The following is a 48,595-nucleotide window of genomic DNA, read 5'->3' on the forward strand; positions in this document are numbered from 1 at the left end:
TCGATCAATGCCCAGCGGTACCATTCAAGCGTAAAGTTGCCGGCGACCGGGCCCATGCCCCAAGCCTTTGACAGCGAAACAAGAAGGAGCACCGCATAAGGCAGGATAACCGCCGTAACCGGCACGATCATGGCAAAGAGGAAGCCAATCCAGCGGGCACCACGGCCAAGCTCGACCAGACGCGTGCGGCGGCTCTTCCCACCAATGGTGGTGAACTGCTTCCGGCCCAGAATGCGCTTTCGGACATAGAAAAGAACGGCGGTGACAAGCACCAGCGGCATGCAGTAGGCTGCCGAGAGATAGATCTCCGGCGGAAACATCTGGTAAAATTCGGCCAGCTGCGTGGTGACGACCGGAATGCGCGCAGGCGTGAGCAGGAAGGCTGGCACACCAAACAGTGTCATACCCTGGATGAAGGAGAGGATGAAGCCGACGAGGAAGGCGGGGCTTGCCAGAGGTATGGTGATCGACATCATGGTACGCCATTTACCGGCACCAAGCGTCTGGGCGGCATCCTCCAGTTCGACAGCCATTTCATCAAAAGCGCTTGAAACCAGCGCGAATGTATAGGGCACTGTATAAATCGTGCAGACGAAGATCGTGCCGATGAGTGTATAGATATTGAAGAGTGGTTCGGCTGAGCCGGTCAGATACATGAAGCCAGTATTGAGCCAGCCAGAACGCGGAGCGGCAAGCAGGATCCAGCCAAGCGCACCAACAAAGGACGGCGTAACAAAGGCTGCCATGGTCAGCGCACGAACCAGACCCCGAAAGGGCATGTTGGACCGCGAGACCAGCCAGGCCAAAGGCACACCGATAAGAGTGGAGAACAGCGCGACCAAGGAGGCCAGCAGCAGCGAATTCAGCATGGGCTGAATGAGCGACATGCTTGAGAAAATGCGCTGGTAATTGGCAAGCGTCAGTGCCTGCGTCTTGTCATCGTGGAGAGAGTTCCAGACAATCCATCCCAGCGGATGAGCAATCAGAAGCAGCAATGCTGCTACAACAATTGCAATCACGATGTAACGGGGGAAGCGCTCGAAAAAAGCGCGGCGACTGGTTGCAGCCGCTTCTTGCAGGGTTCCGGATGAAACAGTCATTCACGGCTCAATTTCTGTTTGTCGGTTGCGGTCTCTTCCCTCCCGCAACCGCCATTGGATCAGGATCGTAGAAAAACGCTGCCGTTAAACGACAAGTTCTTTCCATTTAGCGATAGCTTCTTCCATCGCCTGCGGCAGATTTTCAGTCGGGTTGCGATACCAGTTGATGGAATTAAGCGTCAGGCCACCATTCCACGGCACACTGGTATTGAGCGTCGGCCAGTAATTGGCAGCCAGTACCTGCGAAACCTCAGGCGAATAGAGAAATTCGTTAAAGAGCTGGCCTGCATTCGGATGCGGCGCCTTGGCAGGGATGCCGGTGATGCCGAGATTGAGAATGGTGCCATCTTCCGGTAGGGTGACATCAATCGGGTTACCTGCAGCTTTCTGGCCAAGCGTGTAGCTGTATGGTGCGGCCGCACCAATCTTGCGCTCACCAGAGAGAATATCGGTGACGGTATCAACACTCGACTGGCCGATCTTCGGCTTCTGCTTGGCGAATTCACGCAGGAAATCATCGCCGTACTTGGCCAGCATCGCGACAACCCAGTGGGCAACGTCGCCGGAATGGGCCGGGCTGCCCGAGCAGATTTCGCCCTCGAATTTGCCGCTGACCATATCCTGCCACGACTTCGGACCTTCAATGGCCGATGAACGGTTGATGCAGATGATGCTGATTGCGCCCAGATGGAACATGTTGTCCGGATCGAGGTGGCGGAAAGCTTCCGGGATCACATCGGCATTCGGAACCGTATAGGGACGCAGTGCGCCAACAGCCTTCAGCTCAGCGAAATGCAGCGCATTGGTGGTGCCAAGCGAGTCACATTGGACGGCGTCATTCTGCATTTCAAGGCGCAGACGGGTATAGACCGTCTGTGAAGCCTGACGCAGGAGATTGACATTGATACCCGGATACTTTGCCTTGAAGGCGGCAACGATGTCATCCATCGTCTTCTGCTCATAGGAACCCCAGTAGAGGTTTAACTCACCTTCAGCCTTAGCCGCTTCATAGAGCGCATTCTCCTGTGCTTTCGAGATGCGCATTCCGCCAAACGCAGCCATGCCTGCTGCGGCAGAAACTGTCAGAAAACCTCTGCGGGTTAATCCCTGCATTACCCTCACTCCTTTGGTGCATGTTTCACGCTTATATCTGCAAAGGTTAAATTTGCTGCCGTACGAAACAAGCAGTTTGCTGGCGGCCAATTGGTGCAGTAAAGGTACATATGCACAAAGAAAGGCCGCTCCAGTCCAGACTGGAGCGACTGTTATAGCATCATCTAATAAGCTGGATCTCAACCCGCAATGCACGAATTATTGCACGGGTGAGAGACAATCCTTCAGCGATTTTGCCAGATTGCGGATGAGCTGCGGATAAAGCTCTGGCCCCGGTTCCAGATCTGCCCCAAGCGGGTCGAGCACACCGGTTTTGGCATTGGTGCCTTCAATGATCGTATTGACCAGACGAGACTCGAATTGCGGCTCGGAGAAGACACAAACCGCGCCTGATTGTACAATCTTTTCATTAATTTGGCGGAGTCTTGCTGCGCCTGGCGCCTTTTCGGGGCTCACCGTGATAGAGCCAACCGCATTCAGCCCGAAACGATTTTCGAAATACTGATAGGCATCATGGAAAACGATAAAGGGCTGGCCCCTGACCGGCTCCAGCTCGGCTGCCACCTGTTTTCCCAATGCGGCAAGCCCTGCACGATAGGCCTTGGCATTGTCCTGATAAAGCCGCGCATGTTCCGGATCTATTTCGCTGAGCCTTGCGGCAATATCTGTCACAAGCGCTTCAGCATTGTCGGGATCAAGCCAGAAATGCAAGTCATGATCTGCATGTACATGGTCATGCCCAGCATGCTCGGCATGGCTTTTATGACTGTCAGGGTGTTCATGGTCATGATCATGGCCACCCTCATGATGCTGATCATGCCCCCCCTCCTCGCCATGATCATGCGCTTCAAACGGTCCACCCTCACGAAATGGCAGTTTTTTCAATCCTTTAGCAGTTCCAAGTTCCACGATTTCAGAGCCCTGCCCCAAGGTCTCGATGGGTTTGGCCAGAAATGTCTCAAGCCCCGGCCCTGCCCAGAAAATGACCCTTGCCTTCTGCATGGCATCGGCATCAGACGGTTTCATCGAATAGCTGTGAGCCGAGCCTGCGCCCTGAACAATGAGCTTTGGTTCATCAACACCCTTCATGACTGCGGCAACGAGCGAATGCAACGGCTTGATCGACACCACCACACCTTCGAACCCGGCCGCCTTAGAGGAAGAGGAAAGGGCAAAACCAAATGCCATCGCAAGCAGGAACGCACTGATGCTTCCATGCCAGCTTGAACCCGTTCTTGTGCCCCAGTCAGTGGTTTTCTTGGTCAGACAGAGAGACTTCATTGCCTTGCTTTCTGGAAAAATCGATGAAGAATGATATGTTATTTTATTACAGTTGCGTTACTCTATAACGTATGGCATAAGTCATATCAAGCCTGTTTCTCACGCACCCGAATTCGCAATATTTCGGACATTGCCTGATAAGTGACATTGCGTAATTCCATCGGGATGACACTGCCTGTCCTATTGTCAGGGCAGACTGCCATCTGGAATGGTGACCACGTGGCCGTGAAAACAGGATCCTGACAATAAATACTCATGAAAATGGCTGATAATGTGCGCCAAGCCCAGTTTACATAATAAAGAGCCACTGATTGCACTCAACAATGCCGGTGTGTGTCGCGATGGCCGCTGGCTGGTGCGCAATGTCGACCTGACGATCAGCTCGGGCGAAATCGTGACCCTGATAGGTCCCAATGGTGCGGGCAAAAGCACCACCGCCAAGCTGGCTTTGCACATCATTCGGCCGGATGAGGGTGAGGTCATTCATGCGCGGGATTTGCGCATCGGTTATGTGCCACAGAAGATCCATATCGACCGCACCATGCCCTTGACGGTCGAGCGGCTGATGACGCTGACAGGGCCCCTCAAACGGGATGAGCTCATGGCCGCCCTTGAACTTGTCGGCATCAGCCACCTTATCCATGCCGAGATTGCACATCTGTCTGGCGGTGAGATGCAACGCACGCTGATGGCGCGCGCCATTGCCCGCAAACCTAATGTGATGGTACTGGATGAGCCTATGCAAGGTATTGATTTTTCAGGTGAGTCTGATCTCTATGGGCTGATTGCAAGGCTGCGCGATGAAACCGGTTGCGGCATTCTGCTGATCTCCCACGACCTGCACATGGTCATGGCCGCGACCGACCGTGTGCTTTGCCTCAATGGCCATGTCTGCTGTTCGGGCAGCCCCGGCGTCGTTTCTGCAAGTCCGGAATATATGGCGCTGTTTGGCAGCCGTGCCGCATCGCCGCTTGCGCTCTACCAGCATAATCACGACCATACCCATCTGCCCGACGGACGCGTGCTGCACGCCGATGGCACAGTGACTGACCATTGCCACAAGCATGATGGTCATCACCATGAGCACGAGCATGGGACCGGCCTCAGACACCACGGGGACCTGAACCGTGCTTGATGATTTCCTCACCCGAGCCCTCATTGCCGGCATTGGCCTTGCCATCACCACCGGGCCGCTTGGCTGTTTCATTGTCTGGCGCCGCATGGCCTATTTTGGTGATACGATGGCGCATTCGGCCCTGCTTGGCGTTGCGCTTGCGTTGATCCTTGATCTCAATCTGATGCTGGGTGTCTTTGTCGTTACGCTTGCCATTTCCGGCGTTCTGCTTTTGCTGCAACGGCGCAATTCGCTGTCAGCGGACTCACTGCTTGGCATTCTCTCACATGCCACCCTGTCACTTGGCCTAGTGATCGTGGCTTTCATGACCTGGATCCGCTTTGATCTCTTGTCCTTGCTGTTTGGCGACATTCTGGCCGTATCACGCAGCGACATTGCAATCATTTATGCCGGTGGCGCGCTGGTTCTGGCTGTCCTTGCCGCAATCTGGCGCCCGCTTCTCGCCTCGACGGTGAGCGAGGACATTGCCCATGCCGAAGGCTTGAACCCTGCCCTTTCGCGCATCATTTTCATGCTGTTGCTGGCAATTGTTATTGCCATTGCAATGAAGATTGTTGGTATATTGCTGATTACAGCCTTGCTGATCATTCCTGCTGCAACAGCACGTCGTTTCGCAACAACGCCCGAACAAATGGCGTTCCTTGCGGCACTGATTGGTGTGGCAGGTGTTGTCGGCGGACTTTACGGGTCGGTTCAGTTCGACACCCCATCAGGCCCATCGATTGTTGTTGCGGCACTGATTGTTTTCATTCTGGGATTGCTGCCAGCAAACAGACGCAAGACTTCATCGGAGCAGATTGCCAAATGAGCCATCATCACCATCACATACCGTATGAACTGACCCGCAATCAGTCACTCGTCTATGAGGTGTTGTCCAAGGCGGAAGGCCCATTAAGCGCCTATACAATTCTTGACCAGCTACGTGATGAAGGCTTTCGCGCGCCCTTGCAGGTTTATCGCGCGCTGGAAAAGCTGCTCGATTACGGCCTGATCCACCGGCTGGAAAGCCTCAACTCCTTTGTCGCCTGCTCACAATCGCAATGTCATCGGCATGGGCTGACAGCCTTTGCGATTTGCGAACAATGTGGACAGGTCACCGAATTTTCAGACGCTGCGATTGAAAATCTTGTTGAGGCCTGGGGGCTGCAAAATGGCTTCAAGGCCAGCAAAACCACGCTTGAGCTGCGCGGCGTCTGTGAAAAATGCGGCTCACATTAGGGCAATCCAGGTTTTCACAGAAATGCTATTGCGCCAGCATATTGGTTTTCCGCGGTTTCAGGCGGAAAACCGGTTCCCACCTTTCCTGAAGCGGCTATAGGCGCGTGATCGCTTGATTTGATAAAATGGCACCGAAATGGCAGGCAAATTGCTGTGTCGGGCCGCCCAAACGGAATGTAGAGCATTCCATATGCTCTGATATGCTCAGAATCAATGGAATGCTCTATGCTCCCCTCATACAGACTCATCCCAAACCAGCGCGCCGTTTGGGAAAGAAAAGCAGATGACCTTGAGCAAAAGTATCCGAAGCAAGCGCGCTGACTCTTCACCAGTTCGACCATACCAGTTCCAGCCATGGCTTCGAATTAGGACTGTACGGCCAGCTCACAACGCAGATATCATGCTGCGCCATCCAGCCAGCCGTCAGAGAAGATGGCGAACCTCCGGCATTTCGATGATGCCAAGAGACAGGGCCGTTGCGACTGCCGACGTTCTGTTGGAACAGTTGAGCTTGATCTTGGCATTCTGAAGATAGGTCACCACCGTCCAGCGGGCAATGTTCAGAATTTCCGCAATCTCGGCATCCGTCTTGCCATTGGCTGCCCAGCTCAGGCAATCGATCTCGCGCGGCGTAAGCAGGCTTACGATAGACCGCACATCATGCGCACCGCAAATGGCATTCTGGATCGTTCCAGAATAGCTCAGCAGGCGTGGACGCATCTTGGCAATAAATTCTTTGCGATCCTGGTCGCCAATATCGAAAGTGAAAACCGTATGGCCGATAACCCCCTTGGAATTGCAGGCCGAAGCACCCACGAACAGATTGCCAAGACCATGTTTTTCAGCATCACTGTAAAGTTCAGCGGCTGCTGAATCCGGCCCATGGCCCTCCATGATGTCGCATACGACAGAAGTGCCATCCGAACAGTTCAAAGGCGAATTCTCCTGGAATACAGGATCAATGCTGAAATAGTTTTTTGCCGAGTAACGCGCTATCCAGGCAGATGGCACCGTCAGAATTACCGTCAGATCCGATGAATTCGGCTTCGGCGTTTCATTGATACGTCCATGATACGTATGAATGATGTGACGACAATTTATTTCGTCACGAATGTGCGTTAACAGCGCCAGGGTATCGTTTTGAAACGCTGATCCGAAAAAAGTCTTCTTAAAGTTTGGGAAGTGTATCAGATCAAGACTCATTTATATTATCCTTACAAATATATTCATGGGCAACGTAAGTATTAGAGACCCTCCCGCTGAATTGCTCTCAATGAATTTGACAACTAAAAAATAATGGCAAACCGTATTTTTTTTGCAACTCGCAAACAATTTAGTGCAATTTTCTGGTGGCTATAACTCAAAAGAATGTGGCAGATATTGGTCAAAATCGCCGGATTCTGCGATTGACAGCCAGATAGACTGATTCGATAATAAGATATTATAATTTCTATGTTTTTTGATATGCCCTGAAGAAGAAGTCGATGGCGGATTCGACGTTTTCGCGTATGGCCTCATCACTGGGCGGCTCACTCATGGCACCAAACAGGCGGGGCCTGTAAAAGCCTGTCAGAAAAAGATCCGATAATTGTGCGGCTGCTTTCATTGGATCCAGTTTTACTAGTTCACCGGCAGTAATCATGCGTTCTATATAGTCCGCCATGATGGTCAGACTGCGTTTTGGCCCGCGTTCATAGAATTTTGCCGCCAGTTCCGGCTTGCGTTCACTGACACCTATGACAATCCGTTGCGCGCGAATCGCAGTCGGCGACGTAATCAGCTTCACCATGGCGACGCCGAATTCGATCAGCTCCTGGCGATTCGAAAAGCCCTTCTCAATGGTCGCCAACAATTCGCCGAAGGTAGTTTGGCGGTAATGGTCGCACAAGGCAACGAACAGATCTTCCTTGCTGTTGAAATAAACGTAGATCGTCCCCTTGGACACGCCAGCCTCACGCGTAATATCGTTCATGCTGGCCGCATCAAAGCCCATACGCAGGAAGACTTTCTTTGCTCCTTCAAGGATTTGCTGGCGTTTGACCGGATCCTGACCAGCCGCAGGACGCGTACGGGCACAGTCTGGCGACAGGCAATCATCCGCCGCCATGGCATGTTCCTGTTCCATTCTTTCGGACTGGCATATACCATCAGGCTGACGTTCGGATATCGAACCAGCTGATTTACCACAGTCGTCCAGATCCATTGCAGCACCGTTCACTAAACCGATCAGTTCGATTATCTCTTGATATGAGGGCTGGAGTGGACTAAGTCAACATCGAACCAATTGGTTCAATCCCGTTCAATTTGAGAGATTGACTGATGCCCGCCTCCAAGTCTCTAGAACAGGCAGATATACGCGCGTTCCCTGCAGACAAGCATTCTGGAACCATGCCTCCCTCTCCTGACCCTGAAGCCTATGCAAAGAGTGGCACGTCCGGTGAGATACAGCCTGCAGCGAAAAAGAGCATCAGCAAACGCTTCATATTGTCAGGGCTGCTCACCGTCGCAGTCGCTGCCGGCCTCTGGTACGGATATGACTGGTGGACAGTCGGCCGTTTCATGGTTTCGACGGACGACGCCTATGTACAGGGTGACATCGCCTCGATCTCGCCCAAGGTGACGGGTTATATTGATCGCATCGATATTGTCGCCAATCAGGAGGTCAAGGCAGGCGATATCCTGTTCCAGCTTGATGACGGCGACTACAAGATTGCCCTTGATGAAGCCGAAGCAAGGCTTGCAACCCAGAAGCAGACGCTAGCACGCATTCAGGCGCAGAAGCTTGCAGCCGAAGCCACATTGCAACAGGCAGAAGCCGAACAAAAGGCTGCCAAGGCCGTCCTGACCAATGCGCAAGCCACGATCGACCGCGTACAGAAACTGCATGCAACGCGCTTTGTCTCAAAGGCAGAACTGGACAATGCCCAGTCCGCCCTGGATCAGGCGCAGGCCAAGTTTGACAGCGCAGAGGCACTGGTCGCCTCGGCCAAGGCCAATGTTGCCGTCCTGCAGGCGCAATATGATGAAACCGCAAGCGTGACGCGCTCGCTGGAACTTGCACGCGACAAGGCCGCACGAGATCTGTCATTCACGACCTTGCGTGCGCCATTTGACGGCGTGATCGGCAATCTTTCCGCCAAGAAGGGCGACCTTGTTTCCGCCGGCCAGAAGATTGCGGCACTGGTGCCTATTCACGAACTCTATGTCGACGCCAATTACAAGGAAACGCAACTGGCCCACATCAAGCCTGGCGCAACCGCCCATATCAGGGTGGATGCCATTGAAGGCGACCGTTTTGAAGGCAAGGTCGTTTCCATTTCACCGGCTTCGGGCGCGGTTTTCTCATTGCTGCCGCCAGAAAATGCCACCGGCAATTTCACCAAGGTCGTGCAACGTGTGCCCGTGCGCATCGAAGTGCCACAGGAAGCCCTCAAGACCGGCAAGATCCGGGCTGGCCTGAGCGTGATCGTCGATATTGATACGCGCACCTCACCAGAGACAGACAGCCATTAACGAAATGCCGCGGCAGCCCTTGCCGCGCATTGTTGATCAAACGCATGTCTCCCGCAGCCGGATTGCGCTTTTGGAAGACGTGCCTGCTCATTTTCTTTCGGAGCGCCAGAATGTCCGCTGACACACCAATCGGCAATGCTGCACCAGCCCTGCCGGGAAAAGAAGAAAGCGTCGACATCAAAAAGGCCATCGGCTTCATGGCCATGGTCTTTGGCATGTTCATGGCCATTCTGGACATTCAGATCGTCTCGGCCTCGCTTGCTGAAATTCAGGCCGGTCTTGGCGCCAGTTCCGACGAAATTTCCTGGGTGCAGACATCCTATCTGATCGCCGAAGTGATCATGATCCCGCTGTCGGGTTTTCTGGGACGCCTGCTTTCAACGCGCGTTCTGTTTTCATTATCAGCGGCCGGTTTCACCATCGCCAGCATATTGTGCGCGACGGCAAGCAGCATCAATGAAATGATCGTCTATCGCGCCATCCAGGGCTTTATTGGCGGCGGCATGATCCCAAGCGTGTTTGCCGCAGCCTTTACCATTTTTCCGCCGTCAAAACGCTCCGTCGTGTCCCCCATGATCGGCCTGGTTGCCACCATGGCCCCAACGGTCGGCCCGACGATAGGCGGTTATCTCAGCCATACATTCTCGTGGCACTGGCTGTTTCTGGTCAATGTTGGCCCTGGCATCATCGTTACCATCGCCTGCTGGAACCTGATCGATTTCGACAAGGGCGACAAATCCCTGCTCGACAAATTCGATTGGTGGGGGCTGCTTGGTATGGCTGCCTTTCTCGGCTCGCTGGAATTTGTACTGGAAGAAGGCCCCCAGAATGACTGGTTTGAGGATGAATATATCCTGATCATGTCGATCGTTCTTCTCATTGGCGCCCTCGTCTTCTTCTATCGTGTCTTTACCGCTGAACAGCCCATTGTCGAATTTCAGGCTTTCCGAAACATCAATTTCTCCTTTGGCTCACTGTTTTCCTTCGTCATGGGTGTCGGACTTTATGGCCTCACCTATCTCTACCCACTCTATCTCGGCAGTGTGCGCGGATATGATTCATTGATGATCGGTGAGGCGCTGTTTGTCAGTGGCCTTGCCATGTTCTTCACTGCCCCCGTTGCAGGCTTTCTATCTGCTCGCATGGATCCGCGTCTCATGATGATGATCGGCTTCATCGGCTTTGCTGCCGGCACATGGATGGTGACGGGCCTTACCAAGGACTGGGATTTTGACGAGCTGCTTGTGCCGCAGATACTGCGCGGCTGCTCGCTGATGATCTGCATGGTGCCGATCAACAATATCGCGCTTGGCACGCTGCCACCGCAGATGATGAAAGGGGCGTCCGGTCTCTTCAACCTGATGCGCAATCTGGGGGGAGCTGTTGGTCTTGCCGTCATCAATACGCTTCTGACGGAACGACGCGACTTGCACTATGCCCGTCTTGCCGAACATGTGCGCTGGGGTAATCCGGAAGCGGAATCGCTTCTGGCCAAGCTGACGGCGAAATACAATTCCGCGGGTCTGGATGGTGCCACCATTGCCCTCAAGAAGCTTTCCGGCATGGTGCTGCAGCAGGCAACCCTGCTTTCATTCATCGATGTGTTCCACATATTGACGCTGATGTTTGTAAGCCTTGCTGTGCTTGCCATGCTGGTGAAGAAGCCACCTGACAATTCAGCAGGTGCCGGCAGTCATTAGGATTGTTTCCAAAATCAGGAACAAAATCTGATCTGCCTATGGACGATCGTTTACTTTCCTGTAGAAATAAATCTCAGTAATCGAAAAGCGGAGACAGAAATGAAGCTGGGACTCTTGATGAAAAAATTCACCGCTGCAGCAGCAGGTCTTGCAATTGCTGCAAGTACGGTTTCTGTTGCAGATGCTTGCACACGTCTGGTCTATCTTGGCGCTAATAACCATGTCATTACCGGCCGCTCGATGGACTGGCGCACCGATGTGGGAACCAATCTGTGGGTTTTCCCACGCGGTATGGAGCGTTCCGGCGAAGCTGGTCCGAATTCCATCAAGTGGACATCCAAGTACGGCAGCGTGATTGCCACCGGCTATGATGTTTCCACCACAGATGGTATGAATGAAAAAGGGCTTGTCGCCAATCTTCTGTGGCTGGCAGAATCCAAATATCCGGAATTCGATGACAGCAAGGGCCCGGGCCTGACCATTGCTGCCTGGGCGCAATATGTGCTCGATAATTTCGCGACAGTTGCCGAAGCCGTCGATGCACTGGAAAAAGAACCTTTTGTCATTGTCACCGACAAGGTTCCAGGCATGGACCGTCTGGCAACGCTGCATCTGTCGATTTCGGATGCAAGCGGTGACAGCGCCATCATCGAATATATCGATGGCAAGCAGGTCATCCACCACAGCCGTGACTATCAGGTCATGACCAATTCACCAATCTTCGAGAAACAGCTTGCGCTCAATTCCTACTGGAAGGAAATTGGCGGCACGGTATTCCTGCCTGGCACCAACCGCGCCTCTGACCGTTTTGCCCGCGCCTCCTTCTATGTCAACGCCATTCCAAAAACCGAAAATGTCAAGGAAGCCATTGCCAGCGTCTTTGGCGTGACCCGCAATGTCTCGGTGCCTTACGGCATTACCACACCAGACCAGCCAAACATTTCGTCCACGCGCTGGCGCACAGTCTCCGACCAGAAACACCTCATCTATTTCTTTGAATCGGCACTGACGCCAAATGTGTTCTGGGTTGACCTCAACACGCTTGACTTTTCCGAAAAGGGAAAAGTGCTCAAGCTCGACCTTGGACCGGAACAGACCAATGTCTTTTCCGGTGTCGTCAATGACAAGTTCAAGGAATCTGAACCGTTCAAGTTCCTCGGCCTGTAACTGGCCCAAAACAAAAGCCCGGCTTTTCCGCCGGGCTTTTCTGTCTCATCGCGTCACACTCACATGGTGCGGATCTTACGCGCTGTTGTCTGCAACAGCTTGAAGGCCTCATAGCGACTTTCATGCCAGGCAAGCACAGCGTCATTTGGCCGGTTGATCGCTCCCAGTTCCGACATTGCACTCATCGCCGTTCCAAGGTCCGGATAGGCCTTTGCTGCAACTGCACCCAGCATGGCGGAGCCAAGCAGAACAGGTTCCGGTGAGGTTGAAGCGGCAATGGCAAGCCCTGTCGTATCGGCCAGAATCTGACGCACGAGATTCGAGCGCGCCGCACCGCCACTGACCACAATCGTATCGGTATGAATGCCCTTGGCTTTTTGCGCTTCGACAATCTGGCGGGCACCATAGCCAAGGCCGCAAAGGCCTGCAAGATAAAGTGCGGTCAGGCTGGCCAGATCGGCATCAAGTGTCAGACCGGCAATGATGGCGCGAGCATCCGGATCGGCAAAAGGCGCACGATTGCCCAGAAATTCCGGCACGACATGAATGTCCGCGACAATCTGAGCCACATTGGCAGCGCCACCCAGCCTTTCAACCTCTGCCGCCAAACTGTCGGCCAGTCCCATACCTTTTTCCGCCGCCAGCCTTTCCGCTTCCGGCGCAAATGGATGCATGTGAATCAGATGATCGATCGCAGCGCCAGCCGCTGATTGCCCGCCTTCATTGAGCCATGTACCCGGCACCATGGCCGAGTAATACGGGCCCCAGACGCCATCGACAAAAACCGGCTCTGTCGTCGGCGTCATGGTGCAGGCGGATGTACCGAACACATAGGCCATGCGCGAAAGAAGCGTGCCCGCATCACCGCGCGCACCAATCGTCCCCACGCCACCGGCATGGGCATCGATCAGACCGGATGCAACGGCAATGCCAGGCTTCAAGCCAAGATCATGGGCCGCAGCCTCGCTCAACTGACCAAGATAATCACCGCCGGGGCGAACTTCCGTGCCGATGCGCTTGAAACCTTCATCGGCCAGTTCATTGAGCCCGATCTGGCGGAAATAGCCCTCATCCCAGCGGTTTTCATGCGCAAGATAGGTCCATTTGCAGGTGACCGTGCAGGCCGAGCGTGCAAGGCTGCCACATGATTTCCAGGTCAGAAAATCAGCCAGATCAAAGAACTGCCATGCCGCCTGATAGGTCTCCGGCTTGTTTTCCTTCAGCCACAGGATCTTTGGCGTTTCCATTTCCGGCGAAATGGTGCCACCGACATAATCCAGAACCTTCGCCCTGGTTGCATTGATGCGTTCTGCCTGACCGACGGCGCGATGATCCATCCAGACGATGATATTGCGTTCGGGATCATTGGAAGGGCTCACCGAGATCGGCTTGCCTCCCTCACCCAGCACGACCAGCGAGCAGGTAGCATCATAGCCGATGCCGGCAATGGCAGCAGCATCCACGCCGGATTTTTCCACCGCCTCGCGCACGCTTGCGCAGACTGCCTGCCATATATCATTGCTGGACTGTTCAACGACGCTCCCAGCCTCGCGCCACATCTTGATGTCACGCTTGGCGGAGCCAAGCATTTCACCCTTGGCGTCGAAAAGGCCGGCACGCGCACTGCCCGTGCCGACATCAACGCCGAGAAAATACTGTGCCATGTCTTTTCCCGTCCTTGCGTTTCCGTCAGAGATCAAGGCTCTGTGGCAGGATGACAAGATCACGAATGGTGATATTGCGCGGACGGCTCAGCATGAACATCACGCATTCGGCGACTTCCTTGGCTTCCATCAGGCTACCTGCAGCCAGCGCTTCTTCAAGCTTGGCCTTTGGCCAATCGCTTATGAGCGCGGTAACGACCGGGCCCGGCAGCACACCGCCAACGCGGATGCCATGTGGTGCGACCTGACGGCGAACCGTATGGATGAAAGCCTGAACGGCATGTTTGGAAGCAGTATAGATCGGCTCCCAGATGACAGGAACAACGCCTGCGACCGAGCTTGTCATCAGGATATCGCCGGACTTGCGTTCCATCATGTGCGGCAGAACCTCACGCACCGAGCGGAAAGCGGCATTGATGTTGAGGTTCAGCATGCGATCCCACTGATCCGGATTGCCTTCCCACAGCGGGCCGCCAATATAGGAACCGGCATTTGCGTAGAAAATGTCGAGATGATCTGCCTGAGCCAAAATCTGCGGCATCATGGTCGAGACAGATTCCGGATTGAGCAGGTCGATCACGATCGGCCTGGCATTGGCACCAAGCTCGGCGCATTTTTCAGTCAGAGCCTTTTCATCACGGTCAATAAGGAAAACCGTCATGCCGGCTTCCACCATATGCTTTGCGCACTCAAAGCCGATGCCCGATGCCGCACCCGTGATTGCTGCAATTTTGCCGCTGAGATCCTGAGCCATTTCAATTGTCCTTCCAAGAAGCATGTCGGCAAGGATGCGCCAGAACATGCGTGAAACCTAAGGTCAGGGCATTTCCAGAAAAAAGGCATAAGCGAAATGCCCACATGCAGTCAGGCCGGTCAGCCGAAATCGAGACTGCTTGAAACTGCAACGGGGCGGCTGATCGGCCGCCCCGGAAATTGTCATCAGGCGCGGCCGTGCGACTGGCGTGAGCGCCGGGCAAGCGAGTCAACAATGACTGCGATTGCAAGAACTGCACCGGTGATCATGTAGCGAAGCGCAGACGACAGGTCGAGCAGCGTCAGACCACTGGCGATCGACTGGATCACGATGATACCGAGAAGTGCCGACCATGCACTGCCACGACCACCGAACAGGCTGGTGCCTCCGATGACGGCTGCGGCAATGGCATTGAGGTTGACGTCCCCCGTACCGGCCTGCTGGCTGGACGAGGCAAGACGCGCAGCAGCCAGAACGCCACCGGTTGCGGCAAGCGTCGAGCAGGCCATGAAAGCCGAAATATAGATGAAACTGACATTGATACCGGCACGGCGTGCGGCTTCCTTGTTGCCACCAACCGCATGCATGGCGCGGCCCCAGCTGGTACGGGTCAGGGCATAATTCATCGCAACGACCAGCGCGACAAAGAAGCCGAACATCCACGGCACGCCACGCGACGTATTGAGATACCAGACAACGCCAACAAGCAGCAGCGTGACGACAATCGCCTTCAGGGCGATACCGGCGGTGGAGGCAGCTGACAAGCCTGCCGCCTTGCGGCGCTGCGCCGAACGGAAGCCGCTCAGGAACATTGCCAGACCGGCCAGAATGACAAGGCCATAGGAAATGAAGGCCGGCATGACGAGAAGCTGGCCGAAAGTGACAAGCCACGAGCCATAAGGCAGGTTGATCGAGCCGGTATTGCCAAGCAGATAAAGCTGCATGCCGAGGGCGGCAAGCAGGCCGGACAGCGTTGAGACAAAGCTCGGCATGCTGAAGCGGTTATAGAGCGTGGCATAGACAAGGCCGATCACGGAACCGGTGCAGATGGCGGCAATGATGGCGGCTGCGACATTCCAGCCATGATTGACCCAGAGCACGCCAACGATTGCCGAGGCAAGACCGCTGACCGAGCCGACCGACAGATCGATTTCACCCAGCATCAAGACGCAGACAATGCCAAGCGAGATGACACCGATGGTCGAGCAGTCAAACAGCAGATTGACGAGGTTGTTGCTCGAAAGGAAAACCGGGTTCAGCGACTGGAACACCGTCCAGATGATGGCAAGACCAACGATGACGGGAAGCGATCCCAGATCACCCGTACGTACACGGTCAATGAAGCCACGGATTGCACCGGCTACGCCTTCGTCATTGCGAACGCGAACATCCTGCCGATCGAGCGGCGTGTTGCTAGCTGTGTTGCTCATGCGGCATCTCCCCGACCCTTGTCGGCATTTTGTGCGCGCCGTTCGGCACGGCGCGAAACGGAATTGCTGGTTGCACCCGTAATGGCGGCAACAAGTTCCTCATTGGATGAATCCGGATAGAAGACGCCATTGTTGCGGCCAAGGCGCAAGACCACGATGCGGTCTGCAACGGCGCGTACGTCTTCCATATTGTGGCTGATCATGATGACGCCGAGACCACGGTCACGCACGCGCTCGATCAGGTCAAGCACTTCCGCCGTCTGGGCCACGCCAAGAGCGGCCGTCGGCTCGTCCAGCATGATGAGCTTAGGATCAAGCAGGAGCGAGCGCGCAATGGCGACCGTCTGGCGCTGACCACCGGACAGGGAAGCTACCGGCTCGCGCACACTCGGGATACGCGCGGAAAGTTCATTCAAAAGCTTCCACGCCTTGATTTCCATCGAAACTTCATCAAGACGCCATGGGCTCAGTTCACGGCCAAGGAAGATATTGGAGACAACGTCGAGATTCTCGCACAAGGCGAGATCCTGGAACACGGTGGCAATGCCAAGGTCAAGCGCGACACCTGGCGAGGACAATACGACCTGTTCACCATTGAACTCGATCGTTCCGGAAGTTGGCTGATGCACGCCTGCCAGCGTCTTGATCAGCGTCGACTTACCCGCACCATTGTCGCCAACGAGAGCAACAACTTCGCCCGGATAAACTTCCAGATCGATATCGGTCAGCGCCGATACAGCGCCAAAATTCTTTGAGATCTTGCTGAGCCGCAAAACAGGCTTTTTGTCTGTTGAGGCTGCACTTTTCATGTCGGACATGGTCTGTCTTCCCGAGGGGCCCGCGTGCAGTACGCGCACCTGCTGAATAGCAATGCCTGGCTGACAAAAGGCCAGCCAGGCATTGAGTCTGAATTAGTTCGTGATGCCGAGCTTCTTGCAGGCTTCCGCGTAAGAATCAACGCAAACCGTTTCAGCCTTGGCGATACCCTTGTCGAAGATTTCTTCCTTGATGTTTTCAGCCGTGATCAGGGCTGGAACAAAGAGCTTCGAAGGAGTGTTGTACAGGGTCGTTTCAGCCTTTGGCGTTTCACCATTGAGCAGCTGAACGGCAACACGTGCAGCTTCGCTGGCAACGATTTCCGAAGGCTTGCTGATGGTATTGTACTGGTCACCAGCAATGATAAGCTGGAGAGCAGCAGTGGTTGCGTCATTGCCGGTGACCGGCGGAAGCGGGTTGACACCACCTGCCTTCATGGCAGCAATCGCGCCACCAGCCGTGCCGTCATTGGCGGCAACGACACCAACGATCTCGCCCGGGAAACGGGTGATCTGGCCGCTGACCCACTGCTGAGCCTTGGCCGGAACCCAGTCCGGCGTATCGAATTCAGCCAGGGTCTTGTAGCCGCTGTCCTTGAGACCGGCATGGATGCCATCTCGAATGAGGCCGGCAGCCGCGTCGGTTGGGGAACCGTTGACCTGAAGCACGCCACCCTTGTCGGTCGGAACATTGTTGTCCTTCAGATGCTTGACCAGCGATTCAGCAATCGTCTTGCCAATTGCGACATTGTCGAAGGAAATGTAGAAGTCCGAAACTGCATCCGGGATCGGACGATCGTAAGCGATAACCTTTACACCCTGCGACTGAGCGAGCTTGACGAGCGAAGCTGCGGCTGCAGTATCAACTGCATCGAGAACGATGACCTTGGCGCCCTGAGCGAGAACCGAGTTGAACTGCTGCTGCTGCTTGGTGGCGTCGCCATCACCATTGAGATAGATGACCTTGCAGCTTTCGCACAGTTTCTTCATTTCTGCGGCAAAGCCTGGATAGTCGCGTTCCTCATAACGCGTGGAGGCCTGATCAGGCATCAGGAATGCAACAGTTGCATCCTTGACTTCAGCCTGAGCCATGCCGCCTGAAAAGATCGACATCGCAATGGCAGCAAAGCTTGCAACGCCAAATTTCTGGCTAAACTTACCGACCGTCATAACTCACTCCCTGAGTAAACTGTTTGTCTTTTGTTTCTTGAACCGCAGAAGACCGTCTTGTCGCAAAGACGCCCCTCCCTATCGACGGTGCAGACCGTCTTCCCCGAAATGACCATGAAGGCACATATCCTCACGTCAGAATTTCAACGGAAAACGATCAGTTCTAATTTCAATCCTGACTGGAACTTCCCTCCGCCGGCGATATGGCCCTACAGATGCGCAAAAATTGGCACTGTCTTTCAAGCACCATCGATTGCGCTGTCATATTGACAAGAATCCAAATCGTGTCAATACGGATTCACGAGCAAGATTTTGCCCTCCACATCACACATGCCTGACCACATGCCTTGATACGAGGAATGCAGATACGCGCCAAAATGCAGCCAGAACGCATGAAATTGTACGCATAACTCTCATTTCCAGCGTGCAATTATATGCAGCAATAGCCTTTGCCTGCCTGACACAGCAGAAAACACATATTTTAGCTCTAATTACACAAGGCATTTGCAATATTTGTTGGCATCGTCTGATTTTTGCACAATCGATGGTGTTCCTTTTGTGCAATGATCAAACTATGCTAAGCAAGTACGGGCAAAAAGGAGGAGAAGGCAATATAGAGGCGCATGGACATATTTCGCCCAACTGATTGCTATTCCAGAATTCCGGCATAAAGCTTCCCCTATTTGCGGGGAAGTCATCAATTTCGGGCACTATCGGGACAGGATTGGTATCTGACCTTTGGCTGATCCAGACCTGATTGTGCCGTCTAGAGCAGTTTCGGAAAAAATGGGAACGGGTTTTCCGTTCGGGACTGCGCAACCAACATGTGAAAGCAATTCAGCATTGATAATCTGAATTGCTCTGGGCTGACTGGGCATCGAATTACTATGAGTACGCCACGCAAAACCACGATCTATGACATATCAACCAAAGCTGGTGTTTCTGCATCGACGGTGGCGTCTGTCATGAATGGCTCGTGGAAGGCCAGGCGCATTACCGAGGCAACCGCAAACAGGGTGCGCAAGATTGCGGATGAGCTGGGCTATACCATCAATCTGCAGGCGCGGGGCTTGCGCATATCCAATTCGGGCATGGTTGGCATGATCCTGCCCATGCTGGATAACCGTTATTTCAGCTCGCTGGCTGCCGCATTTGAAACCATTGCCCGCGCGCGCAATCTCGTTCCGGCCGTTGTGAGCACCTATCGCGACCCGAAAGAGGAGCGCAACACCGTGGAGGCGTTGATTGCACATAATGTCGATGCACTATTTATCGCTGGCGCGACCGATCCTGACAGCGTGGCCCGGCTTTGTGATGCAGCAAAGCTCAAGCACATCAACCTTGACCTGCCGGGCCATCAGGGCGTTTCGGTTATCAGTGACAATTATCGGGGCGCCCGCGCGCTGACGCGTGAAATTCTGGCGCGGCGCACAAAGGCAAGCCAGAACAGCTTCCATTTCATCGGCGGCATTGCCACCGACTATAATACGATGGAGCGTATTCGCGGCTTTTCGACCGAATTGACTCAGGCCGGCATCCAGATCAAGCCGGACACGATCTCTGCCGAAGGCTATGATGCCCGTGTGGCGGAAGACACGATCCGCTCCGTTTACAACAGGCTGGGCAGCCTGCCGGAAATATTGTTCGTCAACTCAAGTATTGCCTTCGAAGGCATTGTCCGTTTTCTTAAAAACCTGCCTATTGAAGAAATACATCAATGCTCCATCGGCTGCTTTGACTATGACCCCTTCATTGAGTTGCTGCATTTTCCAGTGGTCATGGTGCGCCAGAATGTACAAGCAATGGTTGAGCGTTGCTATAAACTGCTTGATCAGGATGATTTCAACGGCAACCGGCTAGAACTCATACCGACAGAACTTGTTTTACCACACAGGGGTTAAAACAAAAGACGGATTTTTAGGATAGAAGCTCAGATAGTCTCTATTATTTTATTCAAATTCATGCATAACACTCCGGAAAAAATCGGCGGAGATTACATGCTGACAAAAAAGGGGAAATATGGACTGAAAGCATTGGCCTATCTGGCCATGCTTGAACCGGGAGAAACTGCCTTCGTTGCGGATATTGCCAGCAAGAACAATATTCCGAAGAAGTTTCTGGATGCCATCCTGCTTGAACTTCGCAATGACGGCATCTTGCGCTCCAAGAAAGGACCAAGCGGGGGGTACAGCCTGTCCAAGGAAGCGACAGAAATCACCATCGGGCAGATCATCCGCATTCTGGATGGCCCATTGGCCCCCATTCGCTGTGCCAGCCGGACGGCTTATGAACCATGCGAGGATTGCGAAAATCTGGACACCTGTCAGGTACGCCGCTCCATGTTGCAGGTGCGTGAAGCCGTAGCCAATGTGCTTGATACCATGACGCTGCAGCAATTCACCTATATTGCTGATGCGGAAATAAAGGCTCTGACGGCCTGATACGGGCGCGCATCGTGCGCCTTTCGCATCGGGCACAGCAGTCACCCTTGTCATACGGGCAGGCGCATTAAAATTAAAGAAGTGCCGGCATGACCGGCACTTCCGGAACTGTTTGAAACAATCAATCCTTTAGGCGGCAAGCGCCTTGAACTTGGCGAGGATTGCGTCGCCCATTTCAGAGGTTCCAACCTTCTTCGTGCCTTCAGACCAGATGTCGGCCGTGCGCAGGCCATCATCCAGAACACCGGCAATTGCAGCTTCCAGACGGTTGGCTTCCTCAATCAGATTGAAGGAATAGCGCAGGCACATGGCAAGCGAAGCAATCATTGCGATCGGATTGGCGACGCCCTTGCCGGCAATATCCGGTGCCGAGCCATGAACCGGCTCATAAAGTGCCTTGCGCTTGCCGGTAACCGGATCGGTTGCGCCAAGCGAGGCTGAAGGCAGCATGCCGAGCGAGCCGGTGAGCATTGCGGCAACGTCAGACAGAAGATCGCCGAACAGATTGTCGGTCAGGATGACGTCGAACTGCTTTGGCCAGCGCACAAGCTGCATGCCGCCAGCATCAGCCAGCATGTGTTCAAGTTCGACATCGGCATATTTTTCCTTGTGACGGGCTGTGACAACCTGGTTCCACAGTACACCGGACTTCATCACATTGCGCTTTTCCATCGACGTGACCTTGCCGCGGCGGGTACGGGCCAGTTCAAAGGCGATGTCGGCAATACGTTCGATTTCATAAGTATCATAGACCTGCGTGTCGATCGCACGCTTCTGGCCATTGCCAAGGTCAATGATTTCCTTCGGCTCGCCAAAATAAACGCCGCCGGTCAGTTCACGCATGATCAGAATGTCGAGGCCTTCGACCACTTCCGGCTTAAGAGAAGAAGAACCGGCCAGCGCCGGATAACAGATTGCCGGACGCAAGTTTGCATAAAGACCCATATCCTTGCGCAGGCGCAAAAGTCCTGCTTCCGGGCGAACTTCATAAGGAACATTGTCCCACTTCGGGCCACCAACCGCGCCAAACAGAACGGCATCAGCATTCAGCGCCTTCTGCATGTCTTCTTCGGAAATGGCCTGGCCATGGGCGTCATAGGCAGAACCGCCGACGAGGCCTTCTTCCGTTTCGAAACCAAGGTGGAGATCCGAATTCAGGTAAGCGATGATCTTGCGTACCTCTGCCATGGCTTCGGGGCCAATGCCATCACCGGGCAGGAGAAGAAGTTTTCTGGTTGCCATAATACCAAGCCTTTGTTTTTCCAAACATATGAGACGGCAATTGCCCTTGCCGCCTCTATTTGTCAGAACATTGCGTTTGGGCATGAAGCCATACTCAATGTCTGAGCTTCCGTGTTGATGCGTGCCGTTCTTCCGAACCCGTTTTCCGTTTTCGGAAGCCCTTTTTCAATTTCGCAAGGGTTATAGAATGCTGCAGCTTCAGGTGCAACACGAAGTCGCCCTGAAACTTCTGAAAAAAAATATCGTGAACTGCCGTAATTTTATGACACAAGCTTCATTGGAAATGGAACAAAGCGTTTATCCGGCCAATCTCCCTGATCTTCAGTCAATTGGCCGCGCTTCGGATGGCAGCATGATCGGAATATTGCCGCGCACGGGATAGGCAAGCTTTGCCTTGCGCGATATCAGCTCATGACGCTCACGATCATATTCGAGCGGCCCTTTCGTCAGCGGGCATACCAGCAATTCCAGCAATTTGACGTCCAGTTCGCCAGTTTCGGTTTTCTCGATCATGGTTATTCCTGCTTTTCGTCGCTGATCATTGCAGCCGCGAGCCAAAATCCGTGTCGTTCTTGCGTGCCAGAACCATTTCGGTGATCGCAATCAGGGTTGCCGCTCGTGTTTTCAGATCCGGCGCTTCAAGCAGAGCCTGTTTTTCCGCCGGCCCGAAAGGCGACATCATGGACAAGGCATTCACCAGCGTTTCATTGCCGGCGCGTGCAATACTGTCCCAATCGGCTTCCAGCTTGTTGGCCTCAAGATAATCGCGGAAAGTGCGCAACAGCGCCTCACGATCGACTTCATCCGCTTCATGCCTTTGCTCAAGATCGCCAAGAAAAGGCGTAATCCGGCATTGTCGGAACGGATGACGGCAATTGACTTCTTCAATCACCCGGAAACGGCAGATACCCTGCAGCGAGATCAGCAGCCGTCCATCGCCCGTTTCGGCAAAGGAAACAATCCGACCAAGACAACCAACCGTACACAATTCTGGCCGATATGCTTCATCAAGCATGGCGTCTGTGTCCAGTTTCTGGCCTTCGAGCTTTGGCTGGATCATGCCGATAACGCGCTTGCCAGCCAATGCATGATCGACCATCGCCAGATAGCGCGGTTCGAAAATATTGAGCGGCAATTGACTGCCAGGCAGAAGCAAGGCGCCTTTCAGCGGAAAAACCGGCACGGTCTCAGGAATGTCGGCTTCTGATCTGTAACGTGCATTACCTACCTGCATAGCAGTCTCCTTAAGCGAGAAGACAAGCCCTCTGCCCGACAGGACAATCAGGAAAACAGCAAGGATGACAGTTTCCGGCGCGCAACAAGCGTTGCCTTGTCCGTATTCCCCCATGCTTCGAAAAATTTGAGCAGCTGCTTGCGTGCAGCATCATCATTCCAACTGCGATCAGCCTTCATGATGGCCAGAAGCTCATTGGCGGCATCTTCACGCCGGCCTTGCGCATTGCGGACCTGTGCCAGATCAAAACGTGCCTGATGATCATTGGGATCAGCCTGCAGACGGGCTTCCAGAGCCACCGGATCGCCAATCTTCCTGACCTCTTCGGCAAGCGCAATGCGGGTTTCAACCGCGCTGATCTGGGCTGCCTTTTTCTTGTCATCCGGTAGGCTTGCCAGGACTTCACGCGCCTTTTCAAGTTCATCTGCTTCAATAAGGCAGGAAGCAAGGCCCGCAACAGCATCCACATTGTCAGGCTGGGCGGCAAGGATAGATGAGTAGATCTGTGCAGCTTCTGCAAAATTGCCTTCATCCAGCATTTGCCTGGCAGCCGCCATGGCATCGACCAGCGCGCTTTCCTCACGCGATGGGCCACCAACCCGGGCGATGAATTCCTTCACCTTGGATTCAGGCAAGGCCCCCATGAAGCCATCAACCGGCTGGCCGTTGACGAAAGCAATCACTGCCGGAATGGACTGAATACCCAACTGGCCAGCTACGGCTGGATGTGCATCAATATTCATCTTCACCAGCTTGACGGCGCCACGCGCTTCCATGACAGCCTTTTCAAGAATGGGCGTTAGCTGCTTGCATGGGCCGCACCATGGCGCCCAGAAATCCACCAGAACCGGCTGTTTACGCGATTCAACCAGGACATCCGCCTGAAAAGTCGCAGTGGTCGTTTCCTTGATCAGATCGCCACCTGGCTTTGCAGTGCTTTCCCCGAATGACATATTGGCGGACAGCTGACCGCTCGTGCCACCAAAAGAACCAGCATAGGGGTTGTCCTGATTGGTCATCTGAAAATCCTTATATCCTACAGATCGCAGCAGAGATTGTTTCCTGTTTCAGGTGATGATGGAATGGCTATTTTTCAAGGTTTTCATCATCATCCGTCATTTTAGCCAGACGCGCCGACATGACCCATCTGATATGTCTGCAGTCTATACTGCCATGCTGGCTTTCGCACTTTCGGAAACTGCCAGAATTTGTGGTTCGTGTCCTGTCGATCGCAAAAACTGAATGAGATCATCACGCCTGATCGATGTCGTGGCTTCATTGGTCAGCGGATGACAGTTGATGATGTCGTTCTGCATCAGTTCAGAATCGATGATCACACGTACATTATGGCCCGTATCGTTGATAACACCAAACAGTGTCACCGATCCTGGCAGAACGCCCAGATATTCCAGCAATTTCTCCGGCTTGCCAAAGGAAACGCGGCTTGCCGCCCCAATGATGTGATGGATCGTCTTGAGGTCAACGACAGCCTCTTCATCAACCGTAACCAGAAAGAACTGATCCTTCTTGTCTTTCAGGAACAGGTTTTTGGTGTGTCCGCCTGGGATTTCACCGCGCAGCTTCTGCGAATCCTCAACCGTGAACAACGGGGGATGCGTGTGGGTCTTGACCTCAATTCCAAGCTCTTTCAGATAATCGTGCAGGGCAGACGGTGTTACTGGCATGTTTCAACTCATTTATCTCATCCTGATGGTTCATATTATCTGTTTGAGATCATGACAAATTGTTTTGCTCAATCGGGATGCGCTTTTCGACTCGATGGCGTCTGTTCCGACGACTGCCTTTTTTGTCTGATCGATATCGCACTCTGCAGCAGGGCTTGAACGGGATCCTGTCCTTTCAGGGACTTGTCGATGAGAATACGCAAATATCCTCCGGCAGAACGGATCGTATCGCTCCGTTGAAGCAGACAAGCTATTGCAATCGCTGCCATTTCCTTGCCTAATTGCTGTGTGGCGTGAAGGAACAGTCTTCTGTCGATACCAAGAAAGGTATGAATCTGTGATGCTGTTGCATAAAGCTCAGACCAGTGTCGGATGGGCTGAATCGAATAGTTGCTAATTTCAGGACATGAACGCAGGACAATATCCAGTGTGACCGATGGCATCTGGTTTATTGGCGTGCGAATTTCTGACTTGCCTTGCGCCTGTTCAGAATGGGAATCTGACTCTGAATTATTTAAATGCCGCTCATTTTGGGATTCATTGCCGCTCGAAAATGATGTTTTTTCATTTAAAGCCAATAGCTTATCAATTTGCGCACGAATTTCGGCCAATTGACTGACAAATATCTTCAGTTCATCAAGTTCTGCCCGGCGTGGAATGGAGGCAACGACATGCCGAAATTGGGCAAGAAGCTGCGACCAGCGCGTCAGATATTCGTCAGCAACAGGCAGCTCCAGCATTTTGGCAATGTCGCGTCTGAGAAGGCTCAATTGCTCGCGCGTTTCGGTGAGGGCAATTTTTGCCGCTTTTACCTGTTCTGCTGCCTTTTCAATTTCGTGGGCACGCACCAGCAATGGCTGCAGCGAAAAGCCAAAAGCGACTTTCAGTTCGCCGCCCTTGGCGCGTCTGGCATAGCGCTTGCCATTCGGACTGTCATGCCTGGCAATGAGATTGGCTTCCACCAGTGCTGCGAGATGGCGACGCAATGTTGCATCGGCCATGCCATGGGCGCGCAGGGAAAGCTGCCTGTTGGATGGGAAAACGATCAGGTTCGATTCTGCGGTCAGTTCTGTTTCCGGATAAAAGGACAACAAAGCTGAAAGTACCGCAAGCGAACGGTCGCTTACGCCAAAAACCGTCTTTGCTTCGCACAGCAAGCGATGCAGTCGCCATTTGTCAATGCGCGCCTGTCGATCTGTATCACGTGTCAGCGCCTGCCTTTTTAACAAGGCATAGGTCACCGATCGAGCGCCGAAAGGCGTCGATGCTATAAAACCATCCATTTTCTTTCACCTTCGATAAGGCAAAAGATATCCAGCCGCCAAAATTGACGTTGTTTACGCTTGACACTGATTCGTGGATTTGCGATTCTCTAGCTGCTAAACTGATGAGAAGGGCTTCCACGACGGCAACGTTTGGGGGCCTTTTTCTTTTGCTATCAACCTCTTTCTTGACTTCTTTGGTTAGTCTCTCCAAAGCCTGTTAATGTACTACTGCACTCCAGACGAGGAATCCCTCGCCTGCCCTTGTAGATTCACTGGCCTTCATTCAGGAATGAAGTGTAGAGTGAATCCAGATTCCTGGAAATCCAGTCTGCAAAGCGAACCCCATTGGTGGAGCTCAAAGCCAGCGTTGCTGTTTTTCCATTCTGTTTCAAAGTTGCTTTCACCGACTTGTCGGCTGCAGCCCAATTGACGCCCTGCTTGACGGCGGCCTTGGTTACCGGTCTTGACTTCCGTTTTCCTTTGAGAAAGCCGTAAAGCAGTTCAAATCGCTCAGCCGATTGAGCTGCACTGAATTCCTCACTGGCGATGCATTCATGAGCCGCATCCAGCTTGCCAGGCTGTTGAATCAGCTTGCGTAGTTCCAGCCAGCGATCACGCCCAATGCCTCGTGCTGCACCAATGGCCGTCAGAATGTTTTCCGGAATGGTCTTTGGAATGGTCAACATCTTGGACAAGGTCTGATAATCAATGGTGAGTGCAGCCTGAATGGTTTCGCGGGCAAAGCCCAGAGATTCCAATCGTGCTGCAAACAGGGTGCGTTCAATGAAGCTCAGATTGGCGCGGGCCGAGTTTTCCTGACCCTGGCTGATAATATGCTCAATATCGGCAAGGGGCTTGATGACCGCCTTGACCTTGCGGCCAAGCTCCCGCGCAACACGTACACGGCGATGACCAAAGACGATCTGATACCGGCCATTTGCCTGCGGATGCGGACGCACCAGAATCGGGCTGTCCTGCCCCCTCTCCCGGATTGCCTCCAGAAGCTCGGCATATTCAGGATCTTCTGCTTCCACAATGCGGTCGGATACGAAGGAGCCATCGATCAGCGCAGGATCAAGCTCGACAATGGCCTCGCCTTCAAGATTGCGGGAGGCCTGCTTTGCCAGTTCGTCAATCGAGGCCGACAGCGACTTTGCGGCTCCAAAACGGCGCGGCGCGTTTTCAAGCGGCATTGCGGCTTCCTGATCCGCAAGGTCGTTCTTCATCACGCTGTCAAATATGTTCTTCCGTGCCATTTTTTCGTCCCAAGCAGGTAATGTCCTGTTTTTGCTTCAATTTTCTCAAAATAGACGGCCGTCTATCGTCCCCATGCTGCATGAATCAGTCCACGAATCTCGGAATTGACCGCTTCCATTGCATCGATGGCGCGATCATAGGTGGCGCGATTCATGGATGAACGCTCCACTTCATACAAGGTCTGCTTTGTCAGACCGGCATCGGAAATGGCGGTCGATTTCAGCATCTGGTTTTTCAGCATGTGTGAGGCCAGCATGCTTTGCATGAAGCCGACCATCTGCGCCTGTGGCACATCGGTCGGCTCATAGCGCGTGATCAGATAGCGGAACCAGTCAAGCTGGACCCCGCCGCCGGCCTGTTTGACTGTCTTGAGAATGTCGCCCAGCATCAGCAGGAATTGTGACATCGACATCAGATCCAGCATTTGCGGATGAACCGTGATCAGCACGGCTGTCGCGGCCGAAAGGGCCGTCAGCGTGAGATAGCCAAGCTGCGGTGGGCAGTCGATGACCACAACGTCATAGGATGAATCGACCTGCTCCAGCGCATTTGCAATACGGTTCCAGAATGTCTTGCCCTCGCCGCCATTCTGCATCGCAAGTGGCGTGTCATATTCATATTCCTGCAGCTCCAGCATGGCAGGAATAATATCAAGACCCGGAAAATTGGTTTTCCGAATAACCGCCTCAATCGGTTTGCGCTCGGAATCATAACGGATGGCTTCATAGAGCGAAGGAAATTCATCCAGCTCAGGCTGAATGCCGTGCAGAGCGGAAAGCGAAGCCTGCGGGTCAAGGTCAATTGCCAGAACGCGGTGACCAGTCAGAGCCAGATGCTGTGCAAGATGCGCAGCTGTTGTTGTCTTGCCGGAGCCGCCCTTGAAATTCACCACGGCAATGACCTGCAGTTTTTCATTGCCACGACGATGCGGAACATAGCGCTTCAGTTCTGAACGGCCATTCTGGTCAAGCCAGTAACGCAATTCCAGGATCTGTTCAGCCGTATAGGTGCGTCGTCCACCGGGCAGGATGGTTGGCTGGACACCCTTGCCTTCCAGATGCAGCTTTTTCAGATTGCTGGGTGATACGCCAAGAAAATACGCCGCTTCCGCCATGGAAAACTGACGCAAGACCTTGCGCGCATCCGGGGGGAAGTTTTCATGGCGCAGCATATTAAGCTTGCGGGAGATTTCCCTCCCTTGCATTAATATCATGTCGTCGAACGACATTGATGCTGCAACGCTGGCGTTATTCATTGAGAATTTATCCTAATGACGGCATTGGCGCAAAAATAACTCGAATGCCGTCATTATGTCCGATTCTTTTCCTTCTGCCTAGTGGAGCTCTTTAGAATAGGTTCACATGAAATCCTGAGCGTAAACGGGCTTGCGCAGAGCTCGAATCGGTTTCTAATAACTATGTGAAAATAAATCATATTTCTGAAAATAGTCTGCCGTCTAATCTTGATGTTTTGCGTCCATCCTGTCGTGTGCGTGGCTTGCGTGACTTTTATCTGCGTCTGGACGGCATTCTGTTGTGCAGTCTGCCAGGCTGTACTGGGCGCCCAAAACGGCACGTGTGGCCGGGGTGATTCTCTGTTGCGTCCGGCAGGAATTCGGCCTTCTGACCTTGGTGTGGCGTTGATTTCTTAACCTTTCCGGCGTATGGTTTCGACAGTTGTTTGCGTGCGCTGGTTATCAGGTTGCGCCGCTCAGATTCTCCCCAAAATGGCTCGAAACAAAAGTCGCTCTGGCTAAAGCCAAGGGCAGGTTAGCTTTATTATGCTGGAATTCAGACTTGTTTCCAACAAGATAGAAATAGGCAAGAAATGCCCATCCAGGCGCGTTCTGATGCGTCTGAAGCACAATCCTTTTGCGATTATGCAGGGCGCTGCGGCAAATTCAAAAACAGTCCGGCCAAGCTGAAAGGGCAGCTATCCATCGGGCAGCGCCATCTGATCCGGTGGCGTGTCAGGGAGAGATCAGCGTCGTCCGAACAGGCGCTCGATATCGCTCAGCTTCAGTTCAATATAGGTCGGGCGTCCATGGTTGCATGTGCCGGAACCGGGGGTTGCCTCCATTTCACGCAGCAGCGCATTCATCTCTTCAGGCCGCAAGCGGCGACCAGCGCGCACTGAACCGTGGCAGGCCATGGTGGCGGCCACATGATGCAGCATGGATTTCAGTCCATCCGATGTGTCGTGTTCGGCGATTTCATCGGCAAGATCGCGGATAAGCTGTTGCACATTCATTTCGCCCAGCATGGCCGGGGTTTCACGCACGGCAATGGCGCCGGGGCCGAACTGCTCAATGGTCAGGCCAAAGCGGGCAAGGGTTTCGGCATGCGCGGCAAGCCTGATGGCATCCTCTTCCGGCAGATCGACAATTTCTGGGATGAGTAGCAACTGACCGGCAATGGGACGGGAATGCAGTGCATTTTTCAAGGCCTCGTAGACCAGCCGTTCATGGGCGGCATGCTGATCGACAATCACCAGACTGTCTTCGGTTTGCGCGACAATATAGTTTTCATGGATCTGCGCCCGTGCCGCACCGAGCGGTTTTTTCAACAATTCAGCCGGTGCCTCTCCCTGACCGGCGCGCACATCAGCCGAAGGCATCACAATATCGCCCAGTATGGGGGTGGATTCCTCACGCAGGCTTGCCGGCTGGCCCAGATCAAGCGGACGATGGGCAGGATGAGCGGTCTGCGGCGACCATTCGTTGCGTGGAGCAGGGTTGTTCCAGCGATTGGAGCCGAAAGCCTGACTGCCACGTGGCTGAAGGCCTTCTGCACGGAAGGCCTGCAACATGGCTTCTGCGCCGCTCGTGGCCGGGCGGATGCCGGAATGGCTTAAGGCCTGCTTGATGGCGCCGACGATCAGACCGCGGACCAGACCCGGATCACGAAAACGCACATCGGCTTTCGCGGGATGGACATTGACGTCAACCAGCGCCGGATCAAGGGTCAGGAACAGGACAGCGACCGGATGGCGGTCGCGCGCAATCACATCGGCATAGGCACCGCGCAGCGCGCCAAGGATCTGCTTGTCGCGGACAGGCCGGCCATTGACATAGGCAAACTGATGCAGCGCATTGCCGCGATTGAAAGAGGGAATGCCGGCAAAACCCGAAAGCCGCACGCCTTCGCGTTCGGCATCAAGAACAAGCGCATTGTCGGCAAAATCCTTGCCCAGAATCTGGGCGATACGTTCCAGTGTTGCTTCTGCGCCTGTACCGGTTGCAGGCAGCTCAAGCGGAGTACGATCCGTGCCGGCCAAAGAAAAACGGATATGCGGAAAAGCGATGGCGATGCGCTTGACGACTTCCGTGATGGCCAGCGCCTCGGCGCGTTCCGTCTTCATGAATTTCAGCCGGGCAGGGGTGGCAAAGAACAGGTCGCGCACTTCAACAATCGTGCCACGATTCAAGGCTGTCGGGCGCGGCCCTTCCATGTGACCACCGGAAACGGAGACTTCAAAACCGCTATCTGCTCCCTCGGGGCGGGATTTCAATGTGAGTTTTGCTACCGATCCGATTGAGGGCAGTGCCTCGCCGCGAAAGCCGAGCGCGCGGATATCATGGACATCATCGGTGAGCTTTGACGTGCAATGACGCGACACGGCAAGTGTCAACTCATCAACCGGAATGCCGCAACCATTGTCGCTGACGCGCATCAGCGTCTTGCCGCCACCCGCTGTGACAATTTCAATTCGGGTTGCGGCGGCGTCGATGGCGTTTTCGACAAGTTCCTTGATCACGCTGGCGGGGCGTTCGATGACTTCGCCCGCCGCGATTTGGTTGATGATGGTTTCGCTCAAGTGTCTGATCGTCATCAGTGCACTATAGGCGGATTCGCTTTTGCGCAAAACCTTGGCAGTTGTGGATTAACTGCGGCCATAGACATCGTCAAAACGGACGATATCATCTTCGCCGAGATATTCGCCGCTTTGCACTTCAATCAGTACCAGCGGCAAGATGCCGGGGTTTTCCAGCCGGTGTTTGAAACCGCATGGAATATAGGTCGACTGATTGGTGGTCAGCAGAATCTCGCGTTCGCCATTGGTAACTTTCGCCGTACCGGAAACGACGATCCAGTGTTCGGAGCGGTGGTGATGCGCCTGCAGGCTCAAACGGCGGCCGGGTTTGACCACGATACGCTTGATCTTGAAGCCGTCGCCTTCTTCCAGAACCGTATAGGTTCCCCATGGGCGGTGGGCAGTACGATGGAGCTTTGCTGCTTCATGTCCCTGAGCACGCAGCTTATTGAAGACGCTTTTCACGTCCTGCGCCTTGTCGCGATGGGCCACCAGCAGCGCATCCGGCGTGTCGACGACCAGAAGATCATTGACGCCAACCAGGCTGACCAGACGGGTCTCGGACAGGACAAAGCAGTTGGTCGTATCTTCAATCACTGTTTCGCCATTCAGGCGGTTGCCATTGGCGTCCGGCTTGATCAGGTCTGCCATCGCCGCCCATGAGCCAATGTCTGACCAGCCACAGGATACCGGCACACAGGCAATATTGTCGGCCTTTTCCATGACGGCATAGTCAATGGAAATGGCAGGGGTGGCGGCGAATTCGGCCCTGGCGATTTCCAGCGTTTCCGTCTCGCCCTGCTGTCCGTGGCGCGCTTTTTCAAGCGCGGCCGTGACACCGGCCAGAATCTCTGGCGCATGGCGCTGCAAGGCATCAAGCATCGTGGCAGCGGTGAAGCAGAACATGCCGGAGTTCCAGAAATACCGTCCGCTGGCAACATAGGCTTCGGCCGTTGCTGCATCGGGCTTTTCGACAAAGCGCAGCACATCATTGCCCTGCGCCTCGATATAGCCGAAACCTGTTTCCGGGTGATCGGGCACAATGCCGAAAGTAACGATGCGCCCGGTTTGCGCAAGCTGCCGCGCCTTGCTGACGGCCTGGCTGAAGGCCGCTTCATCGGCGATCAGATGATCGGCAGGCATCACCAGCAAGATGGCATCCGGCCCATGCGTGGCGGCTATATTGCATGTGGCAAGCGCAATGGCGGGTGCCGTGTCGCGGCCAAGCGGTTCCAGCAGGAAAGTGTCATGAATGGCTTTGGCATTTTCAACGCCGTGCTCACCTGCATAGGCATCAAGCGTCAAAAACAGAAAATCGCGATTGGTGACGGTCAGGATCTGTTCGACATCCGGCAGGCGCGAAGCGCGCGCATAGGTTCTGCCAATCAATGTGCTACCATCCGGCAATTCAATAAAAGGCTTTGGATGCGCATCGCGAGACAACGGCCAGAGGCGCGAACCGGAACCGCCACTGATGATAACCGGGATAAAGCTCATTGCTCAGGCATCCTTTGTTGCATTACGGGCGACATCAAGGCCAAGCGCCAGCAATGCCTTGGCGTCATTTTCAGTTTTTGCTTCCACATAGCATCGCAGTTCCGGCGCATTGCCGGAAGCGCGATAATGGACGGCGTTGCCGTTGTCAAAAAACAGCTTCACGCCGTCAATGGTTTCTGTACGTACAATAGTGCCTGCATTTTGAAAAAGCGCGTCGCGTTTTTCACTATGGTCAAGTGCGGCAAGGAAGGCACTGCTCGTCGCACGTGGAATATTCTGCAGCCGATCGCTGAGCGCAATGCGAAAACCAAAACCTTGCGCGATGCGAGATAAGGGCTCGCGCTGGTCGGCGATGGTTGAAACCGTCGCAAGAATTGGCAAAAATGCATCACGGGTTGGCAGGGCCGTGAGTTTGCGGCATGACCTTTCAATATCGCTGCCAAGCAGCACGCCGCCATTGGCCTCAAAGCCGACGATGATTGCGGCATTTTCCCTACCAGCGCGTTCCATGCCTTCGATGACATAGGGCGAGCCGACGCGGGTACGCAAAATGCGCTCAAACCGGCCGCAACTTTCAAGCGCGGAATTGGAGGTGACCGGCGTGACAATCGTATCCGCGCCGACCCATGCGGCGGTTATTGCGCCAACCAGATCGCCACGCACGAACTGCCCTTTTTCATCTGCAATCAACGGCCTGTCCGCATCGCCATCCGTGGAAACGATGGCATCGAAATGCTCATCGCCTGCCCATCGTGCCAGAAGCCCGATGTCTTCTGCGCGCAAGGCTTCCGTATCGACCGGCACAAAAATGTCGGATCTGCCAAGGGCGACGACTTCGGCACCGAGCGCGCTTAAGGTGGCAGTCAGCAGATCGCGCGCGACGGAAGAATGCTGGTAAATACCGATGCGCAGACCCTGCAGGGCATTGGGGCCCAGAAAATCCACGTAGCGGGCGACATAGTTTTCACCAGCGGCCTTATCGATTGCGGACGGGTTCAGCATGTGGATTGCGAGATCTTCCGGCAGGCTGGCATGAAGGGCGGAAATGGCCTGTTCGTCTTTCTTGTCGATCTCGCCATCGGCACGATAGAATTTCAACCCGTTGCGGTCATCGGGAATATGGCTTCCGGTCACCATGATGCAGGGCGCATGATTTGCCATGGCGTGAAGGCTCAGGGCTGGCGTTGGTACTTCGCCGCAATCAATGGGGGTGAAACCTGCGTCGGCAATTGCCGCCATGGCCAAGGCGGCAATATCCGGGCTGGAGGGACGAAGATCTCGCCCGACATAAATATTGGCGCCCGGCTGGAGGCTGTCGGCAAGCATCTGCACAAAGGCGTAAGCATAGGCATAGGCCGGTAGACCATTCAGTTCGCATGCCAGGCCACGCAGTCCGCTTGTGCCAAATTTGAGAGATGTGCCGCCCATCTGATAAACCTTTGCTGACTCGCCGCTATTGGCGTTGATAGTCCTTATAGGCAGGCAAGTTGAATTCGTTAAGACTGTCTGCGGCAATCACGGCGCGCGCCACGGCATGCGCCATGACCATCGCGCCAATCGCGCCAATCGCGGTGACATCGGCCTCCATGTCTGCCTTGCCGGTTGATGCGGCAAAAATCGTGTCGCCATCAAGCATGGTGTGGATCGGGTTGATGCTGCGGGCAAAACCGTCATGCGCCATGGCGGCAATCTTTTTCAGCTGCGCCTTGTTGAAAGGGGCATTGGTCGCAATGGCCCCGATGGTCGTATTGGCCCCGGCTTGCAAGGCCACACGATGACCCTGCATGATTTCTGCCATTGCATCGCGAAAACCCCTGCCATTTTCGGCACGTGCGCCGGCGAGAATCTGGCTGGAGCAGGGTGCATAGACATCGCCTACCGCATTGACCGCAACAATGGCACCGACAACAATGTCCGTGCCAGGAATATGATGGCTTGCCGTGCCAAGCCCGCCTTTCATGGCGTAATCCATGCCGAACAATTTGCCGACAATGGCGCCCGCACCCGCACCAATATTGCCTTCGGGTGAGGGAAGGGTGGTTGCGGCCTTGCAGGCAAGATAGCCTGCCTCCTCATCCGGGCGTATGGAAAAATCGCCAAGCCAGAGATCCATCAATATGGCGGCCGGGACGATTGGCACCACGCCAGAGGCAATTTTGAAGCCAATGCCCTGTTCTTCAAGATAGCGCATTACGCCGCCTGCTGCATTGAGGCCATAGGCACTGCCACCTGAAAGCAGGATTGCGTGAACCCGGTCAACAAGGTTCATGGGATCAAGCAGATCTGTTTCGCGAGTGCCCGGGGCAGAACCACGGACATCCACGCTTGCGATTGCACCGTCCTCAAACAGGAGCACGCTGCAGCCCGTCGGGCGCTGGTCGAGTGTATGATGGCCGAGTTTCAGACCGGGAACGTCGGTTATGCTGCCGTCCAGTAGGTGTAACAAGTTCAGCTTCTTTCTCAGTTGTCCGCCCTTTGGCGCATATTGCCCTGGTCATTTACTATGCCCGGGCACACATGCTGTGACAAGCATGACGCAGCATGCGCAAAACAGTCGGTGCAATTGACAAATCTGTGATCCCGGAAGCGTGGGAAGATGTTCAAGAAATAACGTAAAACTCTTTCCATTTGATCTTAACCGTGTTACGAGCCGGTGCCAATTCAACCTGTAGATTATCCTGAATCGTCGCTGCTCCCGGGCTATCCGCAGAGAGCGGCTTTTCTTATTCAAAGGAATTGGCAATGGCTAAAATCGTGGAAACTGCCACTGGCACGCTCGCTCTCACCTTTGACGATGTGCTGCTTCAGCCGGGTCATTCCGAAGTCATGCCCGGCCAGGTCGATCTGCGTACCCGCGTTGCGAAAGACATCGAACTGAACCTGCCGCTGCTTTCGGCGGCCATGGATACGGTGACCGAATCACGCCTTGCCATTGCCATGGCGCAGGCTGGCGGCATTGGCGTCATCCATCGCAATCTCTCGCCAGAACGTCAGGCTGAGGAAGTCCGTCAGGTGAAGAAATTCGAATCCGGCATGGTGGTCAATCCGGTCACCATCGGCCCGGATGCAACACTGGCTGAAGCCCAGGCGTTGATGAAGGTGCATGGCATTTCCGGTATTCCGGTTGTTGAAGGCAGCGCGAAAGGTCCGGGCCGCCTCGTCGGCATCCTCACCAACCGCGACGTGCGTTTTGCGTCCGATCCGAACCAGAAGATCTATGAATTGATGACGCGTGAAAATCTCGTCACGGTTCGCGAAAACGTCAGCCAGGAAGAAGCCAAGCGCCTCTTGCATGCCCACCGCATTGAAAAGCTGCTGGTCGTGGATGACAAGGGCCGTTGCGTTGGTCTGGTGACGGTCAAGGATATTGAAAAGTCGCAGTTGAACCCGAATGCAGCCAAGGATGCGCAGGGTCGCCTGCGTGCGGCTGCTGCCACCAGCGTCGGCAATGATGGGTTTGAACGCGCCGAACGCCTGATTGATGCCGGCGTTGACCTGCTCGTTGTCGATACGGCGCATGGCCATTCGCAGCGCGTGCTTGATGCTGTTGCCCGCATCAAGAAGGCCTATCCGAATGTCGCCGTGCTTGCCGGCAATGTCGCAACACCGGATGGTACGCTGGCCTTGATCGATGCTGGCGCCGATGCAATCAAGGTTGGCATAGGACCGGGCTCGATCTGCACCACGCGTATTGTTGCAGGCGTTGGTGTACCGCAGCTTTCGGCCATCATGGGCGCGGTCGAGGTCGCCAACAAGCACAATATTCCGGTGATTGCCGATGGCGGCATCAAGTTCTCCGGCGACTTTGCCAAGGCGCTTGCTGCCGGTGCGGCTGCTGCCATGGCTGGTTCGCTGCTTGCCGGTACGGAAGAAAGCCCGGGCGAGGTTTATCTGCATCAGGGCCGTTCCTTCAAGGCCTATCGCGGCATGGGTTCGGTTGGCGCCATGGCGCGCGGTTCGGCAGACCGTTATTTCCAAGCGGAAGTGCGCGACGAGCTGAAGCTGGTTCCGGAAGGCATTGAAGGTCAGGTTGCCTATAAGGGCCCGATCTCGGCTGTTCTGCATCAGCTTGCCGGTGGCCTGCGCGCCTCGATGGGCTATGTCGGTGCGAAGAACCTGCAGGAATTCCGCGAAAAGGCAACATTTGTCCGCATCACCAATGCAGGACTTCGCGAAAGCCATTCGCATGGCGTCACGATCACCCGTGAAAGCCCGAATTATCCGGGCGGCATGTAAGAGCAACGTGCAACTTGCATCTGAAAGGCCGTCCGGATGGGCGGCCTTTTCTTTCTGAGGCAGAGAATAGTGCGTTTGCGGATTGCCTTTGCCCTGCAATGAAGGCTATTCCCGGTTGAGAAACTGTTGAAGGAGATGCAATGCGGCTCGGCGGACGCCTACAAGCGGCAATCGAAGTTCTGGAAGCGTTTGAAGCAGGTTCACGTCCTGCCTCCGACGTTTTGAAGGACTGGGGTGCGGCGCATCGGTTTGCCGGTGCGGGTGATCGCGCAGTGATCGGCAATATTGTCTTTGATGCCTTGCGGCACAAGCTTTCAATCGCATGGCGCATGGATGCGGATGATGCGCGCGCGCTTGCCTTTGGCGCGCTGCTCGCGGATGGCGGCATGGATATTGCGGCCATTGACGTGGCCCTTGAAGGTGACCGATTCGCGCCGGCTCCCTTGGAGGCTGCGCGGCGCGATGCCTGGAACATGCGCGATCTTGCGCATGCGCCAGCGCATGTTCAGGCTGATGTGCCGGAGTGGTGTGCATCGTCGCTGCAGGCATTGCTGGGCGCGCATTGGGTGGAAGAGGGCAAGGCGCTTGCCTTGCGTCCGCCGGTTGATCTGCGCGTCAATCTTCTGAAATCGACGACGGAAAAGACATTGGCCGCGCTCGAGAAGGCCGGCGCCGCACCGGCCCCCTTTCTCGATCAGGCAATTCGCATTGCGCCGATTGAAGCGCTTGGCCGTCATCCCAATGTTCAGGCCGAGCAGGCCTTTATTGATGGCTGGTTTGAGGTGCAGGATCTCGGGTCGCAGCTGGCGGCACTGTTTGCCGACGCCATGCCGGGCGAACAGGTGCTTGATTATTGCGCGGGCGCTGGTGGCAAGACATTGGCGCTTGCCTCTGCGATGAAAAACAGCGGCCAGATCCATGCCTATGATGCCGAACGCACACGCCTTGCGCCGATGAGCGAACGGTTGCAACGGGCAGGCATTCGCAATACGCAAATTCATGCCAGCCTGGCTGATCTTGAACCGCTGGTTGGCCACATGGATCTTGTTCTGACGGATGCGCCCTGCACGGGGTCTGGAACATGGCGACGCAGGCCGGATGCAAAATGGCGGCTGAACGCCCAGCAGCTTGAGCGACGCGTGCAGGACCAAAAAGACGTTCTGGAAGACGCAAAGCGTTATGTCCGGCCGGGCGGAAGGCTTGCCTATGTGACCTGTTCGCTGTTCGCCGAGGAAAATACGCGACAGGTTGAATGGTTTCTGGCAGCCAACCCTGATTTTCAGGAAATATCGGCCGAAAGCCTGTGGCAGGCAAAGGTGCGCGATAACAATGGCATGTCGCCGGTCTTTCCGGGGCATGGCAGCGTATTTTCACCCTTGTCGACAGGTACGGATGGGTTTTACGTAAGCATATTGCAGAAACGGCAGTCATAGTGGGGGGAAATGGCGCATCAACGTGTAGCCGAGCCGGACTTCAAGGAACGCGTGGAGGAGAGTTTCGCGCGGCAGGCGGCAATGAAACTGATCGGCGCGGAGCTCTGCCGCTGCGAACCGGGCATTGTGGAAATCGAGATGCCATTTCGCGAGGAACTGACGCAGCAACATGGATTCCTGCATGCAGGCATTATTTCGGCAGCACTTGATTCGGCCTGTGGCTATGCGGCACTGACCTTGATGCCGTCGGATGCAGCGGTGCTTACCATTGAATTCAAGGTCAATCTGCTTTCGCCCGGCAAGGGCGACCGATTCCTGTTTCGCGGCGAGGTCACCAAGCCCGGACGCACCATCATGGTCAGTGACGGACAGGCCTTTGCCATCACCGATACGGATGTGCGACTGATTGCGACCATGACCGGGACGATGATGGTTGTGCAGGATCGAAAAGGTTTGCAGGGATGATCAAGACGGTTGCCGGAAAGCGTTTGCTTTATGCCATGGCGGCAGATGCCGAATATGGACGGCATCTGGCAAAGCTTTTCGACCCGTTGATGATCGGCGTTGGTCCGGTGGAAGCGGCCGTCAACCTGACACGCGCGCTGACGCTGCTGGAACGGGATGGCGAGCGGCCGGATCTTGTGATCTCGCTTGGCTCTGCCGGTTCGGCAAGATTGCCGCAGGCCGAGGTGTTTCAGGTTTTATCCGTGTCTTACCGCGATATGGATGCCTCGCCGCTTGGTTTTGAAAAAGGCACGACACCCTTTCTGGACCTGCCCAAGGTGATCGAACTGCCCTATCAGATTGCGGATATTCCTTCCGCGTCTTTGTCGACAGGAGCAAATATCGTTTCAGGCGCGGTTTTCGATACGATCGACGCCGATATGGTCGATATGGAAACCTATGCCTGTCTGCGCGCCTGCCAGATCCATGACATTCCGCTTTATGGGCTGCGCGGCATTTCCGATGGTGCGGCAGAGCTCAAACATGTTGGTGACTGGGCGCAATATTTGCATATCATAGATGCGAAACTGGCCGCGGCCGTTGAACGGCTGGAAGCCGCTGTGGCAGACGGATTGCTGGCATCCTCCTGACAACGCAATGTCAGGAGGGACAATATTTATGCAATCCTCTGTTGAGCATATGCAGATTAAGGCCTATAGGGCATTGCATCCCGGCCACTTTTTCAATAGATGCTGCACATGAGCACGACAGCGCATCCCGACACAATCCTTATCATCGACTTTGGCAGCCAGGTGACGCAGCTGATTGCGCGTCGCGTTCGCGAGGCCAATGTCTATTGTGAAATCGTTCCTTTCCAGTCAGCGGAAGCAGCCTTCAAGCGGCTGAACCCGAAGGGCGTAATTCTTTCCGGCAGCCCACATTCGACGACCGATATCGGTTCGCCGCGTGCACCACAAGCGGTGTTTGAAGCTGGCATTCCGGTTCTTGGCATCTGCTATGGCGAACAGACCATGTGCGCCCAGCTTGGCGGCAAGGTGGAAAGTGGCCATGATCGTGAATTCGGCCGCGCATTCCTGGATGTGCAGGAAGACAGCCCGCTTTTTGAAGGCGTCTGGGCCAAGGGCACGCGTCATCAGGTCTGGATGAGCCATGGCGACCGTGTCACAGCTCTGCCGGCAGGTTTCACCATTATCGGTACCTCGCCGAACGCGCCGTTTGCGGCTATCGCCGACGAAAAGCGCAAATATTATGGTGTGCAGTTCCATCCGGAAGTCGTGCATACGCCGGACGGCGCAAAGCTGTTGCAGAATTTCGTTCATCGCATTGTAGGTGTAAAGCCGGGTTGGACGATGGGCGCCTATCGCGAACAGGCCGTTGAGGCGATCCGCAAACAGGTGGGCAAAGGCAAGGTCATCTGCGCGCTTTCAGGCGGCGTGGATTCTTCCGTTGCAGCATTGCTGGCACATGAAGCCGTTGGCGACCAGCTTACCTGTATTCTGGTCGACCATGGCCTGATGCGCAAGAACGAGGCGCAACAGGTCGTCGACATGTTCCGCGAGCATTATAACCTGCCGCTGATCCTGGTTGACGCTTCCGACCGCTTTATCGGCGAGCTGGAAGGTGAAACGGATCCGGAAAAGAAGCGCAAGACCATTGGCCGTCTTTTCATCGAAGTGTTCGAGGAAGAAGCCAAGAAGCTTGGAGGCGCGGATTTCCTCGTGCAGGGTACGCTCTATCCTGACGTGATCGAAAGTGTTTCCTTCACGGGTGGGCCATCGGTGACGATCAAGTCGCACCATAATGTTGGCGGCTTGCCGGAACGCATGAACATGAAGCTGGTCGAACCGCTGCGTGAACTGTTCAAGGACGAAGTCCGCCTGCTTGGCAAGGAACTCGGCCTTCCGGATAGTTTCATTGGCCGTCATCCATTCCCAGGTCCCGGTCTTGCCATTCGCTGCCCGGGCGGTGTGACGCGCGAGAAGCTTGAAATCCTGCGTGAAGCCGATGCGATCTATCTTGATGAAATCCGCAAGGCTGGCCTTTACGACAAGATCTGGCAGGCTTTTGCCGTCCTGCTTCCGGTCCAGACGGTTGGCGTGATGGGCGATGGCCGCACCTATGAATATGTCTGCGCACTGCGTGCAGTGACCTCCGTCGATGGCATGACGGCGGACTTCTATCACTACGACATGGACTTCCTCGGCCGCACCGCCACCCGCATCATCAACGAGGTCCGCGGCATTAATCGCGTTGTCTATGACGTGACCTCTAAACCTCCGGGCACGATCGAGTGGGAATGATTCCGCGTCCGGCAGCCGCCGGCAGGATCAGGCAGCAGAAACGCCTAAGCCCGCATCACTATGGCTTCAGACTGCTGACAATCGCTACGGCCCATGATGTCTTCATATTCACGGAACGTCCCGGATTTGAAAGGTGAATAGACCGTAATCAAAACCCCTCGTTTCGATAATGATCGAAAACGAGGGGTTTGCAATCAATCTGGTGCGGCTTGCACCGCGCTTTATTGATGCTCTGATGGCGTCAGAAGATTACGGCTTGTACTTCTGGACAGCACCCGGCAGCTTGCTCCAGTCAGCATACCAGTTGTCGAACAGCGTGAGCTGGGCTTCAACATAGCCGCGCTGGCTTTCGGTCAGTTCGTCGGTTTCGTTGAAGTGCAGTGTGTATTCCTTGTTCCCCTTCAACACCATCATATATTTGAAGAAGAGAACGAGATCCGGACCTTCGTCGAAGGAGGAAAGAATAGCGAGTGCCTGTTCCAGTTCATAGGCGCGAGCGCGGGCGTCTGCGTCGCCCTTGGCCGCAGCCTGGGCGAGATTGCAAAGGTGCAAGACTTCCTTCGGCAGAACATTGCCGATGCCGGTGATGGCACCCGTTGCGCCGCAATTGATGTAGCCATGGACAACAGCGGTATCAACGCCGATCATCAGCGTGACGTCATCGTCGCGGCTGGTGATGTTTTCAGCCGCATAACGCATGTCGGCCGGGCCGCCAAATTCCTTGAAGCCAACGAGGTTCGGATGTTCCGCGCGCAGCGCGAAGAACAGGTCTGCGCGGGTGGCAAAACCATAATATGGGCTGTTGTAGATAACAGCCGGAAGGTCAGGAGCTGCAGAAAGGATTGCCTTGAAGTGGTTCCTCTGGGCGGCAATCACGGAAGTGCGCGACAGAACGCGCGGAATGACCATCAGGCCATGTGCACCAACCTTCTGGGCGTGCGCAGCATGGGCAACAGCCGAAGCCGTGTTGACTGCGCCGGTGCCGACAACGACCTTCACGCCAGCCTTTACAAGGCGTTCGACGCCTTCCATACGCTGTTCGTCGGTCAGCAGAGGCCAGTCACCCATCGAACCGCAATAGACGACTGCCGACATGCCGGCAGCAACCAGTTCCTGCGCCTTGCGAACCAGCGCGTCATAATCCGGGGTGCGGTCTTCCTTGCATGGGGTCATGAGGGCCGGGATAACGCCGGTGAAAATGCTGGCAGCCATCGAAAACTCCTTTTGATCAGCGTCAACAATCTGTCGCACCCATTCGAGATGCGCGAACCTGTCTTTCGAGCATCAGAATAGCACTTGTATTTTATTTGTCGACAAGAAATATGCGAGTTTACAAACCAATTTCCAGCCGATCCTGGCCAACCAGCAATTTCTGAACCTGATCAACGATTTGCTCGGCATGCTCGGCAGCCAGCCGTTCGGAAAGTTCCGTGTCGCGTGCCGTGATGGCTGCGATCATTTCTTCATGTTCATCGACGAAGCGTTTTGGCAGGCGGTCATTATAGGACTGATAATAAAGCCGCAAAATGCGCCGACCCTCATCCAGCAGGCGCTTGAACAGGCTTGTGAAGTAGGGGTTGCGGCCAGCTTCGGCGATGGCCAGATGAAAGGCGGCATTGGTGGCAATCATCGCCAGGGCATCCTGGGCCTCGACGGCTTTTGCAAATTCGGCCTGGCGTTGGTGGATGATCTCAAGATCTTCCGGCCGGTGGTTCTTGGCGGCCAATTGCGTAGTGACGCGATACATCAGTTTCAGCGCGTCGAAATAGGTGTGCATGTTGAGAAAGTCGATTTGCGACACCATGGTCGAGCGGTTTGGCAAAGTGTCGATCAGGCCTTCGCCAGACAGACGCACCAACGCTTCGCGGATGGGCGTGCGCGACATGTTGAACCGCTCGGCAAGTTGCACCTCATCAATGGGGCTGCCGGGTTTAAGCACGAGATCAAGAATCTCATCGCGCAACAGGTCATAGACCATTTTCACGCCTGAACCGCGTTTGCGCTCCGGATTCTGATTGTTATCGGTCGTGTCGCTCATGAAAAAATCCTTCTGTCGACAAAAGGAATACAATTGCAACCCCGCAAGATCAATGCCAGTGCATTGCATGCATGGAAGGGGGCCTTTGCATTAATGTGCGAACCGCCTTAGTTATGCTCAAGGGGCGGTCGTCAGCTGGCACAAATAAAGGTTCTCGATGAGCACGGAGCTTACAATCTGCATCGTCTTGTTCAAGCCTGATCTGGTTGAACTATTTCGGACATTTGATGCCTTGCTCGTGGCTATAAAGGCGCTTGAAGCGTCGGTCGGAACCCGACTGCTGATTGTCGACAATTCGCCGGATGCATCCCTTGATCTGTCAGCCCATCCGCTTTTTTCAGTGGTGGAGACTGAAATTGCCAGCGGGCAGGGCAATGTCGGCTTTGGGCGGGCCAATAATATTGCGCTGAAAAAGGGCGTTGGCACTTATCATCTGGTGCTTAATCCCGATGTGGAAATGGCACCCGACGCGCTCATCAAGGCACTCCACTTCATGGATGCCAATCCGCAATGCGGGCTTTTGTCGCCAGCCGCAACCGCACCAGATGGGCGCACACAATATTTATGCAAGCGCTATCCAAGCCTGTTTGATCTGTTCTTGCGTGGCTTTATGCCTGCCTCAGTCCGGCAACTCTTCCGCAAACGGCTTGATCGCTATGAGATGAAGGAAGAAACCGGAGACGACGTGTTCTGGGATCCGCCAATTGTCAGTGGCTGTTTCATGCTGTTTCGCGGCGATGTGTTCAGGACGCTTGGCGGGTTTGATCCGCGCTACATGCTTTATTTTGAGGATTTCGACATTTCCTTGCGCGCTGGGCGACAGGCACGCATTGCCTATGTGCCGGATGTGAAGATCGTTCACGGTGGTGGCAATGCCGCCCAAAAAGGCTGGTGGCATATTGCCCAGTTTTTGAAATCGGCCGCGATCTTCTTTCCTTCACACGGGATAAAGCTGTTCTGAATCAAGCCAGCATCTGTTTCAGATCAGACTGCACTTTCAGCAAGGCTGGCAGATAGCGGTCAATGATTTCCGCATTGCTGGCAACAGAAGCGGCAAGGCCGGTATTGAGCGCGGCAATAGTCTTGTTGTGCATGGTTATCACCGGCACGGCGATGGAACGCAGGCCCATTTCCACTTCCTGATCGATCTGGGAATAGCCTTGTTCATGCACCTTTTCCAGCTCTGCAAGCAGTTCGTTGATGTCCGTCTTGGTATATTGGGTCCGCGCGATACGATCTGATGTGGCAAGTATGGCCCTTTGCTCATCAGGCCTGAGGCTTGCCAACAGAACACGCCCCATGGAAGTGCAATAGGCGGGCAGGCGTGAGCCCGGCATCAAGGAGATCGACATGACGCGGGTTTGTGTCGCGCGGGCGACATAGACGATTTCCGTTTCATCCAGAATGGAAACCGAAGTGCTCTGTCCGATCTGCTGCGAAAGCTGGTCGAGCACGGGCTGGACAATGCGTGGCAAAGGCATGGTGGCAAGGCAGGTCGTACCGAGCCGGAGAATGCGTGGCGTCAATGTGAAGAATTTGCCGTCATGAGCGGCATAACCAAGCTCTGCCAGAGTGAGCAGGCAGCGCCGCGCGGTTGCCCGGTCAAGGCCGGTCTGTTCAGAGGCTTCCGAAATCGACAGGCGTGGCCGGTCTGCCGAGAAGGCTTCAATGATTTTCAGCCCCTTGGCAAGGCCACCCATCATGTCGCGTTCCTTGATCATGCTGCATTAGCCTGTCTGAAATTGTGCGATATACGAACAAAATACTATTAACGCACATTTTGCTTGAAGTCGAATTGTTCTTGCGCCTATGTCCACCGCAACTGGGTTGAGGTTTGACAACATGGCGGAGGTAGTGGGGCAGCCTGTTCAAGCATGGCTGTTTTTCTTGGGCATATCAGCAATCGATTGGGTCCTGTTACAGGGGCTTCACGCATGTCTTGCAGAGGCGGTATGCGTCTGGCGGACATGTATGGGACACTGAAAGCCGTCGTTCAGAGGAGCTCAGCTTTCCAATGAAACGCTGAGAGGCTCTGACATGTTGTTCTTTCGCAGTTCCGGACGGAAAACCGGTTTCTGCTTTTCCTGGAACTGCTCTGCCTGAAGACCGAAATCCGTTTCACTGTTCCGGAACTGTGAGGAAAGCAAAATGACTGATGCTTTTATCTGCGATTATATTCGCACACCGATTGGTCGCTTTGGCGGTGCGCTTTCGTCGGTTCGCGCTGATGATCTGGGCGCCATACCGCTGAAAGCGCTGGTTGCGCGCAATCCTTCGGTTGACTGGGAGGCCGTCGATGACGTCATCTATGGCTGCGCCAATCAGGCAGGCGAGGACAATCGCAATGTGGCACGCATGTCGACGCTGTTGGCCGGTCTGCCGGTTTCTGTTCCGGGCACGACGATCAACCGTCTTTGTGGCTCTGGTATGGATGCAATCATTGCAGCCGCCCGCGCGATCAAGGCTGGCGAGGCGGAGCTGCTGATTGCCGGTGGCGTGGAAAGCATGAGTCGTGCGCCCTTTGTCATGCCAAAGGCGGAGACAGCCTTTTCGCGCAATGCGGAAATCTATGACACCACAATTGGCTGGCGCTTCGTCAATCCGGTTCTGAAAGCGCAATATGGCATCGATTCCATGCCGGAAACCGGCGAGAATGTTGCCGCCGACTTCAATATTTCGCGTGAGGATCAGGACGCTTTCGCGCTGCGCAGTCAACAGAAGGCAGCTGCAGCACAGGTCAGCGGTCGTCTGGCGCAGGAAATCACCGCCGTAACCATTCCGCAGCGCAAGGGCGATCCGGTTGTGGTCGACAAGGATGAGCACCCACGTGCAACGACCCTGGAGGCTCTGGCCAAGCTGCCTACTCCGTTCCGCAAAGAGGGAGGAACGGTGACGGCAGGCAATGCATCCGGCGTGAATGATGGTGCCGCAGCACTGATCATTGCCTCGGCGGAAGCTGCCAAGAAATATGGACTCACGCCGATCGTACGCATTCTGGGGGGAGCAACGGCGGGCGTGCCGCCACGCATCATGGGCATTGGACCGGCACCAGCAACGCAGAAGCTGCTTTCGCGCCTTGGCCTGAAGCAGGAACAGCTTGACCTGATCGAATTGAACGAAGCCTTTGCCAGCCAGGGCCTTGCAACACTGCGCCAGCTTGGCATTGCCGATGATGATGTCCGTGTTAACCCCAATGGTGGCGCGATTGCGCTTGGCCATCCGCTCGGCATGTCGGGTGCGCGCATTGTCGGCACGGCGGCACTGCAGTTGCAGATCAACCAGGGCCGCTATGCGCTGGCAACCATGTGCATCGGCGTCGGTCAGGGCATTGCGATCGCGCTTGAACGTGTCTGATTGAAGGTGAAAACCGAAAAGGGCGTGGCGATCATGTCCACGCCCCTTTTGCCTGAGCTCACAGACCGCGCTTGGCGATCATTGCATCGGCTGTCGGCATCTTGCCGCGGAAAGCGATATAGAGTTCTTCCGGGTCACGGCTGCCGCCGGCAGCATAGATATATTGCTTGAGCCGGGCAGCAATCTCCGGGTTGAATGCATCGCCCGTTTCCTCAAAGGCCGAGAAAGCATCGGCATCGAGCACTTCCGACCACATGTAGGAATAATAACCGGCCGAATAACCATCGCCGGAAAAGACATGGGTGAAATGCGGCGTGCGATGGCGCATGATGATTGCCTGAGGCATTGACAGTTTTTCGAGCGTCTTCTTTTCGAAGGCAAGCGGATCATCGATCTTTTCATTGCCGGTATGGAAGGCCATGTCGACCAACGCCGAAGCGGTAAATTCAACCGTGTTGAAACCGGCATTGAAGGTCTGTGCCGCCAGAACCTTGTCCAGCAGTGCCTTTGGCATGGCGTCACCCGTGCGATAATGCACGGCATATTTTTTCAGGATTTCCGGCACGGTCAGCCAATGTTCGTAAAGCTGCGACGGCAGTTCGACAAAATCGCGCGAAACGGCAGTGCCGGAAACGGCAGGCCAGGTCACATCCGACAGAAGTCCATGCAGCGCATGGCCGAATTCATGAAACAGCGTGCGCGCATCATCAAGCGAAAGCAAGGCCGGTTCGCCTTCCTTCGGCTTGGCAAAATTCATCACATTATAGATGATCGGCTTCTGGCCGCCATCGAGCTTGTGACTGCGCTGCAATGCGCTCATCCATGCGCCAGAGCGTTTTGACGTGCGGGCAAAATAGTCGCCGAGGAACAGGCCGCGTTCCGTACCGTCCGGGTTGAAGACCTGGAAGACACGGACATCCGGATGCCATGTGGGGATGCCCTTCTTTTCTTCAAAGCGGATGCCGAACAGACGCGTTGCGACATCAAAACAGGCCTCGATGATCTTTTCGAGCTGCAGATAGGGCTTGAGCTCGGCTTCATCAAAGGCATAGCGTTCGGCGCGCAGTTTTTCGGCATAGAAGCGCCAGTCCCACGGCGCGACCTTGTGGTTCCTGCCTTCAGCGGCAATGAGCTGCTGCAAGGCTTCTTCCTCTTCGGCTGCCTTGGCGCGTGCCTTGTCCCACACCGGTTCGAGCAGATCCATCACGGCCTTTGGCGTCTTGGCCATGGTGTCATCAAGCTTGTAGGCGGCAAAATTGGCATAGCCCAGCAGATGTGCCTTGCGCTCGCGCAATGCCACCATTTCGCGGACAATCTCGCGATTGTCGGTCTCGCCACCATTTTCGCCGCGCCTGGCCCATGCGTTGAAGGCCTGTTCGCGCAAGGAACGGTTTTCGGCAAAGGTGAGGAATGGCTCGACGATCGAGCGGGCAAGCGTGACCGCATAGGCATCCGGTCGTCCGCGCTCAGTGGCAGCACTCTGCATGGCGTTCTTGAGGAAATCCGGCAGGCCGACGAGATCAGCCTCGTCGGTGATGAACAGGGCCCAGCTTGCTTCATCTTTGAGTACATTCTGGCCAAAGCGTGCGCCAAGGCTCGCCAGTTTCTCATTGATTTCCGCCAGTTCCTGTTTGCCTGCTTCGTCAAGCTTGGCACCGGAGCGCACAAATCCTTTCCATGTCTTTTCCAGAACGCGCCTTGTCTCTGCATCGACATTGAGCGCGTCGCGCTGTTCATAAAGTGCATCAATGCGGGCAAACAGGGCCGGGTTCATCATGATGCGTGAATAATGCCGCGACATTTTTGGCGCGATGTCACGTTCGAGCGTCTGAATGGTCTCGTTTGTATGGGCGCCAGCACGCAGCCAGAAGATGGACGAGACATGATCCAGCGCCTTACCGGTCAGCTGCAATGCTTTCAGCGTATTGTTGATGGTGGGGGCCTGCGGATTGTTGGCGATGGCTTCGACCTCGGCAAGGTCGGCTGCCAGAGCTGCATCAAAAACGCTCGCAAAATCCGCATCAGAAAAGGCAGTGAAATCCGGCAGGCCGAGTGGTCCGTTCCATTGGGTCAGGGCGGTGTTGAGTTCTGGATTTCTGGACATGGGACAACTCCGGATCATCAGGTCAATGACAGACTTGTGACTTAGGATGTGGTTGTGACCACTGCAAGAGATTGTTGACGAGATTACGCTAGAGCAACTCACATTTTGATGGAATCGAAAGGGATTCCCCTTTCGATTAAAATATGATTCAAACTACTGGCTAGTTGGGAG

42 protein-coding genes (1 of these 42 running past the window's edge) are annotated in these 48,595 nt (G+C 54.8%); 15 read left to right on the forward strand and 27 right to left on the reverse strand.

The genetic code is table 11. The features are described 5' to 3' along the window. The 3 genes from ACFO1V_RS02100 to ACFO1V_RS02110 all read right to left on the reverse strand — a co-directional run. Positions 1-1,100 carry the 5' portion of an ABC transporter permease gene (locus ACFO1V_RS02100; RefSeq protein ID WP_374831553.1) on the reverse strand. The gene continues 643 nt to the left of window position 1, outside the view, so the window shows 1,100 of its 1,743 coding nt (coding positions 1-1,100); its start codon is at positions 1,098-1,100; the stop codon falls past the left edge of the window. An 84-nt stretch (positions 1,101-1,184) separates the two neighbouring features. Continuing rightward, positions 1,185-2,213, reverse strand: a complete 1,029-nt coding sequence (locus tag ACFO1V_RS02105; protein ID WP_374831555.1) for an ABC transporter substrate-binding protein — start codon at positions 2,211-2,213, stop codon at positions 1,185-1,187. A 198-nt stretch (positions 2,214-2,411) separates the two neighbouring features. Beyond that, a complete protein-coding gene (locus ACFO1V_RS02110; RefSeq protein WP_374831629.1) occupies positions 2,412-3,401 on the reverse strand; it encodes a zinc ABC transporter substrate-binding protein in 990 nt (329 codons plus the stop codon). A gap of 364 nt (positions 3,402-3,765) precedes the next feature. On the opposite strand from ACFO1V_RS02110, the gene ACFO1V_RS02115 reads away from it, so the two are divergent. The 3 genes from ACFO1V_RS02115 to ACFO1V_RS02125 are packed head-to-tail and all read left to right on the forward strand — an operon-like array spanning position 3,766 to position 5,847. Further along, a complete protein-coding gene (locus ACFO1V_RS02115; protein ID WP_374831557.1) occupies positions 3,766-4,629 on the forward strand; it encodes an ATP-binding cassette domain-containing protein in 864 nt (287 codons plus the stop codon). Further along, entirely contained in the window at positions 4,622-5,437 is an 816-nt protein-coding gene (gene znuB / locus ACFO1V_RS02120; RefSeq protein ID WP_374831559.1) for a zinc ABC transporter permease subunit ZnuB, read from the forward strand. Before ACFO1V_RS02115 ends, znuB begins: the two co-directional genes overlap by 8 nt. Further along, positions 5,434-5,847, forward strand: a complete 414-nt coding sequence (locus ACFO1V_RS02125) for a Fur family transcriptional regulator (protein WP_374831561.1) — start codon at positions 5,434-5,436, stop codon at positions 5,845-5,847. Before znuB ends, ACFO1V_RS02125 begins: the two co-directional genes overlap by 4 nt. A gap of 14 nt (positions 5,848-5,861) precedes the next feature. Here the strand turns inward: ACFO1V_RS02125 and ACFO1V_RS02130 are convergent, their stop codons facing one another. From ACFO1V_RS02130 to ACFO1V_RS02140, 3 genes are all read right to left on the reverse strand, one after another. Further along, positions 5,862-6,188 (reverse strand): hypothetical protein, encoded by a 327-nt coding sequence (locus ACFO1V_RS02130; protein WP_374831563.1) that lies wholly within the window; start codon positions 6,186-6,188, stop codon positions 5,862-5,864. Positions 6,189-6,270: 82 nt separating this feature from the next. Continuing rightward, complete coding sequence (locus tag ACFO1V_RS02135) at positions 6,271-7,050, reverse strand: LuxR C-terminal-related transcriptional regulator (protein WP_374831565.1); 780 nt, start codon at positions 7,048-7,050, stop codon at positions 6,271-6,273. 247 nt (positions 7,051-7,297) lie between these two features. Further along, entirely contained in the window at positions 7,298-7,954 is a 657-nt protein-coding gene (locus ACFO1V_RS02140) for a TetR/AcrR family transcriptional regulator (protein WP_380075045.1), read from the reverse strand. A 212-nt stretch (positions 7,955-8,166) separates the two neighbouring features. Here ACFO1V_RS02140 and ACFO1V_RS02145 point away from each other — a divergent pair, with 212 nt between their 5' ends. The 3 genes from ACFO1V_RS02145 to ACFO1V_RS02155 all read left to right on the forward strand — a co-directional run bounded on the left by ACFO1V_RS02145 (position 8,167) and on the right by ACFO1V_RS02155 (position 12,227). After that, a complete protein-coding gene (locus tag ACFO1V_RS02145; RefSeq protein ID WP_374831567.1) occupies positions 8,167-9,360 on the forward strand; it encodes an HlyD family secretion protein in 1,194 nt (397 codons plus the stop codon). A gap of 110 nt (positions 9,361-9,470) precedes the next feature. Next, positions 9,471-11,060 (forward strand): DHA2 family efflux MFS transporter permease subunit, encoded by a 1,590-nt coding sequence (locus ACFO1V_RS02150; RefSeq protein ID WP_374831569.1) that lies wholly within the window; start codon positions 9,471-9,473, stop codon positions 11,058-11,060. A gap of 117 nt (positions 11,061-11,177) precedes the next feature. After that, on the forward strand, positions 11,178-12,227 hold the full coding sequence (locus tag ACFO1V_RS02155; RefSeq protein ID WP_374831633.1) for a linear amide C-N hydrolase: 1,050 nt from the start codon (positions 11,178-11,180) through the stop codon (positions 12,225-12,227). A 59-nt stretch (positions 12,228-12,286) separates the two neighbouring features. Here the strand turns inward: ACFO1V_RS02155 and ACFO1V_RS02160 are convergent, their stop codons facing one another. The 5 genes from ACFO1V_RS02160 to ACFO1V_RS02180 all read right to left on the reverse strand — a co-directional run bounded on the left by ACFO1V_RS02160 (position 12,287) and on the right by ACFO1V_RS02180 (position 18,003). Then, entirely contained in the window at positions 12,287-13,891 is a 1,605-nt protein-coding gene (locus tag ACFO1V_RS02160) for an FGGY-family carbohydrate kinase (RefSeq protein WP_374831571.1), read from the reverse strand. A 25-nt stretch (positions 13,892-13,916) separates the two neighbouring features. Next, a complete protein-coding gene (locus tag ACFO1V_RS02165) occupies positions 13,917-14,645 on the reverse strand; it encodes an SDR family oxidoreductase (RefSeq protein WP_374831573.1) in 729 nt (242 codons plus the stop codon). Between the two features lie 185 nt (positions 14,646-14,830). Next, positions 14,831-16,075 carry a sugar ABC transporter permease gene (locus ACFO1V_RS02170; protein WP_374831575.1) on the reverse strand — a complete coding sequence of 415 codons (1,245 nt, stop codon included), beginning with the start codon at positions 16,073-16,075 and terminating at the stop codon, positions 14,831-14,833. Beyond that, positions 16,072-16,893 carry an ATP-binding cassette domain-containing protein gene (locus ACFO1V_RS02175; protein ID WP_374831577.1) on the reverse strand — a complete coding sequence of 274 codons (822 nt, stop codon included), beginning with the start codon at positions 16,891-16,893 and terminating at the stop codon, positions 16,072-16,074. Before ACFO1V_RS02175 ends, ACFO1V_RS02170 begins: the two co-directional genes overlap by 4 nt. Before the next feature lie 93 nt (positions 16,894-16,986). After that, a complete protein-coding gene (locus tag ACFO1V_RS02180) occupies positions 16,987-18,003 on the reverse strand; it encodes an ABC transporter substrate-binding protein (RefSeq protein ID WP_374831635.1) in 1,017 nt (338 codons plus the stop codon). Positions 18,004-18,947: 944 nt separating this feature from the next. On the opposite strand from ACFO1V_RS02180, the gene ACFO1V_RS02185 reads away from it, so the two are divergent. Both ACFO1V_RS02185 and ACFO1V_RS02190 read left to right on the forward strand, forming a co-directional pair. Continuing rightward, the gene (locus ACFO1V_RS02185) at positions 18,948-19,961 is read left to right on the forward strand and encodes a LacI family DNA-binding transcriptional regulator (RefSeq protein ID WP_374831579.1); all 1,014 of its coding nucleotides are present in this window, start codon (positions 18,948-18,950) and stop codon (positions 19,959-19,961) included. A gap of 96 nt (positions 19,962-20,057) precedes the next feature. Continuing rightward, the gene (locus ACFO1V_RS02190) at positions 20,058-20,501 is read left to right on the forward strand and encodes an RrF2 family transcriptional regulator (RefSeq protein WP_374831581.1); all 444 of its coding nucleotides are present in this window, start codon (positions 20,058-20,060) and stop codon (positions 20,499-20,501) included. A 129-nt stretch (positions 20,502-20,630) separates the two neighbouring features. Here ACFO1V_RS02190 and leuB read toward each other — a convergent pair whose 3' ends face one another. The 12 genes from leuB to ACFO1V_RS02250 form a co-directional block, all read right to left on the reverse strand. Beyond that, the gene (leuB, locus tag ACFO1V_RS02195; RefSeq protein ID WP_374831583.1) at positions 20,631-21,743 is read right to left on the reverse strand and encodes a 3-isopropylmalate dehydrogenase; all 1,113 of its coding nucleotides are present in this window, start codon (positions 21,741-21,743) and stop codon (positions 20,631-20,633) included. Positions 21,744-22,064: 321 nt separating this feature from the next. Next, a complete protein-coding gene (locus ACFO1V_RS02200) occupies positions 22,065-22,256 on the reverse strand; it encodes a Trm112 family protein (RefSeq protein WP_374831585.1) in 192 nt (63 codons plus the stop codon). A gap of 25 nt (positions 22,257-22,281) precedes the next feature. Continuing rightward, complete coding sequence (locus tag ACFO1V_RS02205) at positions 22,282-22,977, reverse strand: LON peptidase substrate-binding domain-containing protein (protein ID WP_374831587.1); 696 nt, start codon at positions 22,975-22,977, stop codon at positions 22,282-22,284. A 47-nt stretch (positions 22,978-23,024) separates the two neighbouring features. Then, the gene (gene trxA, locus ACFO1V_RS02210; RefSeq protein WP_374831589.1) at positions 23,025-23,996 is read right to left on the reverse strand and encodes a thioredoxin; all 972 of its coding nucleotides are present in this window, start codon (positions 23,994-23,996) and stop codon (positions 23,025-23,027) included. A gap of 144 nt (positions 23,997-24,140) precedes the next feature. Further along, positions 24,141-24,662 carry a prolyl-tRNA synthetase associated domain-containing protein gene (locus tag ACFO1V_RS02215; RefSeq protein WP_374831591.1) on the reverse strand — a complete coding sequence of 174 codons (522 nt, stop codon included), beginning with the start codon at positions 24,660-24,662 and terminating at the stop codon, positions 24,141-24,143. Positions 24,663-24,730: 68 nt separating this feature from the next. After that, positions 24,731-25,945, reverse strand: coding sequence for a plasmid replication protein RepC (gene repC, locus ACFO1V_RS02220; protein ID WP_374831593.1), 1,215 nt, complete (start codon positions 25,943-25,945; stop codon positions 24,731-24,733). A 251-nt stretch (positions 25,946-26,196) separates the two neighbouring features. Then, positions 26,197-27,183: a plasmid partitioning protein RepB gene (gene repB, locus ACFO1V_RS02225; protein WP_374831595.1), complete on the reverse strand. Its 987-nt coding sequence runs from the start codon at positions 27,181-27,183 to the stop codon at positions 26,197-26,199. A 62-nt stretch (positions 27,184-27,245) separates the two neighbouring features. Next, positions 27,246-28,439, reverse strand: coding sequence for a plasmid partitioning protein RepA (repA, locus tag ACFO1V_RS02230; protein WP_374831597.1), 1,194 nt, complete (start codon positions 28,437-28,439; stop codon positions 27,246-27,248). Positions 28,440-29,164: 725 nt separating this feature from the next. Beyond that, a complete protein-coding gene (gene mutL / locus ACFO1V_RS02235; RefSeq protein WP_374831599.1) occupies positions 29,165-31,015 on the reverse strand; it encodes a DNA mismatch repair endonuclease MutL in 1,851 nt (616 codons plus the stop codon). 51 nt (positions 31,016-31,066) lie between these two features. Then, positions 31,067-32,494, reverse strand: a complete 1,428-nt coding sequence (locus ACFO1V_RS02240) for a mannose-1-phosphate guanylyltransferase/mannose-6-phosphate isomerase (RefSeq protein WP_374831601.1) — start codon at positions 32,492-32,494, stop codon at positions 31,067-31,069. 3 nt (positions 32,495-32,497) lie between these two features. Then, entirely contained in the window at positions 32,498-33,922 is a 1,425-nt protein-coding gene (locus tag ACFO1V_RS02245) for a phosphomannomutase (protein WP_374831603.1), read from the reverse strand. 25 nt (positions 33,923-33,947) lie between these two features. After that, complete coding sequence (locus ACFO1V_RS02250; protein WP_465251719.1) at positions 33,948-34,958, reverse strand: P1 family peptidase; 1,011 nt, start codon at positions 34,956-34,958, stop codon at positions 33,948-33,950. Between the two features lie 278 nt (positions 34,959-35,236). On the opposite strand from ACFO1V_RS02250, the gene guaB reads away from it, so the two are divergent. From guaB to guaA, 5 genes are all read left to right on the forward strand, one after another. Beyond that, positions 35,237-36,730 (forward strand): IMP dehydrogenase, encoded by a 1,494-nt coding sequence (gene guaB / locus ACFO1V_RS02255; RefSeq protein WP_374831605.1) that lies wholly within the window; start codon positions 35,237-35,239, stop codon positions 36,728-36,730. Positions 36,731-36,870: 140 nt separating this feature from the next. Continuing rightward, positions 36,871-38,163 (forward strand): RsmB/NOP family class I SAM-dependent RNA methyltransferase, encoded by a 1,293-nt coding sequence (locus ACFO1V_RS02260; RefSeq protein ID WP_374831607.1) that lies wholly within the window; start codon positions 36,871-36,873, stop codon positions 38,161-38,163. A 9-nt stretch (positions 38,164-38,172) separates the two neighbouring features. Beyond that, entirely contained in the window at positions 38,173-38,628 is a 456-nt protein-coding gene (locus tag ACFO1V_RS02265) for a PaaI family thioesterase (RefSeq protein WP_374831609.1), read from the forward strand. After that, on the forward strand, positions 38,625-39,257 hold the full coding sequence (locus tag ACFO1V_RS02270; RefSeq protein WP_374831611.1) for a 5'-methylthioadenosine/S-adenosylhomocysteine nucleosidase: 633 nt from the start codon (positions 38,625-38,627) through the stop codon (positions 39,255-39,257). Before ACFO1V_RS02265 ends, ACFO1V_RS02270 begins: the two co-directional genes overlap by 4 nt. A 108-nt stretch (positions 39,258-39,365) precedes the next feature. Next, positions 39,366-40,928: a glutamine-hydrolyzing GMP synthase gene (guaA, locus tag ACFO1V_RS02275; protein WP_374831613.1), complete on the forward strand. Its 1,563-nt coding sequence runs from the start codon at positions 39,366-39,368 to the stop codon at positions 40,926-40,928. 249 nt (positions 40,929-41,177) lie between these two features. Here guaA and ACFO1V_RS02280 read toward each other — a convergent pair whose 3' ends face one another. Together ACFO1V_RS02280 and ACFO1V_RS02285 are read right to left on the reverse strand one after the other, a co-directional pair. Further along, positions 41,178-42,140, reverse strand: a complete 963-nt coding sequence (locus ACFO1V_RS02280) for a dihydrodipicolinate synthase family protein (RefSeq protein WP_374831615.1) — start codon at positions 42,138-42,140, stop codon at positions 41,178-41,180. Between the two features lie 118 nt (positions 42,141-42,258). After that, positions 42,259-42,966, reverse strand: coding sequence for a GntR family transcriptional regulator (locus tag ACFO1V_RS02285; RefSeq protein ID WP_374831617.1), 708 nt, complete (start codon positions 42,964-42,966; stop codon positions 42,259-42,261). 157 nt (positions 42,967-43,123) lie between these two features. Between ACFO1V_RS02285 and ACFO1V_RS02290 the strand changes: the two genes are divergently transcribed. Beyond that, positions 43,124-43,927, forward strand: coding sequence for a glycosyltransferase (locus tag ACFO1V_RS02290; RefSeq protein WP_374831619.1), 804 nt, complete (start codon positions 43,124-43,126; stop codon positions 43,925-43,927). Position 43,928: 1 nt separating this feature from the next. On the opposite strand, the gene ACFO1V_RS02295 is transcribed toward ACFO1V_RS02290, so the two are convergent. Next, entirely contained in the window at positions 43,929-44,687 is a 759-nt protein-coding gene (locus ACFO1V_RS02295; protein ID WP_374831621.1) for an IclR family transcriptional regulator, read from the reverse strand. 427 nt (positions 44,688-45,114) lie between these two features. Between ACFO1V_RS02295 and pcaF the strand changes: the two genes are divergently transcribed. Further along, the gene (gene pcaF, locus ACFO1V_RS02300) at positions 45,115-46,320 is read left to right on the forward strand and encodes a 3-oxoadipyl-CoA thiolase (RefSeq protein ID WP_374831623.1); all 1,206 of its coding nucleotides are present in this window, start codon (positions 45,115-45,117) and stop codon (positions 46,318-46,320) included. Between the two features lie 58 nt (positions 46,321-46,378). Here pcaF and ACFO1V_RS02305 read toward each other — a convergent pair whose 3' ends face one another. Further along, positions 46,379-48,424 carry a M3 family metallopeptidase gene (locus ACFO1V_RS02305; protein WP_374831625.1) on the reverse strand — a complete coding sequence of 682 codons (2,046 nt, stop codon included), beginning with the start codon at positions 48,422-48,424 and terminating at the stop codon, positions 46,379-46,381. Positions 48,425-48,595: the final 171 nt, after the last annotated feature.

The sequence above is a fragment of the Daeguia caeni genome (assembly GCF_042653845.1).
In the GTDB taxonomy this organism is placed as follows: domain Bacteria; phylum Pseudomonadota; class Alphaproteobacteria; order Rhizobiales; family Rhizobiaceae; genus Brucella; species Brucella caeni.

Bases quoted from the DNA above. Each gene is read 5' to 3' on its own strand.
- ACFO1V_RS02105 (WP_374831555.1), bottom strand. From the start codon at position 2,213: ATGCAGGGATTAACCCGCAGAGGTTTTCTGACAGTTTCTGCCGCAGCA.
- ACFO1V_RS02110 (WP_374831629.1), bottom strand. From the start codon at position 3,401: ATGGCATTTGGTTTTGCCCTTTCCTCTTCCTCTAAGGCGGCCGGGTTC.
- ACFO1V_RS02115 (WP_374831557.1), top strand. From the start codon at position 3,766: ATGTGCGCCAAGCCCAGTTTACATAATAAAGAGCCACTGATTGCACTC.
- ACFO1V_RS02125 (WP_374831561.1), top strand. From the start codon at position 5,434: ATGAGCCATCATCACCATCACATACCGTATGAACTGACCCGCAATCAG.
- ACFO1V_RS02130 (WP_374831563.1), bottom strand. From the start codon at position 6,188: ATGGTCGAACTGGTGAAGAGTCAGCGCGCTTGCTTCGGATACTTTTGC.
- ACFO1V_RS02135 (WP_374831565.1), bottom strand. From the start codon at position 7,050: ATGAGTCTTGATCTGATACACTTCCCAAACTTTAAGAAGACTTTTTTC.
- ACFO1V_RS02140 (WP_380075045.1), bottom strand. From the start codon at position 7,954: ATGGCGGCGGATGATTGCCTGTCGCCAGACTGTGCCCGTACGCGTCCT.
- ACFO1V_RS02145 (WP_374831567.1), top strand. From the start codon at position 8,167: ATGCCCGCCTCCAAGTCTCTAGAACAGGCAGATATACGCGCGTTCCCT.
- ACFO1V_RS02150 (WP_374831569.1), top strand. From the start codon at position 9,471: ATGTCCGCTGACACACCAATCGGCAATGCTGCACCAGCCCTGCCGGGA.
- ACFO1V_RS02155 (WP_374831633.1), top strand. From the start codon at position 11,178: ATGAAAAAATTCACCGCTGCAGCAGCAGGTCTTGCAATTGCTGCAAGT.
- ACFO1V_RS02160 (WP_374831571.1), bottom strand. From the start codon at position 13,891: ATGGCACAGTATTTTCTCGGCGTTGATGTCGGCACGGGCAGTGCGCGT.
- ACFO1V_RS02165 (WP_374831573.1), bottom strand. From the start codon at position 14,645: ATGGCTCAGGATCTCAGCGGCAAAATTGCAGCAATCACGGGTGCGGCA.
- ACFO1V_RS02170 (WP_374831575.1), bottom strand. From the start codon at position 16,075: ATGAGCAACACAGCTAGCAACACGCCGCTCGATCGGCAGGATGTTCGC.
- ACFO1V_RS02175 (WP_374831577.1), bottom strand. From the start codon at position 16,893: ATGTCCGACATGAAAAGTGCAGCCTCAACAGACAAAAAGCCTGTTTTG.
- ACFO1V_RS02180 (WP_374831635.1), bottom strand. From the start codon at position 18,003: ATGTCGATCTTTTCAGGCGGCATGGCTCAGGCTGAAGTCAAGGATGCA.
- ACFO1V_RS02185 (WP_374831579.1), top strand. From the start codon at position 18,948: ATGAGTACGCCACGCAAAACCACGATCTATGACATATCAACCAAAGCT.
- ACFO1V_RS02190 (WP_374831581.1), top strand. From the start codon at position 20,058: ATGCTGACAAAAAAGGGGAAATATGGACTGAAAGCATTGGCCTATCTG.
- leuB (WP_374831583.1), bottom strand. From the start codon at position 21,743: ATGGCAACCAGAAAACTTCTTCTCCTGCCCGGTGATGGCATTGGCCCC.
- ACFO1V_RS02200 (WP_374831585.1), bottom strand. From the start codon at position 22,256: ATGATCGAGAAAACCGAAACTGGCGAACTGGACGTCAAATTGCTGGAA.
- ACFO1V_RS02205 (WP_374831587.1), bottom strand. From the start codon at position 22,977: ATGCAGGTAGGTAATGCACGTTACAGATCAGAAGCCGACATTCCTGAG.
- trxA (WP_374831589.1), bottom strand. From the start codon at position 23,996: ATGACCAATCAGGACAACCCCTATGCTGGTTCTTTTGGTGGCACGAGC.
- ACFO1V_RS02215 (WP_374831591.1), bottom strand. From the start codon at position 24,662: ATGCCAGTAACACCGTCTGCCCTGCACGATTATCTGAAAGAGCTTGGA.
- repC (WP_374831593.1), bottom strand. From the start codon at position 25,945: ATGGATGGTTTTATAGCATCGACGCCTTTCGGCGCTCGATCGGTGACC.
- repB (WP_374831595.1), bottom strand. From the start codon at position 27,183: ATGGCACGGAAGAACATATTTGACAGCGTGATGAAGAACGACCTTGCG.
- repA (WP_374831597.1), bottom strand. From the start codon at position 28,439: ATGAATAACGCCAGCGTTGCAGCATCAATGTCGTTCGACGACATGATA.
- mutL (WP_374831599.1), bottom strand. From the start codon at position 31,015: ATGACGATCAGACACTTGAGCGAAACCATCATCAACCAAATCGCGGCG.
- ACFO1V_RS02240 (WP_374831601.1), bottom strand. From the start codon at position 32,494: ATGAGCTTTATCCCGGTTATCATCAGTGGCGGTTCCGGTTCGCGCCTC.
- ACFO1V_RS02245 (WP_374831603.1), bottom strand. From the start codon at position 33,922: ATGGGCGGCACATCTCTCAAATTTGGCACAAGCGGACTGCGTGGCCTG.
- guaB (WP_374831605.1), top strand. From the start codon at position 35,237: ATGGCTAAAATCGTGGAAACTGCCACTGGCACGCTCGCTCTCACCTTT.
- ACFO1V_RS02260 (WP_374831607.1), top strand. From the start codon at position 36,871: ATGCGGCTCGGCGGACGCCTACAAGCGGCAATCGAAGTTCTGGAAGCG.
- ACFO1V_RS02265 (WP_374831609.1), top strand. From the start codon at position 38,173: ATGGCGCATCAACGTGTAGCCGAGCCGGACTTCAAGGAACGCGTGGAG.
- ACFO1V_RS02270 (WP_374831611.1), top strand. From the start codon at position 38,625: ATGATCAAGACGGTTGCCGGAAAGCGTTTGCTTTATGCCATGGCGGCA.
- guaA (WP_374831613.1), top strand. From the start codon at position 39,366: ATGAGCACGACAGCGCATCCCGACACAATCCTTATCATCGACTTTGGC.
- ACFO1V_RS02280 (WP_374831615.1), bottom strand. From the start codon at position 42,140: ATGGCTGCCAGCATTTTCACCGGCGTTATCCCGGCCCTCATGACCCCA.
- ACFO1V_RS02285 (WP_374831617.1), bottom strand. From the start codon at position 42,966: ATGAGCGACACGACCGATAACAATCAGAATCCGGAGCGCAAACGCGGT.
- ACFO1V_RS02290 (WP_374831619.1), top strand. From the start codon at position 43,124: ATGAGCACGGAGCTTACAATCTGCATCGTCTTGTTCAAGCCTGATCTG.
- ACFO1V_RS02295 (WP_374831621.1), bottom strand. From the start codon at position 44,687: ATGATCAAGGAACGCGACATGATGGGTGGCCTTGCCAAGGGGCTGAAA.
- pcaF (WP_374831623.1), top strand. From the start codon at position 45,115: ATGACTGATGCTTTTATCTGCGATTATATTCGCACACCGATTGGTCGC.
- ACFO1V_RS02305 (WP_374831625.1), bottom strand. From the start codon at position 48,424: ATGTCCAGAAATCCAGAACTCAACACCGCCCTGACCCAATGGAACGGA.